Below are 57671 nucleotides of genomic sequence, written 5' to 3'. Positions count from 1 at the left end.
TCAGTTGGATCTCGGCGCCGTCGCGCAGCACGCACTGGCGCCCTTCATCCAAATGCAGGCCGGCGGCTTGCAGGGTGGGCTGGTTCGTCTGGCCGTGGGAGCGGCGCAGCAGCGACTGGATGCGCAGGTACAGCTCTTCAGGGTGAAAGGGTTTGCTCAGGTAATCATCGGCGCCGGCCTTGAGCCCTTCGATACGCTCAGCCCAGGAATCGCGGGCGGTGAGGATCAGCACCGGGATGGCCAACGCGGCGGCGCGCCATTGCGCCAGCACATCAAGCCCGGGCAAACCGGGCAGGCCAAGGTCGAGAATGATCAGGTCATAGGGCTCGCTGCGCCCTTGATACACGGCGTCGCGGCCATCGGCCAGCCAGTCGACCGCATAGCCCTGGCGCTGCAGGCCGGCCATCAGCTCGTCAGCCAGGGGTACGTTGTCTTCCACCAGGAGCAGGCGCATCAGTCTTCCTCATCTTTGATCAGGTCGCCATTGGTGGCATCCAGCTTGATCTCGCGCACCACGCCCTCGGTGGTCACCAGTTCCACTTCATAGGCGTATTGCCCGTGTTTCTTTTCCAGTTCGGCTTCCAGCAGCCGTGAGCCGGGGTATCGCGCCATGGCCTGCTGCAACAGCTGTTCCAATGGCAGGATCACGCCTTGCTGGCGCAAGGCCAGGGCTTCGTCCTGGTTGAGGTCGCGGGCCGCCAGGCTGGAACAAAACACCATGAGCACCAGCGCCACGCGACTGCCGACGCGTAAATTTACCTTCATTACGTATCCTGATGATTCTTGAGAACCTGCCCGGTGAGCGCGTCCAATTCAACATCCCATTCAATGCCGTCAGTGTCTTGAAGCTCAACTTCATAGACGTACTTGCCGTACTCCTCATCCAGGTCGGTGCCCAGCAGCGTCGAACCAGGGTGAAGGGCCAGGGCAGTGGCTTCCAATTGATCGAAAGCGACAATAGTAACAGTGGCCGGCACGATCAGTGGTTTGTCGGGGTCCAATGCGGCGGCCGGGGTCGCCGTAACGAGGATGATAGCGGCGGCGCCCAGGGCAGTGAGGCGCTTCATGATAAGTCTCCGTTACATGATGTTTTCCTACGTCGGCCACGGTACGCGCTGCAACTTAACTGAAACTGAATTGCCACCATGGCAATTCCGGTTAAGCCATTTTTCCCACTGCCTGCGAGATTTCCTATACTGCCCCGCTCGCCTCAACAGAGACCGGTATGACCGCCATCCATATCAAGTTCCCGGCCTTGACCCTCAAGGCCGGCAAACGCGCCTTCACCCGCCTCCGCGAGCAGGGCCTTGCGCCTGCCGACGTGGGCATCCTCCCCGGTGCGGCCGGCGGCCCCAAGGCCCTGGGTATCCAAGGGCTCGACCTGGCGCTGTTCGGTGACTGGTTACGCCGTGCGCCGCGCGAGCGGGCGCTGATCGGCGCGTCCATCGGCTCCTGGCGGTTCGCCAGCGCCTGCCTGCCCGACCCGGTGCAAGGCTTGCTCGACCTGGGCCGCCTGTACAACGAGCAGCGCTTTGCCAAAGGCGTGACCATGGCCCAAGTCAGCCAGAGCTGCCAGCGCATGCTCGACGACCTGCTGGCCGGGCGCGATGCGCGGGTGCTGGACAACCCCGACTATCGGCTGAACATCATGGTGGTCAAGAGCCACGGCTTGCTCGCCGATGACCACCGTGGGCGGCTGGGGCTGGGCCTGTCGTCGGTGATTGCCGATAACCTGCGGGGCCGCGCACGGCTGTCGCGGCATTTCGAGCGGCTGATCATCCACGACCCGCGTCAGGCGCCACCGGTACACCCTCTGAAGGATTTCCCCTCGCGCTTCCTCACCCTGGACGTGGGCAACCTGCGCCAGGCGTTGCTCGCGTCCGGCTCGATCCCCATGGTGATGCAAGGCGTGCGCGACCTGCCCGGGGCCGGAGCCGGCACCTACCGCGACGGCGGCCTGCTGGATTACCACCTCGACCTGCCTTACCACGGCGATGACATCGTGCTGTACCCGCACTTTACCGACCGGGTCATCCCCGGCTGGTTCGACAAGGGCCTGCCCTGGCGACGCAGCAACCAGCAAGGCTTGCAGGATGTGTTACTGCTGGCGCCGTCCAGGGATTACCTGGCCCGCCTGCCCCACGGCAAGCTGCCAGACCGCAGCGACTTCAAGCGCTTTATGGGCGATAACCCTGGCCGCAACAAATATTGGCAAACCGCCATGAGCGAGAGCCAACGGCTGGGGGATGAGTTTTTGGCATTGGCGGACAACGGCAAGCTCGGCGACCGTTTGCTAGCCCTTTGACCGCATGGGTGCCTGCGGCCGAGGGGCGGTATGCGCAGAGGTTGATCAAGCTGTTAAACTCGCCGCCTGCCAGACACCTGACCGAGCTGAAAACACTGTGGAAATCTTCAAGGAATTTACATTCGAATCCGCCCATCGCCTGCCCCACGTACCGGAAGGCCACAAATGCGGGCGCCTGCATGGGCATTCGTTCAAGGTGGCCATCCACCTGAGCGGCGACCTGGATCCCCATACCGGCTGGATTCGCGACTTCTCGGAGATCAAAGCGATTTTCAAGCCGCTCTATGAACGCCTCGACCACAACTACCTCAACGACATTCCCGGCCTGGAAAACCCCACCAGCGAAGTACTGGCCAAGTGGATCTGGAATGAACTGAAACCCTTGCTGCCGGAACTCAGTGCGATCCGTATCCACGAGACCTGCACCAGTGGCTGCATCTATCGCGGCGAGTAAGTGATCAAGTATTGAAAAGAACCACCTGCGGGTGGTTTTTTAATGCCTGCCTACCACGATGTAAAGCAAGCTTGACACCGAATTGACCACCACCTAATGTAAAGCACCCTTTACTTATGGAGATGATCATGTCACCCAAACGCTTCCCGATGGAGTTCGCTGTCATTTTGTTGGTGTACGTACTGTGCGTGGTGGTTTCCAGCGTCTACATGTCGTCGATGCCCGACGGCGTCGCCAAAATCGCCCTGGCACTGCTGCCCGTCATCCCGATGATCGCGATGGCGGTGTCGATTATCCGGCGGCTGAACGCCATGGATGAAATGGGCCGCAAGATCCAGCTCGAAGCGCTTGCGGTGGCGTTTGTCTGCACGGCGCTGACCACCTTCAGCTACGGTTTTCTGGAAACGGCTGGCTTCCCGCGGATGTCGGCCTTCATGGTCTGGCCGATCATGGGCGGCGTCTGGTGTGTGGCGACGATCATCGGTTCAAGGCGCTATCAGTGAACAATCAAATGCGTCATCTGCGCTCCGAACTGGGCTGGTCCCAGGCTGACCTTGCAGAGCGCCTGGGTGTGTCGCGCCAGACCGTCAACGCCATCGAGACCGGCCGCTACGACCCGAGCTTGCCCTTGGCGTTCAAGATCGCCAAGGTGTTCGAGCAGCCCATCGAGTCCATCTTTGAAGCACCGATGGACTGATGGGGACGCGTGACTGCAAGGGGTATTGAGACCCACTATGCGCTTCATGCCAACGCTGTTCGACTGAGCCAGTTTGGCTCACCGCTGCACTGCTTTTGCGCTGATTGGGAGGGGGCGGCCTTATAAAGGGCTTGCTCCCGTCAGCGCATACCTGCCCGCATCTACGTTGGCACGCAGGATGCACGCGACCTGGGCCACCACTCAGGGAGCAGCCCCATGACGCAGCAAGACCCCGGCAACGACTACCCTCTCAGCGAAGTCCCCTTGCACGCGCGCAAGGGTCTGGCCTCTACGGCCATGGTGTTGTTGGGGTTCACCTTTTTTACCGCGACCATGTTCGCCGGCGGCAAGCTGGGGGTCGCGTTCAGTTTCATCGACATGCTCGGCGTCGTGGTCCTGGGTAACCTGTTGTTGGGTATCTACGCCGCAGGCTTGGGTTACATCGCGTTCAAGAGCGGCTTGAACTCGGTGTTGATGGGGCGTTTCTGCTTTGGCGAAGTGGGCAGCAAGCTCAGTGACTTGATCCTCGGCTTTACCCAGATCGGCTGGTATGCCTGGGGCACGGCCACGGCGGCCGTGGTATTGGGCAAGTATTTCCAGTTGAGCCCGGGCAGTGTGCTGGGGCTGATGCTGGTGTTTGGCTTATTGTTCTGCGCCACCGCCTACGTGGGGTATCGCGGCTTGGAAATCCTGTCCTACATCGCGGTGCCGGCCATGGGGCTTCTGTTGCTGCTGTCGATGTGGGTCGCCACCGTGAAGGTCGGCGGGCTGGAGGGGCTGCTGGCAGTGGTGCCCAGCGCTGAACTGGACTTGTCCACCGCCATCACGCTGGTGTTCGGGACCTTTGTCAGCGGGGCAACTCAGGCCACCAACTGGACACGGTTTTCGCGCTCGGCCAAGGTTGCGGTGCTGGCTAGCCTGATCGGCTTTTTTGTCGGCAACGGCTTGATGGTGCTGATCGGGGCCTATGGCGCCATCGTCTATCAGCAACCGGATGTGGTGGAAGTCTTGCTGCTGCAAGGTTTCGCCACGGCGGCGATGGCGATGTTGCTGCTCAATATCTGGAGCACCCAGGACAACACCATCTACAACTTCGCCGTCGCCGGTTGCAACCTGCTGCGTACCCAGCGTCGCAAGAGCGTGACCCTGGCCGGCGCGGTGATCGGCACCTTGCTCGCCTTGTTCGGCATGTACGACCTGTTGGTGCCGTACCTGATCCTGCTGGGCACGGTCATCCCACCGATAGGAGGCGTGATCATGGCGGACTTCTTCTATCGCTATCGCGGCCAATATCCGCGCTTGGCGGAAGCTCACTTACCGGCATTCAATTGGCCAGGTCTGATCGCGTATGGGGTGGGCACCGTGGTCGCGTTCAACTCGCCGTGGGTCGCACCGTTGGTGGGAATTGTTGCCGCATCGCTGACCTATGTGCTGCTCAGCGCCATACTACGCGCCATGACCGCCTGGACATCGGTATCGCCCTGAGGATCTGGCGGCTGTCTGCCTGATTGTTTTTAGCCAAGAGGAACTTGACCATGCACATCATCAATGCCCGCCTGCGCAACCGTGAAGGCCTGCATGATCTGCACCTGGAACACGGCCGGATCGCCAGCATCACTGCGCAAACCGGGGTGCCAACGCTGATGGCCGGCGACTTGGACGCCGCCGGCAACCTGGTGATACCGCCCTTCGTCGAACCCCACATCCATCTTGACGCCACGCTTACCGCTGGCGAGCCGCGCTGGAACATGAGCGGTACGCTGTTTGAAGGCATCGAATGCTGGGGCGAACGCAAGGCCACCATTACCCAGGAAGACACCAAGGCGCGGGCCAAAAAAACCATTCAGGCCCTCGCCGCCCATGGCATCCAGCATGTGCGCACCCATGTCGACGTCACCGACCCAGACCTCACCGCACTCAAGGCCATGCTGGAGGTACGTGAAGAGAGCACCCACCTGATCGACCTGCAAATCGTCGCCTTCCCCCAGGAGGGCATCGAGTCATTCCGCAATGGCCGCGAACTGATGGAAGAAGCCATTCGCCTGGGTGCCGACGTGATCGGTGGCATCCCCCACTTCGAATACACCCGCGACCAAGGCGTGAGTTCGGTGAAGTTCCTCATGGACCTGGCCGAACGCACCGGCTGCCTGGTGGACGTGCACTGTGACGAAACCGACGATCCCCACTCACGCTTTCTCGAAGTCCTCGCCGAAGAAGCCCGCAGCCGCGAAATGGGTGCCCGCGTGACAGCCAGCCACACGACGGCCATGGGCTCCTACGACAACGCTTACTGCGCCAAGCTGTTTCGCCTGCTGGGGCATTCCGGTATCAGCTTTGTCTCGTGCCCCACCGAAAGCATCCACCTGCAAGGCCGCTTCGACAACTTCCCGAAACGCCGCGGCGTCACCCGCGTCAACGAACTGCTTGAGGCCGGCATGAACGTGTGTTTCGGCCAGGACTCCATCGTCGATCCCTGGTACCCGCTGGGTAACGGCAATATCCTGCGAGTGCTGGAGGCCGGCCTGCACATCTGCCATATGCTCGGTTACCGCAATTTGCAAAACGCCCTGGACCTGGTCACCGACAACAGTGCCAAGGCCATGGCCCTGGGCGATCGCTATGGGTTGCAAGCAGGTCGCCCGGCCAACCTGCTGATCCTGTCGGCCGACAGCGACTACGAAGTCATACGTAGCCAGGGCCTGCCGTTGTACTCGATCCGCAACGGCAAGGTGCTGATGAAACGGCAACCGGCCCGGGTGGAGTTTATGTAATCGCGTCGGTTAGACGACTGAGTCGATATCCAGCGTTTGCGCCCGTGCCTGTTCATTCTGGGACGGCGGCGGGATGCTGGCAAATTGCGCTGGCTCACGATTCTCGCGGTGGCTGAACCAACGTTTGAGGCACGATTGCAGATGTGCAGAACGGGCATGGCTGCCGTAGACATCGTGGGCTTGCAGGCGACGCCAGCGTAGGCTTGCCAAGCGCTCGCGGCTGGTGTGCAAACGGTCGATCTCTGCGTTCAAGGCATCGGTGGGTTCATGGCTACGATCATTGGCTGGGCGCCGCTGAGCCAGTTCACGCCGCTTGGCCCGCAGTTGCTCGCGCATGCCTTCGAAGGCCCGGTCGAGCAGCTCGAACTCCCGCTGGGTCACCAGCGGGCCCTCACTCTCCAGGGTTTGTTGCCAGCGGCGCAATGTCGCCCAGGCTGCGGGGACGTAGCTGGTGGTCATGAAGTGCTGGTCGGCTTGGAATAGTTGCCTCAGCAAATTATCGCGACCGGGCATGTCGCCTTGCAGTTGCAATGCGCGGTTGCAACCTGCCTCCTCGATGGATTCACATCCAGGCTTCCATAGCACTGAAGAGTGGCTGCCATCCGGGAGCGTGATCGGCATGAAGTGATATTGCTCACCATGATGCCGATAGGGGTTGCCGCCCACGCGCACCAGCCCTGCGGCGAACAGCAGGCCACCGGGTGCGGGGTTGCTGAATAGCGTGATGGCCCCGGGAATCCAGAGCTTGGCGGTGGTGTTCATCCAGGGCGCCGGGACACTGGGGACGGGGTCGTTGTGGTTGACGATGCGGTGGTGGACCAGGGTTGAGGCACCGGCGGTGAATTCGGCGTCGGCGGCGCGTGGGGCGCCGTAGGTGTAGAGCAGGATGTTGTAGTGGGCGTCTGGGGTTCGGCGCAGTCCTTCGGCCAACAGCAATGCAATGGCGCCGCCGAGGCTGTGACCGCAAATTACGATGCGCTGGCCAATGTGAAACTGATCAAGGTATTGCAGTACGAAATCACGTATAGCCCGGTAGGCCTGGTAAAAACCATCGTGCGCTTTTCCCACACCGTCTTCGAAAGACACCTGATGGGCATCGGCATCGCGTAATACGTCGGCACGACTGACCGTTCCTCGCACAGAAATCAGGATGATCTCATCGTGATGGGTGATGAAAGCCTGGGTATCAGTGCCGAATTTTTCATCATCGAAAAAGTGCAAGCGTGCGGGATATTCCTGCTCTTCCTTTAGTTCCGGGCGATTTTGTGGGTACAACTCAGGATCGAAAGGCAGGATTTCGAAACGCTGGGAGTAAGGAACATCTTCGTAGATCGGGTAAAAACGGTGTGATTGCTTCGGATCAATTCGCCAGGCTTCGTGATACACCGAAAGCTGTTCAGCGAATAAATTTCCAACGCTCGGATCTAACGGAAACCGCACTTCGTCTGATGGGCTTTCTGCGGGGACCTGCCCAAAATCGCAGTAACTCAACGCAGCAAACAATGCCAGTTGGTAGAGGTTCAGGGCACATAAGCTGTCTTCGGTGGATAACATTGGGCGCAAGGCCCGTAGGGGTCGCATTTCCAGAACGGTGTGCTTGTTGGGGAACAGTACGATACCCGAAAAAGTTGGCTCGGGCGGACCGAACCCTAGGTCGGCCATCATTTTCAGTGCATGACGCTTGGGACGCAAAGTTGACGACGCAGGTAGGGGCAGATGAGCGCTATGGCGTACCAAATCGCTTACTTCAACCTGATAAAACCAATCCGCTTGCTGGTAGGCCGGACTCTCCTCAACGCGTCTGTCGTCAGCACTAGCAAAAAAAGTTCGCTCAGCGCGCATTTGAAGTTCGGTGATAGGCAGTTTGTAGGTTCGGCGCGTTCGTAGCTGGTAATACGGCTCCTCAGTCCCGCTATACAAATCATCCAACATGAGAACAACCGGGCCGCAGTAGAAATCCTGCAAACGGGCAAAACCCTCACCATTCAATTTACCGACGTACTGTCTCCCTGAACTGTCATGGACCGAAAAGGCTAGTCCGCCATAGGCTTTTCCATTGCCCGTCATATCGACCAAACGAAAACTCACCCAGTGCCCTTTCAATGCGCAAGCAGGCATTCGTTCACTGAAAAAATCTTGCTTCCATGCATCCAGCTTCATGAATTGGTCCTTGTTATTTACATGTTGGATAGACGTCGCATACGCGCCCGTCCGGCATTTTTATGGGTTTAAAGTCTGTGGTGTTACCTGCGCAATATGCAAAAAGGTCTTCGAAACTCTTGCCTCTGCATCGCCGCCACCCCCCCGGCACCGCTACCCATCTATCGTCAAAGGCAGGTAACTCATCCTTGCTGACAGATAGCACCAGCCTCAGCTTTTTTCCGGGTAATTGCGGCCGTTGCGCCACGCCCCCTACCCGCGACGCTTGCAACTTACCCATCGAATCCAGCGAATTGCAGATCAGGAGTTTTCTAATCGCATGCAAAGGCCCTACCGTCCGAAAGTGCCATTTACATTGCCCCAGTATTTCCTGCACACCCGACTCGGGCATCCCAGGTAGGTCGGCCTCCAAACGGTCTCGAATAGAAATACTCCCGAAATTTCCACCCACATCCATACTCCGCGTCCCCCACTTCGCATAAAAGTCAAACTCCACACTGCGCAGGACCAACGGACAACCTTCTACCGTTTCAGTCAGTGGCAGCTCATAACTCACGCTGCTCGCCACAGGCTTGTAGTCTGTAAAAAAGACTTTCCGCTCAGGTCTTTTACCTCGCCGCCGAGGCAAGGTGCAGGTCTCACCCGTCGCGGGCCGGTAGTTGGCAGCCGTTTTAAGTTCAAACTGCGCCGGCAAATCCACCTCCAACGTAAAACGCTCCACCGCCCTCCCCGTACATCCCGAAAGCACCCCAGCCACCAGCAGCACCAATCCCATCCATTTACTCACCGCTCCCTACCTCCCTGTGCCACTGCGCCACCACTCGTTCAAAATGCTCCCCAGGCGCCTCGCCTGCCCTCGGTTGCCAATGAGTAACACTGCTACCAGTCGCCTCGGCCAACCGGCGAACCACCAAAAATTCGAGCTGCGCAGGCTCCCGCCACCGCCAGGTGCGCGCTTGTTCCAGTACCTGGGCCAGCCAAATCCTGGGGTTTTGGAATTCGACCAATGCCGCCAGGTCTTCGCTGTGCTCCGCCAGCAGGTAGCGCAGGATATTGGCGTGCAGGATGGCTTCGGCCTGGGGGTTGGGTGTGTCGAGCCACGGCGGGGGCTCAGGCGCCGGGTAGTCGCCCGGTGCAGGGTTTTTGTGGTGGTGCCAATCATCTTCATGCCAATAGCACACGCTGATCAGAGGCCCGAGGTAGAAAGGCCAATGTTCCTTGCCCAGATGGGCCAACGCACGGGCCAGGGTGCGGTTGTCGTGCAAGCGATAAAGCGCCTGCTGGCCTACTGGCCCGACCAGCAGTCTCTCGCGCCAATGGCGCGCGATACCCGCCAGGTCGCTGGCCGGCAGGCTGGCGAGCCAACCCCAGTTCGACTCGGGGTGTAGCAGCAGGTCGGTCAGGGCGGGTTCACTCATTCGCTCGATCAACACGATGACCGGGCCTGAACTCGCCAACTGCGCCACAGCGGTCTCGCTGTAAAGGTTGCAATAGTGCGAGGGCGCGCGACCGGCGAGCAGAGGTTGGCGAGCCTCGTGGTTGCCATCAAGCACAAGGCATAGTTGATGCCCGCTCTGCTGCTGTTGGGCCATCCAACGATAGGGCAAGCTGTTCATCAAGCCGCCCTCCCCGCGATATCGCACAGGCCTTCACGGGAGCATTCACACAGAGGGCAAAAGTCCGCGCCCAGTTGCTTGGCCAAGTCCATGATGACGCCTTGCCCTGCTGAGATTTGCACACCGGCGTTCATCGAGCGGTATGCAGACGGCGAACCGCCCAGGGTGATGGGCTGGCTGCTTGAGATGCTGCCAGCCTGCATCACCAAATGTTCCCCGCCAGCCTTCAAACTCAGTTGCGCACCGGCCTCAATAACAAGGCTGGCACCGGCCTTGAGGTGAACCTGCTGCCCGGCTTCGATCACCAGGCTTTGGCCAACGCGAGTCAGGCTATCGCCCTCTACCTCCAGGCGACTGTCATGCCCCACCCGTTGCTCCAGGTCACGCTGGGCGCGCAGGTAAATGAGCTCTTCGCCGCGTCGGTCTTCAAGGTACAGCTCATTGGCGCCCCCGCCGCCCGGCGAACTGCGGCTGCGCAGAACGCTGCGTGTCTTGTGCTGCGGCAAAGGGTACGCCGGCAGATGCGATGCATTGGGCAGGCAACCGGTGACAAGGGGTTGGTCCGGGTCTCCCTCCAGAAAGCTCACCAACACTTCCATGCCCACCCGTGGAATGACCATGGCGCCAAACCCATCACCCGCCCAACCGGACGCCACACGCAGCCAGCAACTGCTGGTCTCGTCGCCCTTTTCCGCGCGATCCCAGTGAAAGCGCACCTTCACACGACCATAAGCATCGCAGTGCACATCCTCGCCGGCAGGCCCGGTTACCGTCGCGGTCTGACTGCCACTGATCGTTGGCTTAGGGTGCTTGAGGGCCGGTCGATGCACTGCGCGCCAGGGGGTTGCGGTGAACCGGTTGCGATAGCCTTGGAACCCATTGGCATCAACGACCGACTCCTCCAACACCTGCGGCTGGTAACCCTCATGACGCACCGAAGTCAGCAGCCATAAGTCGTTGCAGGCTGGGTCCGGGTGATCACACAGCTCAAGAAAGTGACCACTGCACAACGCCGGTTGATCGCTCTTGCCCAGTACCCGATGGCGATCACGCTGGTGGCGCTCCAGGCCGCGCCGTACCAGCTGCACACCGCGTGCATGGCCCGTAAAGCCGGCAGGGTAGCCATAGTCTTCCAAAGGATCGACCGGCCCGGCACCGGCTTGGTCATGCAGGCGAAACGAAGGGTGCTCAAAGTCATAGTCACGGCGTACGGTGCGCCGGCTGCGCGTTACCATGCGCCGGTCGAAACGTTGGACAACCGGGGGCCCAAGCGATGGATCAGCCGAGGGACAATAACGCTGCACCGGCAACCGTCGAAATACTGTCTGGTCATCACCGAACACCAGCAGATGATTCTCCGCGCTGTGGCGAAAGTGGTAGTGAATACCCTCCTCCTCACACAGCCGCTGGATGAAATGCAGGTCGGACTCCCTGTACTGCACGCAAAATGCGCGCGGTGGATACACCACCGGCCCCAACTCAAACGCGTAGGCGTCGGCAAAGATACCGTGGTGTTCGAGGACCGCGGCAATCATCTGCGGTACGCTGCGCTGCTGAAAAACCCGCTGGTCGCAACGATGGGCAAGGGATGCCAGGCGTGGGGCCAGCGTCAGGTGATAAAGGGTGAGCCGCGTACCGGGATCATCCCGACCGATGGCGTAGATTTGCCCATGTAAGCCCTGGTCTGCTTCGCCGAAAGCCAGATAAACGGGTTGATGAAGCAACGCCTCCAGGTCAAGGGAAGGATCTTCGCTGACTAACTGCATGTGTATAAAGTAAGGCTGATCGAGGGCTTCGCTGCCTTTGAACGCCACTACCTGAAGTTCTGTATTTATGCTTGAAAGAACTAACTTGAAACGCGACAAAACAACCCCGTTAACCATCCTTTGTTACCCGCCATCAACTTTCTCTTGAACGACTCTCTCTCGCCCCAACACCCATTTGAATTGCGAAAAAAAGCACCTGAACACGCTCAAGCTTAGCGATCCCAGGCACTTTTCGGGCCTTTTTGAATAAAACAGAAGTTTCGTACAGCGAAGATGGAAGTGTCTTTTACAGAATGTATACAGCCAAAAAAATTTTCTAACGGCATGAAGAAAATTCTGACTACAGTTTGTCTCTGCATACCTAAATTTTAAGGAAACGGCTGACACTTATTTAATGCGACAGTCGTTTCCGCTTTTTAGTCGCCCTGTCCCGCTACAAGTGTTGGCTCCTGACCATGGGTAACCACGATGCGAAGCGAGTCGCTCTTGATCTTGCTCTGCTTTTGATCTTCGGCGCCCCGTCAAACCACGCTGGCCGGAATTCGACAGGGATTTGGGGGTAAACCGGCAGGGATGCCGGTTTAGCCGCCCCGCGCCATGGATGGCGCGTGGCGGCGGCCCCCCAAATCACTGGCGGATTACGGGCACACCGAGCCTAAGCGAGGTGCCGAGTGGTGGGGCAAGAGCGTTTTGCTTACTTTTGCCTGGGCCGGCATTCCGGCTTTTCAAAAGTGAGCCGCTGTCAGAGCGGAACCCTAAGTGGCCGTAACCTAAATAACGGATATGTACCCGGTCCAACTATGTTGACTATCAGGCCGCCTTCGCAGGCAAGCCAGCTCTCACATTTGGATCGCGGGGCGTCAGGCCTCCCTTACAGCAATGCCCCTCTTAGCGCACGGACGTGGCAATTGCCCACTGATATTGCCTCGCGTCTCTACCAGTGGGACTGCGGCATATTGCAGAACGCCAAGTCTGTGGAAAGTGATCTGGAAGGTGGTAATCCGCCGCAAGAAACCTGGGGTTCAGCCACTCCCGCAGGGATTACACACCTTCCAGCCCACCTCCTACAGGCTCGATCATTTCTACGTGGTCACCGGTGGTCAAAGCGTTCCGTGTTTGTAAAAAAAATTGCCTCGCACCCCGTAACACCAAGGGAACCCGGCTCGCTCGAGAGGGCCTGATGTGCAAGGATGTCGCGCCGGACATCGTTCGTTGAACGCTAAACCAAGGATTTTTCATGACTGCCATTCCCACCCCTGCCCCCGTGGTTCCCGGGCGACTGGAACAGATGTCGACCCGCATCGCTTTTTTTATCGCAGGTTTTGGTATCGCGGCCTGGGCGCCGTTGGTGCCGTTTGCCAAGGCGCGCGCGAATCTGAACGAAGGCACGCTTGGCCTGCTGCTGTTATGCCTGGGGATGGGGTCGATCATCGCGATGCCGGTTGCGGGCGTACTGGCCTCGCGTTATGGCTGCCGACGCGTGCTGACCGCAGGGACACTGATGATCTGCCTGGCCCTGCCGATGCTGGCCACCGTCAGTTCGATCCCGTTGTTGATCGCAGGTTTATTCCTGTTTGGCGCGGGCCTGGGCACCGTGGACTCCACCGTCAATCTGCAAGCGGTGATCGTTGAGCGCGCCAGCGGCAAAACCATGATGTCGGGTTTCCATGGTCTGTTCAGCCTGGGGGGCATTGTGGGCGCAGCGGGGGTTGCCGGCTTGCTGGGGCTGGGCCTGTCGCCACTGCAGGCCACTTTGCTGGTGGTTGTTATCATGGTTGTGGCGCTGTTGAAGGCCGCACCCCACCTGTTGCCTTATGGCAGCGAGAGCTCGGGCCCGGCGTTTGCGGTGCCCCATGGCGTAGTGTTTTTTATCGGTTGTCTGTGTTTCATCGTGTTCCTGGCTGAAGGTGCCGTTCTGGATTGGAGCGCGGTGTTCCTGAGTGCTGAGCGCGGTCTGGATGAGGCTTACGCCGGCCTGGGCTACGCGGCATTTGCCTTGACCATGACCGCTGGACGCCTGACCGGTGATGCCATTGTCCGACGCCTGGGCGCCACGCGAGTGATCGTGATCGGTGGCACGCTGGCCTGTGGTGGGTTGCTTCTGGCGACGCTATTGCCGGCCTGGGAAACTGCGTTGCTCGGGTATGCCTTGGTGGGCGCCGGTTGTTCGAACATCGTGCCGGTGCTGTACACCGCTGTGGGTAAACAAACAGTCATGCCGGAACATATTGCGGTGCCGGCCATCACCACATTGGGTTATGCCGGCATTCTCGCCGGCCCCGCCATGATCGGTTTCATCGCCCATGGCAGCAGCTTGAATATCGCCTTCGTCTTGGTCGCAGTGTTGCTGGCGGCAGTGGCCATCAGTGGCAAGATCCTCAGGGTGTAAACCAGACTTCAGCGCGTTTTACGGGCATCATCCTGCTCCCGCCAGCGTTCGAGGTTTTTGTTGCTGAGCCAGCCTTCCTTGTGAGGCGGGCCAAACAGTCGTGCGCCGCTGGCACGCTCCAATGACGGCAGCAAACCCGGACGCTCGATAATGTTCTTCGCCGTGTAGACACAGAGTTCGCTGTACTTGGACTTAGGCATGCCCGTAGACGTATCCACCACAGGCTCGCCCTGCTGATCAACCTCATACGGGTCTTGCATAACCACCCGAAGCTTGGCTATTTCAAGGTACTGATACGGTTCAAACAGGTAGGTTCGATCCATGGCCTTGTCTCTCAGGTTCGGAAACTCGCTTTGCAGCGCCTCCACCACCTGGGCATTGCCTTGGGCATGAAATGGATCCTGGCTGAACACGTTGGCAGAGCTGTTGCCCTGCAAAGCCTGGGCTGCCGCACTGAGGCTGTCACGCGTGATATCGCCGTCACGGCTGAAGATCGCGTCGCTTAACCGCGGGCGCTTGAGAATTTCCCTGACGACCTGGATCGCGCTGTCCAACGCCTCGCTTTCACCCAAAGGGTGAGCGGCGATCCGCTGCAAGGACAGCCAGGTCAAGCGGCCATCATTTAAGAACGAGTGCAGCAGGCCGAAAGACTTTTCCAAAGCTTTAGCCAACTGGTTGTCCGTTGAGTTTTCACCCGGCAGGGTACCGCTGGACCGTTGCGTCACAGGGTTCTGCAAATCTCTATAACGCAGAGCGGACAAGGTTGCGCGCAACAGAAAGGGCTTGTGCGGACCTCCAGCCGGAGGCGTAGAAGAGGTTTCATGCCAGGTTTCAGGGGGGGCGGCCGGGGCCGGTGATGGCGTGGTTGATTGTACGGCCGGCAGGTCGGGGGGGAGCGGTCGTCCGGAAGGTACTACACCCTCGATTGTCATGGGTTTTCTCCAACTCTTTTCAGATGTATATCCGCAGGGTGATCTGTGCCGCGATGGGCAAAATCAACGAATAGACTCCACTCAGGCAGGCACCTCATGTGTGGTTGGATGGACTCGACAGTTCCGCGTGAACGACTAATACCAATGACAGCATGTAAAACCGTGATCAATCCAGCTTTAGCCTACGCCACCAGCCTGCCAGGCTGTTGATCAAGCCGGTGTCCTTCAATGAATCGCCGTCGCCCCCCGCCCCCTGCCAGTCCGCCAGCAGGCCCCGGGAAAAATCATCCGAAACGGGTGCCTGGAATTTGCGCTCGCCGGCATAAGCCTTCATGCGCCTCGCCTCGGCCTCATATTCGGTCGACGCAAAGGGAAGGTTTAGTGAGGGTGCGCGCTCCTCACACATCTGCAGTTTCGCTGACTGGGTAGCGTGCAAAAGCTCGAGAGGGCCGGTTTTTGGGGAATTAAACGAGGTTGAAGTCATATGTTTCCCTCATTTGGAAACTGAAAAACGGCGTGCCAAATCACAACCGCATACCACCTATGTGGCAATCGGGCGTCATTCGTTCCTTGAAACATATAGGGCTGGCGCCGCCTTCGAGAGGCGGCGCCGAAGAACGATCAGCGGGACAACAAGTACAGTCCTGTACGGCTGATTTTTCCGTCGTCATCTTTACTGGCGCGATTATCCATCCGCTCAAGCGCATCACTGCGCTTGAGTATTTCCTGGGACAGCTGAATCAAATGGTCCTTGGCCGCGTCGCCGGTAAGCGGCTGGCGGGCCAACTTCTTCAGGTCACGGATTTTCAGGCTTGGCCCCCCGCTCCCGTTCTTCAACTCGTCGAAATGCTCAAGCAGCTCGCCGGCCAGTTCCTTGTCGGTCTTGTATTTGAAGTAGTTTTCTCCTTTGATCACCGCGTTCAGGCTGTGCCGGTCGATAAGGCCATCCAGAGCGCCCGTGGAACCGTGCCGGTCCAACGCGGCCATCAGCTCCGGACGCCGTAGCAGCTCATTGGCCAGGCGAATGTTCTCGTTCATGACGGGGTTAGGCGAGTACCCTCTTTTCGCCATCGCAAGAATGCTGTCAACACTGATGGAACGAGGGTTCTTCCGGTCTCTGAAGGCGTTGAAGCTGTCACGCAGTTGCTGCGCCAGCTCTTCACTACTCCTCAGGGAGTACTGTGGATCAGGCCTGCCGGGCGCGGGTGGATACGGTCGACCGGCCGTCGGGTCGGGTCGTGGCGGTGGATTGCTCTCAATGGGATTGGGCCTGGGTGGCGGGTTGCTGCAACCTGGGTTCGGCCGTGGCGGCGGATGCCCACAACCAGGATGCATGGGTGGCCGATGCCCAGAGAACCAGTGGCTGATCCAGTGCTTGAGTTGGCTCAGGAAGTTCTGCATGGCCGGCGGGTTGTGGTGATGCCCAAGCACATCTGCCGCGGTGGTTGGCGACTGGTGATGACTGAATACAGGCCCGGCCTTGCTGTCCCCGGTTTGAAAATTCACATGGGCAGCCTGCTGACCATTGAAGGAAGGCGTAGCAGGCGCCTGGCGGGTATTTTTGATCTCGGCCTTGGCATTGGCCGGTGAGAGGTCAGGCGTTGATGACGCAGAGACGGGTGCATCCGACATCGATACCGACATACGTTTCTCCATGACAGTGGGCGATTTTCAGCTTGTCGCTCCAACGCAATGTCGAAGCCCATCAGCTTTCCCATGTGTGGTTTTGCGTCGGAATCAGTTCCTGATCCAGCAATAATATGTGCGGGGGCGATGTAGGAAACAGAGGGTGGCCTGCCGATTATCAGTGAACAGAGCGCTTGACCCAGGCAAAAAAATCGCAACCCTGGGGTTGCGATCGTTCCTACCGACTACAGATCAGAACCCCACGCTTGCCTGTACGAAAAACGTGCGAGGCTCACCCAGGTATAACCCGGCATTGTTATCGCTGGAGCGCGTGTAATGCTGCTGGTCGAAAATGTTTTTTACGCCCACCCCCAACTTCAGATTCGCTAGTTGCGCGCCAAAGTCATAGCCACTGCGTACGTTGACCGAGACATACCCTGGGATATCACCGTATTGGCCATCCGCAGTGCCTTGGGTGATGTAGGTGGTGCCAGTGCCCGGCGCACGTTGGCCGGACTGGGCATAGACGTCAAGGTTGTGGGTCCAGTGGTTGACGTCGTAACGCAGGCCCAGGGTCGCCACTTGGCGGGAATACAGTGGCAGGTCGCGGCCCTTGAACGGCACATCACCTTCGGAGGTGGCCTTGGTGTAGGTGAAGCCCGCGTTGGCGGTCAGGCCGTCGAGGCGCGGGTCGAGGTTGGACAGGTCGTAATGGGCCGATGCTTCGATGCCGCTGTGCTTGGTGGCGCCGAGGTTGGTCCAGCCCACGTCATTGCTGACGTATTGCAGTTCATCCGAGAAGTCGATGTAGAACAGCGTCACTTCGCCGCCCCAGACGCTGTCGTTGTAGCGCGTACCGATTTCGTAGGTCTTGGCCTTTTCCGGGTTCAGGCCGTTGGCCGTCTGGTCGCCGGTACCGCCCTGGCCCAGTTGGAAATACTGCAGGCTGCCGAAGGAGGTTTCGTAGTTGGCGAACAGCTTCCATGCGTCAGACACGTGGTACATCACGCTCAGCGCCGGCAGCGGTTCGTTGTTGTGGACTTCGCGGCGTTTTTCCTCGGTACGCTTGCCGTTCAGGGCCACGACCGGACGATCATGCCATTCGGTGCGGATGTCTTCGAAGCGAATACCAGGGGTGATGGTCCATTTTCCGATATCGATTTTGTTATCGATATAGAAGGCGTTGGCTTCGGTGCCCCCAGTACGGTCCTGGTATACGTGGCCGTCGCTCTGCCCGCCCGGCGTCGGCACGTTGTTGACCAGATTCAGGCTGCTGGCCTCCTCGTGCATGCCCTCTTTGAGGTAGCGATAACCCACACTGACTTCTTGGGTACTGGGCCCCAGGTCGAACACATGGGACACACGCGGCTCGATGCCGAAGGTGTAGTAGGTGCGCGGGTAGGAGCTGAGGGTCTTGAGGTCGCGGTTGGCAATGTTGCTGCCACGGAAACTGTCGGAATAGTAAGTCAGCACTTCGGCCTGGGTGCGGTCGTCGATCTGGCGGATGTACTTGAAGGACACGTCCTTGCGGCGCCCGCTGAAGTTGTCCCAGTCGCGCACCGATTGGTACGGGTTGGCATCGAACTGCTTCTGGGTCAGGCCGCCGGGCATATCGGCGCTGGCATCGTAGTAGTGGAAGTTCAGCGAGAAATCGTCTTGATCGGTCGGCGCCCAGTGGGTCTTGAAGATCACGTCATCGATATCGTTGCCGTTGTTGCTGTTGCGGTAACCGTTGCCGTTGACCCCTGAGTACAGCAGCGCGGCGCCGATACCGTTGTCGGCCGTGCCGCCGACAAAGGCGTTCTCCACATGTTTCCAGCCCCCGTGGGCGGAGGTTTGCAGGGTGGTGCCGACTTCCCCGGAGAAGTCTTGCGGGATCGCACGGGTTACGAAGTTGATCACGCCGCCGACGTTCTGTGGGCCATAACGCACCGAACCCGCGCCACGGACAACGTCGATGCTTTCCAGGTTACCGGCAGAGATCGGCGCCATCGAGAGCTGTGGCTGGCCGTAGGGAGCGAACGCCGCCGGTACGCCGTCGATCAGCACGGTGGAGCGCGGCGACAGGCGCGACGTCAGCCCGCGTACACCGACGTTGAGGGAAATATCACTGCCACCGGTGCCGTTGGATTCCTGCACTTGCACGCCAGGCACGCGGCGCAGGACGTCACCGACGTTCATCGCGCCCTGCTCTACCATGGCTTCGCGGCGAATGACCGTGCGTGCGCCGGGATGGTTCTGCACCACTTCGGCATCGGCGTCGGCAAGCCAGTCGCCTACCACCTTGATATCGGTCACACCCAGCACCAGCGGCGAGCCGGCTTCACCGGTGCCGTTGATCACCGGGCGCAAGGTCACGGAGCCGGCGTCAATCTGGTAATCCAGGCCACTGCCTTGCAGCAATTGGCGCAGGGCTTGTTCGGGCGAGAGGTTACCATCGACCGCGGGGGCTTGCTTGCCGGCCACCATATCGGGGCTGAAGAACACTTGCAGCGAGGTCTGCTGGCCCAACTGGCTCAAGGCTGCGCCCAGGGGTTGGGCACGGATGTGGATGCCTTCGACAGCCTGTGCGGTGCTGATGGCAACGGCCAGGGCCAAGGGCGCCCAGCGAGAGATTTTATTGTTGTGGATGGCGAGTTTTTTCACGTCGAACCTAGTCCTGTGATCGCAAGCATGCGCGGCCGTTAATGCAAACCAGTTGCAGTTGCAGGAGAAGACGAAGAACTCGAAAAAAACCTGAATGTCAGCGTGAAATAATTTCCTGGCTACCGTCCGGCAAGGTGCGCAAGGCGACCGGCAGGATGTGGGGCAAGGCCTTGAGCAAGGCGTCGGTGTCGCTGGATTTGAAAACGCTGGTCAGGCGCAGGTTGCCCACCGCTGCCGTACTGACACGCAGCGGTTGCTCGCGGTAGCGCGACACCTCCCGCGCCACCTCACTCAGGGTGGCGTTGTTGAACACCAGTTTACCGCTGCGCCACGCGGTGAGTTCTCCAGGGTTTACCGCGTAGGCCGCTGCCACTTGGCCTAGGGGATCGACATGGGTGCCATGCCCGGCGGTGAGCGTGACAATGTGATCGGACGCCTGGCCCTGCACCTTGACCGTCCCGGCTTCGAACGCCACGCGGGTCTGGTCCGCATCCAGGCGCACATCAAAGCGCGTGCCGGTGACGGTCACCTGCCCTGCCCCGGCGGCGACTACAAACGGGCGGCCAGCGTCATGTTGCACGCTGAACATCGCCTCGCCCTGTTTTAGCTCCACGCCTCGCCAGCCCTTTTCGTAGTGAACCGCGACCACGCTGCGGCTGTTGAGGTCCATCACGGAACCGTCGGGAAAAGTCACCTGGCGATGCTCGCCCACTTGCGTGCTGAATTCGGCATTGTAGGACTTAGGCTCAAACACGCTGAATACACTCAAACCCACTGCAACGGCGACCACACTGGCGGCCACGGCATAACGCAGCAGCGCACGCCGCCCAAGGCGCTCGGTCGGGGCATCGCCCAGCGCCTGCAAGCGGGCCTTGGGCAGTAAATCCGTAGCGTTCCATAGCCCTTGCAGCACATCGATTTCGTACTGATGCGCGGGCTGCGCTCCACGCCAGGCATCGAAACGTTGACGTTCCTGGGCGCTCAATGGGCCGTCTTGCAGGCGCACAAACCACTGCGCGGCCTCATCACGGACACGGTTATCCATCGTGGAAGATCCTGTTTCAAAGCCGGTCATGGCGCGCTCGCATCCAGACGATCACGCAGATGCCGCAGGGTGCGGATCATATACTTTTCCACCATGTTTTTAGACAGCCCCAGGCGTGTGGCGATTTCCTGCTGGGTGAGCCCTTCGATCTTCTGCCAGATAAAAACCCTGCGACAGTTGAGCGGCAACTCGGCCAGCGCCCGCTCGACGGCGTCGGCCAACTGGATCGCGTGCATGTAATGCTCCGGGTCGCCACTGTGAGGCGTGCTGTGATCAACTGCCTGCTGCGTCAACGCCTCGCGGCGGTCTTCGCGGCGGTAGGCGTCCACCGCAATATTGCGCGCGGTTTGATGCAGGTAGGCGCGCGGCTGCGCCACCTCGCAGGCAGCGGACTCAAGCACCCTCACGAAGGTGTCGTGCGCCAGGTCTTCGGCCTGCTGACGGTTTCTCAGGCGACGTGTCCAGGTGCCGATCAACTCTTCGTAGTGCTCGAAAAAGCCTGTTCTGCGGGGCGGCTGAGGAGTCATCACGGGAGCACTGGGAAGGCGGGGCGTGAATAGTAATGCTTCCTATTAAGCGGGGCAATTGCTGCCTATCGCCCACTCACTATTTGTTCGAAATGACCTCACTCATGTATTGATGCAAATCGCGAAAGTCTTTAACACTCCAGGCATGTGGCGCGATCTTTACGCCATTGTCTTGCAGCGTCTTGGGGATCAGATTGCCGTTGGGGCGAAGGATGACCGAGGAGACGATAACGCCCGGATAATCATGGAGTCGTTTCTTGAAGGCGGCGGTTGTCAGGTCGGGGGTCGGCGGATTACTTTTTTTAGCCAATGGCCCCGTGCCTTTGATATCGGGCCCATGGCACACGGCACAGCGCTGTAGATACAGCGCTTTACCATTGCTGCTGTCGGCGACGCACAAGGCTGTCTGAATCAGTGATAAAGCGGCTAATACGCCGCTGAGTAATAGTTTCGTCCCTCGGGTATCGGCCCACGCATGCATTCCATCGCTTCCTGTATTGCCCTTTATTTTCAGCATCATACGACAAAGTCGCGCTTTTGCCCGCGCTGGGCGTAAGCGCCAGGGGGTGAACTTCCGCTCCCCGCCGCCAGTCAGCAAGAAGGACTCTCATAAAACGGTGGGTGGGCGATGCAGATTTCCTTGCAGCAACAAGTGGCCCTGGTCACCGGGGCCAGTTCCGGTATTGGCGCGGGCGCGGCCAAAGCCTTGGCCGCAGCAGGCGCGGCGGTGGTGCTTAACTACAACTCCCAGGCGGCACCGGCGGAGGCCCTCGCCGCGCAGATCAATGCCAACGGCGGCCGAGCGCTTGCGATTGGCGGCGATGTGTCCAAGGAGGCCGATGTCGAACGCCTGTTCGCGCAAACCCTCGACGCCTTCGGCCATCTGGATATTCTGGTGGCCAATTCCGGCCTGCAAAAAGATGCCCATCTGGTGGATATGACCCTTGAGGATTGGAACACCGTGATTGGCGTCAACCTCACCGGGCAGTTCCTCTGCGCACGGGCGGCGGTGCGTATCTTCAATCGCCAGGGTATTCGCGAAGGTGTGTCACGGGCCGCCGGCAAAATCATCCATATGAGTTCGGTGCATCAAGTCATCCCCTGGGCCGGGCATGTGAATTACGCGGCGTCCAAGGGCGGCGTGGAGATGCTGATGCGCACCCTCGCTCAGGAAGTCAGCGAGCAACGCATCCGTATCAACGGCATCGCACCGGGGGCCATTCGTACGGCGATCAACCGTGCGGCCACCGAAGGCGCGGCAGAACAAGAGCTGCTTAAATTGATTCCTTATGGTCGTGTCGGTGACGTCGAAGACGTGGCCAATGCCGTGGTGTGGCTGGCCAGCGACGCTTCTGATTATGTGGTTGGCAGCACGCTGTTCATTGATGGCGGCATGAGCCTTTATCCGGAGTTTCGTGGCAATGGTTGATTTCAAGAACGAACCTCAAAGCGCCATCGATGCCCACGGGATCATCGGCGACATGCGCAGCGCGGCACTGGTGAACGACCGCGGCAGCATCGACTTCTTCTGCTGGCCGGAATTCGACAGCCCCTCGGTGTTCTGCGCATTGCTCGACACGCCCGAGGCCGGCACGTTTCAGCTTACCCCGGACCTGCCCAACGCCCGCCGCGAGCAGATCTACCTGCCCGACACCAACGTGTTGCAGACTCGCTGGCTGAGCGATGAAGCAGTGGTGGAGATCACCGACCTGCTGACCGTCAGCGAAAACGTCGATGAACTGCCTTTGCTGATCAGGCGGGTACGGGTGGTCAGTGGCAAGGCGACTATCCACCTGAGCTGCGCCGTGCGCCACGACTATGCCCGGGCCGCCACCGAAGCGAAGGCAGACGCTGCCAGTGTAGTGTTCACCGCCAGCGGCCATCCCGGCCTGCGCCTGATCGGCAGCCAGCCGCTGACCCTGCAAGACAACACCGCCCTCGCCACGTTTACCCTCGCCCAGGAGGAAGGCGCTGAGTTTGTCCTCGGCGGCCAGGAGGATGCGCGCGTCACCAACGACTGTACCGACCTCTACCTGGAGCGCACCTTGAAATTCTGGCGCGGCTGGATCAGCCAGTCCAACTACCGCGGGCGCTGGCGCGAGATGGTCAACCGCTCGGCCCTGGCGCTGAAACTTTTGACCTCGCGCAAACACGGCGCCATCATCGCCGCCGCCACGTTCGGGCTGCCGGAAACGCCCGGCGGCGAACGCAACTGGGACTACCGCTACACCTGGATCCGCGATGCCTCGTTCACCGTCTATGCGTTCATGCGCCTGGGTTTCGTCGAGGAAGCCAACGCCTACATGCGCTGGCTCAGGGGCCGGGTCAGCGACTGCTGCGGCCAGCCGACCAAGATCAACATCCTGTACGGCATCGACGGCCGCCAGGAACTCCCGGAAACCACCCTCGACCACTTGAGCGGCCACGGCGGCGCCCAACCGGTGCGGGTGGGCAATGAGGCGTTCGATCAGATCCAGCTGGATATCTACGGCGAACTGATGGACGCGGTTTACCTGGTGAACAAATACGGCGAAGCCATCTCCCACCAAGGCTGGAAACACACGGTGGAAGTGGTCGACCAGGTGTGTGAGATCTGGAACCACAAAGACGTAGGCATCTGGGAAATGCGCGGTGAGCAGCATCACTTCCTGCACTCACGCCTGATGTGCTGGGTGGCCCTGGACCGTGCCATCCGCCTGGCCTCCAAACGCTCACTACCAGCGCCGTTCGCACGCTGGGACCAGACGCGCCAGGCGATCTACGCCGACATCTGGACGAACTTCTGGAACGAAGAGCGCGGGCATTTTGTGCAGCATATCGGCAGCACCGCCCTCGACGGTTCGATGCTGTTGATGCCGCTGGTGCGCTTTGTCGCCGCCACGGACCCGCGCTGGCTGTCGACACTGCAAGCGATCCAGAAAAGCCTGGTGCGTGACGGCATGGTCTACCGCTACCGCAATGACGACAGCCAGATCGATGGGCTGCAAGGCGTCGAAGGCGCGTTTGCCGCCTGCTCGTTCTGGTACGTCGAATGCCTGGCGCGCGCCGGGCAAGTTGAAAAAGCCCATCTGGAATTCGAACAGTTGCTGCGTTACGCCAACCCGCTGGGGTTGTACGCCGAAGAGTTCGACAGCCAGGCCCGGCACCTGGGTAACACGCCCCAGGCCTTGAGCCATTTGGCATTGATCAGTGCGGCAACGTTCCTGGACCGCAAGCTCAGCGGGGAGAAAACCGTATGGCAACCCTGACCACCCCACCCGCACTGCTGTATGTGCGCACCACCATGCTTGATGTGGCTTACGAAACCCACGGCCCCGTCGATGGCGAACCGGTGATCCTGTTGCATGGCTTCCCCTACGACCCTCGGGGCTACGACGACATCGCACCGGTGCTGGCTGAACGCGGTTATCGGGTACTGGTCCCGTATTTACGCGGTTATGGCCCGACGCGATTTATCAACACGCAAGTGATGCGCTCCGGCCAACAGGCGGCGCTGGCCAAGGACTTGCTCGACTTCATGGATGCCTTGGCCATCCCGCAAGCTACCCTCGCCGGCTTTGACTGGGGTGGGCGCGCCGCCTGTATTGTGGCGGCGCTGTGGCCGCAGCGGGTACGCGGCCTGGTGACCGGCGATGGCTACAACATCCAGGCCATCAGCCAGTCGCTCAAACCTCGGGCACCTGAGACAGAGCACCGGCTCTGGTATCAGTACTACTTTCACACCCAGCGCGGGGTCGATGGTTTGACGGCCAACCGGCGTGAACTCTGCCAATTGCTCTGGACGCTGTGGTCACCGTCCTGGGCCGAAGGGCCAAGCCGCTACGCCCTGACCGCGCCGTCGTTTGATAACCCGGATTTTGTCGAGGTGGTGATTCATTCGTATCGCCATCGCTTCATGTATGCGCCGGGTGATCCCGCGCTGGAATCCATCGAGCAGGCGCTGGTGCCACAACCGGCGATCTCGGTACCGAGCATTTCGTTGTGCGGGGCCGACGACGGTGTGGGCCCGCCGCCGCTTGTGGATGACGATGTGGAGCACTTCAGCGGCTTTTATCGCCGCCAGGTGTTGCCCGGCGTTGGCCACAATGTTTTCCAGGAAGCGCCCCAGGTCACGCTTCACGCTTTGCTGGAACTACTGGAGCGGTGAAAAACGCTCCCGATACGCCTGTGGCGTCACCGACAAAGCCCTTAGAAAGCTGCGACGCAAGGTCTCTTCACAGCCAAAACCGCATTGCATGGCGATACGTTTGATGGAGGTTGTGCTGTCTGCCAGTTGCCGGCGTGCGTTTTCGACGCGAATCAGTTCCACGGCCCGCGCCGGGGTCTGGCCGGTCTCGGTGCGGTAGTGACGCACAAAGCTGCGCTCGCTCATACCGGCCTGGGCCGCCAGTGTGGCGATGCTCAACTCCAGCGTCAGGTTATCGGCGATCCAGGCATGCAGCTCGGCGAAGCGGCTGTCGCTCTTTTGCAGGGATAACGTCACGCTGAACTGCGACTGGCCGCCAGGGCGCTTGAGGAACACCACCAGGTGGCGCGCAACCTCCAAGGCAATCGCACGCCCCAGGTCATCCTCTACCAGGGCCAGGCACAGGTCGATCCCGGCGGTCACGCCAGCAGACGTCCACACCGCGCCTTGCTGGATGAAAATCGGATTGGCCTCCACCGTGAGCGCAGGGAACTTGCGCGCCAGTTCTTCACAGCGCGTCCAGTGCGTGGCCACGCGGCAACCATCGAGCAAACCACTGGCGGCCAGCAGAAAAGCCCCGGTGCACACTGAAGCCATGCGCCGGGTGTGCCGGGATTTATCACGCACCCATTGCACCAGCGTCGGGTCCTCGGCAACACCGTACACCCCCCAGCCACCGGCGATTACCAGCGTGTCGCAGGGCTGGTCAATGGCGGGCAGCGGCTCGGCCAGCAGCGCCAGGCCGGCCGACGTCATTACCGGCCCAGCCTGAGTAGCAATGACGTTGACCGCGTAGGGCAATGGCAAACCACGTTGGCGCGCCAGATCGTTAGCCGATGCGAACACTTGTAGAGGCCCGGTGACATCGAGCACCTGGGCATTCTCAAACGCGAGCACATGAATAATTTTTGGCATGATTGGCGAGATTAGTGGGCTCAATGGCGTATTCGCCAAAGCCTAGGCTTCTACAGTAAGGACGTCCATCCCTTTCGGAGCGTGAATCATGACCTTGCAGATCGGCTTTCTATTGTTCCCCGGCATCCAGCAACTGGACCTTACCGGCCCCTATGATGTCCTCGGTTCGCTGCCAGACGTGAAACTGCACCTGGTGTGGAAAGACCTGGCACCGATCACCTCCAGCACCGGCTTGGTGTTCACGCCGACCATCACGTATGCCGACTGCCCGAACCTGGATGTGCTTTGCGTACCCGGCGGCGCCGGTGTGGGCCCGTTGATGGAAGACCCGCAAACCCTGGATTTTCTCAAGGCCCAGGCACAGACAGTGCGCTACATGACCTCGGTGTGCACCGGTTCATTGGTATTGGGCGCGGCAGGGTTACTGCGCGGTCGCAAGGCCACCACCCATTGGGCCTACCACCACCTGCTCGCCCCGCTTGGTGCTATTCCCGTACAGGAACGTGTGGTGCGTGACGGCAACCTGTTTACCGGCGGCGGGATCACCGCCGGCATCGACTTTGCCCTGACTCTGGCCGCGGAGTTGTACAGCGAAGCGGCGGCGCAACTGGTACAACTGCAGATCGAATACGCGCCGGCCCCACCGTTTGACTCAGGCCGCCCGGAGACGGCGCCCCGGCATGTGCTGGAGGAAGCCAACAAGCGCACGGTGGAGTCACGCAGAGTGCGCGGGGAGATTGTTGCGCGGGCAGCTGCGCGGCTGGGGTGAAGTTGGATTTCTCACGTCCGGTCGCTGAATTTGCAGCGACTGGGAAGGTCCGTGGGAATGAACCGGTTTCAACGCTTGAACGTGAGGTAAGTCCTAGTCCGCTGTACGAAACTCCTTTTGATTCTCTCGGTGCTCAACGGCTGTCCAGTCGTAGCCAGTCTTTCGACTGACCTGGTAGTCGTGGCAAAGCTGGCCAAAGGCATCTCTTTCAGTCAAATAGGTGGCCGTTACCGCAGGAATGAATATGTGCTCGGTCTGATACCCGGTGTCGGCTGGCAGGCCGCCTTCGCGAGCAAGCCAGCTCCCACAATTGGATCGTAGGGTGTCAGGTAGAGAAGCGTCGGCTGGCAGGCCGCCATCGCAGGCAAGCCAGCTCCCACAGTTGGATTGCGGGGTGTCTGGTAGATGAGCGTCGGCTGTCGGGCCCCCCGCCACAAAGAAACTTGCTTGGCTTCCCGCCTGTCATTCAGGCAGGACGCGACATCACCGCCAAGCGCACGGCCAACGCCGTCAGCACCGCTGCCAAGCCCCACTTCTGCAGCCAGGCGCTTTTGGTGCGCTTGGCGAAGAAGCGGCTGAGCGCCCCGCCAAACAGGCCCAATAGCATGTGAAACACGCTCGCGATCAACGTCAGCACGCCGCCCAGCACCATCAGTTGCAAGGCGATAGGCCCAGCCTCGGGCCGCACAAACTGCGGCAGGAACACCATGAAAAACAACAACGCCTTGGGGTTGAGCAAACTGTTGAACATAGCCTGCAAAAACACCCGGCCCAACGCCACGCGGCCGACGTGAGCGGCGCCCAGGCTGGGGCGTTTTTGCAAGGTTTTGAAGACCAGCCACAGCAGGTAGATCACGCCCGCATAACGGATCAGGTCGAATGCCGGCGGCCAACTGGCGACCACCGCCGTCACCCCCATGGCGGTCAATGCCGTCAGCAGCAGGTCGGCCACGCCGATGCCCAGGGCCGAGGCAACACCGCCGCGCCAGCCATGGGTGACACCCTGGCTGATGACAAACGCCATGTTCGGCCCCGGTGACAGCAGCAACAGCAACACAGCGCCGGAAAAAACGCCGAGTGTGACAAGGCTGATCATGCTTGAACCGTCCACCTGCAAAAACTGCAGATTAATCGGTGCTTCCAGCCCCTACAAAAAATTGTGCTGGATACATTGCTCACGCAGCGAACCCAGTGATTGCTGAATGCCACGACCAACGTCTAGAATGCGAAACATTATCAATTAAGCCTGCTGCGCCAGGATGACCATGTCGAGCGATCACCCACTGGACCCTGCTGCCATCGGCCAGCTTTACCAAGCCCACCATTCGTGGCTGCGGGGCTGGTTGAGCCGGCGCACGGGTTGCCATGAGCGCGCCGCTGACCTCGCGCAGGACACCTTCGTGCGCCTGCTCAACGCGCGTCAGCAACAGACTTTGCAGCAGCCGCGCGCTTATCTGAGCAGCATCGCACGCAGCTTGATGATCGACCAATACCGGCGCCGCGAGCTGGAACGCGCCTACCTGGAAAGCCTGGCGCACTTTGCGCAAATGGAGGTGCCGAGCGAAGAAACACGGCGGCTGATCCTCGACAGCCTGGAACGCATTGACCGTCTGCTCGACCAGCTCAAGCCGAGGGTACGCGAGGCGTTCCTGTTGGCCCAATTGGACGGCCTGACCTGCCCGCAGATCGCCTTGCGCCTGGGCGTGTCCAAGGCCACGGTGGAACGCGACCTGTCCAAGGCGCTGCACGCCTGTTACCGGTTGCGCTATGCCGACTCCTGACTCGCGCCTGGTCGACCAGGCCATCCAGTGGATGATCAAGTTGCGCTATAACACCGCCGACGACGCCAGCACCGCGGCCTTTGAACAGTGGCTGCACACCAGCGACGCGCATCAACAGGCCTGGCATCGGGTCGCCACCCTGAATGACGATTTCAACCACTTGCCAGCGCATGTCAGTCGCCATGCACTCGACGGCGCACGCCAGCACATCAGCCGTCGTGAAAGCCTGAAACTGCTCGGGCTGTTTGCCGGCGCCGCAGGTTTAGCCTGGCTTGGCCGCGACTACACGCCCCTGCCCGCCTTAATGGCGGACTACCGCACCGCCACTGGCGAGCGGCGCTGGGTAGCATTGGAGGATGGCAGCAAAGTCCAGCTCAACAGCGCCAGCGCCGTCGACATTACTCCTGGCGCCGAACAACGGCTGGTGAACCTGCGCCAGGGTGAAATTTTGATCAATACCGGGGCCGACCACCGTGCGCTATGGGTGCATACCCGCGATGGTTACCTGCGCGCCCTCGGCACGCGCTTGCTGGTGCGCGAAGAACCCCAAGGCACCTTGCTGGCCGTGCAACAGGGTGCAGTGGCGGTGTTTACCGACCGCTATGACGGCGCCGCACGCCAAGTGATCAAGCCGGGCGAACAGGTGATGTTCAATCGTAGCGGCATTCGCCCGTCCCCCAACAACGGCCTGGACCCATGGGCCTGGAGTGACGGCGTGATCAGCGCCCACAATATGCGCCTGGAGGACTTCCTGGCCGAGCTGGGTCGCTATCGCAATGGGTTGCTGCGTTGCAGCGAAGCCGTGGCGGGGCTGCGGGTGTCGGGCACTTACCAACTGGACGACACCGACCAGGTGCTCAAGTTGGTGGCGCAATCGCTGGCAATCGATGTGACCTACCGTAGCCGTTACTGGGTGACCGTCTCCGCGCGCGCGTGACCGGCCAAAAATAAATGAGGTGAATTCTCATTGCCATTCGACCTGTAAGGAAAGGCCGATCAACAGGCCCGTGTTGTCCACTTCCTTCAGGAGCATCCCGCGGTCATGCAAGCGTTCCCCTCCCTGCGTTCACCTCTCAGGCACGCCATCAAGGCGACCCTCCTCGGCGCCTGCCTGGCGGCCACTGCCCTTCCGTATACCGCCGGTGCCCAGCCAACCGGCGGCGAACGCCAGACGCGCACCTGGAATATCGCCCCCGGCCCACTGGCCGGCGCCCTCGATCAATTTGCACGGCAGGCCGGTATCAGCGTGTCGTATGACGCAGGCAGCGTAGCCGGCAAAAGCAGTGATGGGCTGAGCGGTACCCTGGAGCCACAACAGGCCCTGAGCCGACTGCTTCAAGGCCAGGGCTTGCAGGCTCAGAGCCAGGGCCCGAACGCTTGGTTACTGTTACCTCAACAGGCCGACAGCTCGACCCTGAACCTGGGCGCCACCACCATTAACGGCGAGCGCCTGGGCGCCACCACCGAAGGCAGCGGCTCCTACACCACCGGCGCGGTGACCATCGGCAAGGGCGAACACAGCCTGCGACGCACGCCGCAATCGGTGAGTGTGATGACCCGCAAGCTGATGGATGACCAAAACATCACCACCATCGACCAATTGCTGGAGCGCACCCCAGGCATCACCAGCTACGAATCGCCCATGGGCGGCAAGTATTTTTACTCCCGGGGCTTCAAGATGCTCGGCCAGTACCAGTTCGATGGTGTACCACTGGACATCGGCAAGGACTACATACAAGCCGACAGTTTCAGCGCGAACATGGCGATTTATGACCGTGTGGAAGTGCTTAAAGGCGCTGCCGGAATGCTCAAGGGCGCCGGCACTGCCAGTGGTGCGGTGAACTTCGTGCGCAAGCGGCCCCAGGACAAGCCCACCACCAGCCTTGGCCTGTCGGCGGGCACCTGGGATAACTATCACGCCGAATTCGACACCGGCGGCCCATTGAACGACAGCGGCACGGTGCGCGGCCGCGCGGCGGTGAGCCAACAGAACCGTGGCTCTTACATGGACCTTGCCAAGCGCCAGGACCAGGCGTTTTACGCGGCCCTGGACATGGATGTCAGCCCTGACACCACCCTGGGCTTCGGGGCCAGCTATGAGGATGTCGACTCCACGCCGTGCTGGAGCGGCCTGCCGCGTTATCGTGACGGCAAAAGCCTCGGCCTGAGCCGCTCCACCTGCCTTGGCCAGGCCTGGAACGATTGGCAAAGCCAGCGCACCACGCTGTTCGCCGATATGACCCATCACTTCAATGACAACTGGAAGCTAAAAGTCAGCGCTGTACACAGCCGCAACCTGCAAGACATCAAATACGCGGCCAGCGAGAGCACCGTGGACTATGGCAACCCGGCCCCCACGCTTACCAGCTACGCAGCCTTGCTGGACTACGATCACAAAGACTACGGCCTGGACGCCTATATCGACGGTCAATTTGAAGCCTTTGGCCTGCAACATGAGTTGATCCTCGGCGCCAATGGCAGCCGTGGCACTCAGGACGATGTCTATGCGATCCGCAACCTGCCCCAGCGCCAAAGCGTCTTCAACCCCAACCACCACTTCCCGGAACCTGCCGACGATACCTTCTGGCCCAACATGTACCGTGGCGGCACGGTCAAGGAAACCGCCACTCAATACGGTGCCTACGCCACCTTGCGCCTGCGTCTGGCCGAACCTTTGATGCTGGTTCTCGGCAGTCGCGTCAGTTGGTATGAAAACCGCCGTGAGTCCCTGAACCTGGCCTGGGGCGAGTGGACCGACCAGGATGCACGCACCAAGGAAACCGGGGTGGTCACGCCGTTCGCCGCGCTGATCTACGACCTCAATGACAACCTTTCGGTGTACGCCAGCTACGCCGATATCTTCCAGCCCCAAAGCTCCTACGCTACGGTCAGCGGTTCGGCCCTCAAGCCGAAAATGGGTGAGAACTATGAGTTGGGCATCAAGGGCGAATGGTTTGACGGGCGCCTGAACAGCTCCCTGGCGCTGTTTCGCGCCATCGAAAAAAACGCCGCCCAAACCGATTTCGAGACCCGCTGCGGCAGCTCCTCCGACGGCTACTGCTACACCGACACGGGCAAAGTGCGCGCTCAAGGGGTCGAGGCCGAGCTGAGCGGCGAATTGCTTGAACGCCTGCAGGTGTTCGGCGGCTATACCTACACGCAAACCAAGAACCTGAAAAACATCGACAGTGCCGCCGAAGGCGCGGTGTCCAACACCTACGTACCGCGGCATATGCTGCGTTTGTGGGGCGACTACCAGTTGGACGGTGCGCTGTCGAAATGGACAGTCGGCGCAGGCGTCAACGCCCAAAGCAGTAACTACCGCCTGCAAACCATCAAACTGGAGCAGGCCGGGTATGCGTTGTGGAGTGCGCGCATTGCGTATCAGGTGGACGACACCTGGACTGTGGCGCTCAACGGCAACAACCTGTTCGATAAAAACTACTACCAGACCGTTGGTACAGCAGGCTGGGGTAACCTCTACGGGGAGCCGCGTAACCTCACGCTGAGTCTCAAAGGCAACTTCTAAGCACTGCATACCCCTCCTGTAGGAGCGAGCTTGCTCGCGAAAAACTCACAGACGCCGCGTTTATTCAGGAAGCACGCGTTATCGTTGACGTCTTTCGCGAGCAAGAACCAGGCGTCCTCGCTCCTACAAAAAAGCCTTGTCCCACCCCCTCCTTCCCGCCGGCAAAAGCTTTTCGTCGCTGGCAGGCAAATCCCCAGGTTTGTTCCTACACTCCAAAAAGCCATCATCGATTCTCGATTATTCTGAAATACCCGCCATACACGTCAACAAACCGTCATATCATGGAGGCATTGAGAGGGACACCGAAGAAAACGGACGAAAAGCCAAATCATTGACACAAATCCTCAATGAAGCCACTATTTAGCCATCACCCAGTAAATGCCTGCGTCTAGACAGCCATTACGGATTACCCAGCAACAGAGGTCGTTCGATTTGCACCACTTGTAATGCATACCTGCCTTATGGATGAGCAAACGAATAGGAACGTTCTGGTGGTGTATTGAGGATCTGATGTATGCGCGGTAAATCGTCCGTTGATAGCCTGTTTTTGACTCGCACCGGTTTCGTTGAGTTTTTTGTCGTTTTCGTAAAACTGCTTCACGGGCTGACCGCAATCTCGCCGGCGATCATCCTGTTGTTCTACCCGGACCCGGTCGCAGAACACATGCGCACTCACTATCTGGGCCTGCTGGCGTTCTTTGCGATCCTGACCATTATCTTGTTCCAGGCCCTGGGGGTTTACTCCGATGACCTGTTCAGCAATCGCCTGCGTTTTCGCGTGATGCTGGTGGCTTGGGTCTCGGCGTTTTGCATCCTGTTGTTCATGTACCAGATCCTGCTCCTGTTCCCGCAGTTGAGCCCACGCAACCTTGTGTTCTGGTTTTCCGCGAGCCTGCTGCTGTTTGGCGTGGAGCGCATACTGATGCTGCGCCTGTACCGCCATTTGATGGACAACGGCAAATTCCTCCAGCGCACCGTGATCCTGGGCTTTACCGACACGGCCGTGCATGTGGCTGAACACCTGTCGCGCAACAGTGACATCCGTTCCGGCCTGATCGGTTTTATCGACGACCGTACCGAGCGCATTCCCAAGGAGTTGAGCCGCCTGCCGTTGCTGGGCAATACCCGCGACCTGGAAAAGCTGATCCGATCCGAACAGGTCAACCAGGTGATGATCACCCTGCCCTGGGCCGCCGAGCAGCGCATCAATGGGCTGGTCAAGCGCCTGCGGCAGATGTCGGTGAACGTCATGCTGGTGCCGGACATGGCCGCCCTGCGCTACGGCCATAACCGAATCACCGATGTGGGCGGCATCCTGATGTTCAACACCTCGCAGTTGCCGCTGCGGGGCTGGTCGCCCTTTATCAAGCGTTGCGAAGACCTGCTGCTGGCCAGCATCGGCCTGCTGCTGCTGTCGCCGGTGATGCTGGTGACCGCCATCGCGATCAAACTCGATTCCAAGGGCCCGGTGCTGTTTCGCCAGAAGCGCTATGGCTACAACGACAACCTGATTCGCGTGTTCAAGTTCCGCTCGATGTACGTCGAGCAGACCGACCTCAACGCCGAGCACCAGACCACGCGCCAGGACCCGCGCATCACTCGGGTCGGCAGGATCATCCGCAAGACCAGCATTGATGAGCTGCCCCAACTGTTCAACGTGCTGCTGGGCAATATGTCGATGGTCGGCCCGCGCCCCCACGCCACGGCCACCAAGGCTGCGGGGATTCCTTTCGAGGAAGCGGTCAGCGAATACAGCTCGCGCCATCGGGTCAAGCCGGGCATTACCGGTTGGGCGCAGATCAATGGTTACCGCGGCGAGACCGATACGCTGTTCAAGATTCAGAAACGGGTCGAATACGACCTGGAATACATCGCCAAATGGTCCGTGTGGCTGGACCTCTACATCGTTTTCATGACGGTCCCGGCCGTTCTTTCCACCAAGGAAGTCTATTGATGAACCCACTTAACGGATTGATTCCCTGCATCATCTCCGGTGGTTCGGGTACGCGGCTGTGGCCGGTTTCGCGGCAGAACATGCCCAAGCCCTTCATGCGCATGCGCGACGACCAGAGCCTGTTGCAGAAGACCTTCCTGCGGGCCAGTCACTTGCCGGGCGTCGACAGCATCCTGACCGTGACCAACCGCGACCTGCTGTTTCGCACCCTGGACGACTACCGCGCGGTGAACACCCAGCGCCTGGGCCTCGACCTGCTGCTGGAGCCGTTTGGCCGCAACACCGCCGCCGCCATCGCCGTGGCCGCCTTGCATGTGCAGGAGCATTTTGGCGCAGATGCGCAGTTGCTGGTGATGCCGGCCGATCACCTGGTGCTGGATGAAAGCGCCTTTGCCCAGGCGGTGGAAAAAGCCCGCGCATTGGCCGAGGCCGGTTACCTGGTGACCTTTGGCATCCAGCCTGACCGAGCAGAAACCGGCTTTGGCTATATCGAACAAGGGCCGGCCCTGGGCGCGGGCTTCAGGGTGCAGCGCTTTGTCGAAAAGCCCGACCTGGCCACCGCCCAAGGCTACCTGGACGGCGGCAAGCACCTGTGGAATGCCGGCATGTTCTGCTTCAAGGCCGCCACCCTGCTGGAAGAATTGGCCAGCCACGCACCGGCAGTTTTAGAGGCGGCCAACGCTGCGCTGGAGCACAGCCAGAGTCTGCAAAACAGCAGCAGTCGCCAGCGCGAGCTGAGCCCGGAAGGTTTCGGCACCGCGCCGGATATCTCCATCGATGTAGCGCTGATGGAAAAATCCGCCCAAGTCGCGGTCGTGCCCTGCGACATTGGCTGGAGCGATATCGGCTCCTGGGAAGCCCTGCGCCAACTCACGCCCAGTGACGACAATGGCAACCAGATCAACGGCGAGGCGATCCTGCACGACGTGCATAACTGCTACATCGACTCGCCCAAGCGGGTACTCGGTGCGGTGGGCGTGCGTGACCTGATCATCGTCGACACCCCCGACGCCCTGCTGATCGCCGACGCGCATCGCAGCCAGGACGTGCGGCATATCGTTGCCGAACTCAAGCGCCAGAATCACCCGGCGTTCAGCCTGCATCGCACCGTCACCCGGCCGTGGGGCACCTACACGGTGCTGGAGGAAAGCACGCGGTTCAAAATCAAGCGCATCGTGGTCAAGCCCAAAGGTTCGCTGTCCCTGCAAATGCACCATCACCGCAGCGAACATTGGGTGGTGGTCAGCGGCGCGGCAATGATCACCAATGGCGAGCGCGAAATCCTGCTCAACATGAACGAGTCCACCTACATTCCCGCCGGGCACAAGCACCGCCTGACCAACCCCGGCATCATCGACCTGGTGATGATCGAGGTGCAGAGCGGTGAGTACCTGGGTGAAGACGACATCGTGCGTTATGACGACATCTACGGCCGCGCGCCGGTTGAAGTGAAGCCCTGATGCGTACGTCATTGATCATCCCCACCCGCAACGCGGCCAGCCACCTGGACCGCCTGTTGCCAGCGCTGCGCATGCAGACGTTGCAGCCGGATGAAATGCTGGTGGTCGACAGCGCATCGAGCGATGACACCGTGGCGCGCTTTCGTGAATTCGGCGCGCGCGTGGAGGTGATTGACGCCCGTGATTTCAACCACGGCGGTACCCGGCGCTGGGCCAGCGAGCAGGTGGGCGGCGACGCTTTGATCGTGATGACCCAGGACGCGATCCCCGCCACCGCCGAGACCTTCGCCAACCTGATCAACGAGCTGCAACTGGAGCCGCTCAACGGCGTGGCCTACGGCCGGCAACTCCCGCACCCCGGTGCCGGCGTGCTCGGCGCGCAGTCGCGGCATTTCAATTACCCGGCGGCCAGCCGCACCAAGCGCCTGGACGACGCAGCGCAACTGGGCATCAAAACCTGCTTCAGCTCCGACTCGTTTTCGGTGTACCGACGCAGCGCCCTGAGCGCGGTGGGCGGTTTCCCCCAGGATGTGATTGGCAGTGAAGACGCCTATGTGGCCGCGCGCATGCTGCTGGCCGGTTACCAGGTGCGCTATGCCGCGAGTGCGCAGGTTTATCACTCCCATGATTACCGCTTGCTGGAAGAGTTTCGCCGCTACTTCGATATCGGTGTGTTCTACGGCCGCGAGCCGTGGATTCGCCAGGCGTTTGGCGACGCCGGCGGCGAAGGCAAACGTTATGTGCTGGCCGAACTGCACGCATTGCGCGAGGCCAACGCGCTGTACCGCGCCCCCGAAGTGGTGGTGCGCAGTGCCTTTAAATTGCTGGGCTATCGCCTCGGCCACCTTGAACGCCACCTGCCCAACGCGCTTAAACGGCGCCTGGGCATGTTTTCCACCTACTGGACTTGAGCCGTCATGAAGACTATCAACCGACGTTTCCGTCTTACCCTGCTCGGCCTCTTGAGTGCCTCAATCTGGCTGGCTGGTTGTTCGACCCCCGCGCGGGTGCCGCTTCCTGACAACAATACGCTCAAGGCCGGCCATCAAGCGGCGCTGACCCTGGCCGACCTGCCGCCCCCGCAAGTGCTGATCCAGAGCGGCGACTCGCTGCGGATCGTGCGTGATGCCCAGGAGCCGGCGGCGGCCGATGACATGACGATATTCGTGGTGCGCCCTGACGGCGTGATCTCGGTGCCCAACATTGGCCGGGTCAAAGCGGCCTTGCGCACGCCCGAAGACCTGGGCAAGGAGATCACCGAGAAGTACAAGCGCATCTACCGCGAACCTGCGGTGACGGTGAACATCGCCAGCGCGCCGAGCAACAAGGTGTTTATCGGCGGCGCGGTGTCCAACCCGGCGTTTTTCGACCTGGCCGGCAACGTCAGCGTCGAGCAGGCGCTGCTCAGCTCCGGTGGTGTATTGCCCTCGGCGGATGCCTCCAACGTAGCCTTGCTGCGCACCGGTCCCGACGGCAAGTACAGGACGTACTTCATCAGTCTGGAAAGCATGTTGACCAACCCCAATCACCCGCGGGTAGCGTTGCAGCGCGGCGATTTGATCTTTGTGCCGCAGTCGGGCATCGGCGCGACGGTGGAGGCTGTGGATATGTACTTCACCAAGCTGTTTCCGATCAACAAAGGGATTGGTATTGGCTTGAATTACGACCTGAACAAGAGCGACGTGAAAAATAGCGGCAACACCATCTACAACAACCCAACCATCAACGCAGGCCAAGGATTATGAAGCGGGCTTCGTATCACTCGAACCAAGTGTTCCCGCCTTTCGTAAACCCCATATGCAATGGAGTGATCCTGTGATCGAAATCCGCTCTCTTCGCGACCTGCTGCGGCTGTTTTTCATCTACCGCCGCGAATTCAAACTGGCCGTGCTCACCACGATCGTCATCGCCGTGCTCGGTGCCTTCCTGCTGCCGGCTCGCTACGAGTCGGACGCGCGCTTGCTGGTCAAGCCAGGGCGGGACAACACCACCTTGCCGATCGAGGCCGCCAACCGCCAGACACTGATTGCCCCGAGCACCCAGCACGACCCGATTGTCGACGAAGAAAAAATGCTCACGGGCCGGCCCATCGTGCATATCGTTGCCGAACGCTATATGGCGATGACCGCCGAACCGCCGCAAGGCTTCTGGAAGGTCACCAAGTTCTACATCAAAAAGGGCGTTGGCGAAGTCATCAATGGCATTCGTAGTGTGCTGCAGTTCGTGGGCCTTGCCGAGAAACAAAGCCCGCTGGAGCGCTTGGCGACCTCACTGGAGAAGAACTTCACCGCCGGTCACGAGCCGGGCTCTTCGGTGATCGAGATTTCGTTCACCTGGGACGACCCGGCGGTGGCGCAAAAAATCGTCGAGACATGGGTCAACGCTTACCTCGAAGAACGTGCGCGAATTCTCGGGCGCAAGAGCCTGCATACCTTCTATGAAACCGAACGCGCCAAGGTGGCGGAGAATATCCAGAGCCTGAAGGACCAGTTGCAAGGTCGCTTGAAGCAGATCGATTCGATCAGTGTCGATGCGCGCCTGAAGAACCTGACCAACCAGATCGACCGCGTCACCGACGCCAAGGTCAGCGCACAAAACCAGATCTCGGGGATTCGCAGCCTGCTGGCCAACGCCAGCCAGCAGATCAAGAGCCAGCCGGCAGACGTGGTCACGATGCGCGAAACCAGCCTCAACCCCACCCAACTCGACCTCAAGCGCCAGCTCAATGCGCTGCAAGTGGAGCGGGCTCGGCTGTTGCGCACTTACCTGCCGGGTACCCCGCAGGTCAATCAGATCGAGCAGAACATCCGCGACATGGAAGCCCTCAGCGCCCAGGAAGCCACCCGCCTGGAACGCTCGCAGAACACCGCGCCCAACAGCCTGGTGATCAACGTCAAACAGCAAATGATCGACGCCCAATTGCAAGAGCGCAAACTGGCCGGGGAAATCGAGAACTACGACAAGACCCTTGCCGAACTGCGCACCCAGCGTGACCAGGCGATGACCGATGAACCGCAACTCAACACCCTGAGCCAACAACTGCGCACCGCCGAAAAAAGCTACGCCTTGTACTCGGACAATCTTGAACAGGCGCGAATCGACCATGAACTGGACAACAGCCAGATCAGCAACATCGCCCTGATCGAACACGCCACCCTCAACCCGGCACGCGTGTTTCCCAAGAGCCTGCTGATGCTGTTGTTCGCTATTCCAGCTGGCGTGGCCGTAGGCCTGCTGACCATCTATGTGCTGTACCTGCTGGACCAGCGCATCCACGATGGCACGCGCTTGCAGGAGATGTTCCACGTGCCGCTGTGGAGCAGCATTCCCGATGTACAGGACGCAACGCCGGCAGCCGTCACCGCCAGCCTTTATCGCTTGTACAGCCTGCTGCCCCTGGATCGCATCGCCACCCAAGGTTTTGCCCTGGGCCTGACCTCGGCGCGCCATGGCGAGGGTGTCACCTTTATCGCCGAGCAACTCAAGCGCCTGCTGGAGGAGCGTGGTCACCGTGTTTCGGTCGATGGGGCGAACGCGCCAACGCCGGGTGAAGTGTTGCTGCTGGACGCCTCGGCGCTGTCCTCCAACCCGCAGGCGTTCCTGACGCTGCGCCGCGCCGACCAGATTGTGTTGGTGATCGAAGCCCGCACCAGCACCGTACCAACTATTGAAAATGCCGTGTCGTTGCTGACCACCGCGTTCGGCAAAGTCGACGGCATGATCCTCAACCGCCGCCGCTTCGAAGTGCCGGCCAAGGTGCTGGCGCGACTCAATAGCTGGCGTGGGGCGGCCTGATGCGTATCGCATTGCTGGCGCCGCTGCCACCGGAGCAGACCGGGATCGCCGATTACGCCGCGCATTTGCGCAACGCGTTGATCGAACAAGGCCTGGAGGTGGTGACCCCGCTCGCCGGCTGCCTGGAGCTGCCTGAACAGTTGAAGCGCCTGCAGGCCTTTGACTGGCGCAGCGTGGACCTGGTGCATGCTGAACTGGGGGGTGGACGCTTCGGTGAGTTCCAGGCGCTGGAGTACCTGCGCCGGGCGCAACCGCACCTGCCGTTGACCGCCACGGTGCATGACCCGGAGCGCCTGATCTGGCGCCGGGCCAAGCTGTTTTTCCCCTTGACCCTGCTTGAACGCCTGCCCCACCCGCTGCCCCAGGCGGCAGCGCTGCTGGCCGACCCGTTGACCTTGCACGAAGAGCGGCGCCTGGCCAAAAGCATGCGCCGCCTGATCACCCTCACCCGCCTGGGCGGCGACCGCCTGCGCCAGCGCATGGGCCTGCGCCCGCAACAGGTGGCGGTGATTGCCCATGGCAACCTGCCCATCGCGCCCCAGGCCTTGCCGCCACTGGCGCCGTTGCGCCTGCTGTATTTCGGCTTTATCTACCGCGGCAAGGGCATTGAGGACTTGCTGCTGGCCCTGGCCCAATCACTGGCCGCCCACCCGCAATGCCGAGGCCAGGTACGCCTGACCCTGGCCGGTGGCACCGCGCCGGAAATGACCTTTGACCCCGCCGGCAACTACCTCGACGGCCTACGCGAGCAGATCAGCGCCCTGCATCTTGAAGATGTGGTGGACTGGCAACTGGACCTGCCCTCGGCGCAGATCCCTTCTACGATCCAGGCGCACCATGTGATGGTGCTGCCCTATCGCGAATCGAAAAAACTCAGCTTCCTGGGGCAGATGCGTGGCACCAGTGGCGCGCTGTCGTGGGCCAATGCATGCGGGCGCGGGGTGATCACCTCCAACGCCCGCGCCTTTGCCGAAGAGGTGGCCGGCGGCAATGGCATTACCTATCAGCAGGGCGATACAGCGTCCTTGAGCAACGCCTTGAGCCGCTTGATTCTCGACCCGCAACAGGCACAGCAATGGGCCGCACGGGCTGGAGAAATCGGCCATCAACGCCAGTGGGCCAACACGGCCCAGCGGTTTGCTGAATTATTTCGGGATGCTTGTGAGGAGCCGTTGCGATGAATCTGTCATCCGTTCGCCCACTGTGGCGCTACTTGCCGCTGGCGCTGTCAATCGCCGTCGGTAGCGCCCTGCTGTTGAGTGAAAAAGTCGATGCACAACCGGTGAACCTGGCCCCGGAGCGCAGCGTGGTCTGGAAGGATTTTCTCGGCGTGAACGCGCACTTTCTGTGGTTCACGCCCGAGCAGTACAACAAGCAGATCAAGCAATATAAAAAGCTTGGATTGCAATGGGTGCGGGTCGATCTGCACTGGGATCGCCTGGAACCCAAGGAAGACGATTATCAGCTCGGCACCTTCGATGAACTGGACCGCACCCTGACCGCTGAAAAACTGCGCTCGGTGTTTTACCTGGTGGGCTCGGCGCCCTTTATCACCACCGCCCCCAAGGGGGCGCAGTTCCAGGATCAGTACCGACCACGGGATCCGGAAGTGTATGCGCTGCGCCTGGCACTTCTGGCCAAACGCTACCCCACTATTGATGCCTGGCAGGTGTGGAACGAGCAGAACCTGCCGAACAACTGGCGCCCCAAAGTCGACGCCAAGGAGTACGGGCAATTGTTATTGGCCAGTCACCAGGCCCTGAACCTTGCCGCGCCCGGCAAACTGCAGGTCATGGGCGGCATGGCGTACTACAGCCAGATGCCGCCCCGTGGCAAAACCCTGATGTTTGAAGCACTCGGCGCGCTGGGGGTGCAAAGCCTGGGCATGGTCGCGGCTTATCACCCTTATTCGATGACTCCGGAAACCGATGAGCCGGGCAAGAACGAAGTGCTACTGCGCGGCGATCAACTCAATTCAATGCTGCACGGTGCCGGGATCAAGCAGGTCTGGGCCACTGAATGGGGCTGGTCCAGCTATGCCGGCCCCAAGGAGATGCAGGACCTGATCGGTATCGACGGGCAGGCCGACTACACCTTGCGCCGCCTGGCGTTGATGGCGTCCCAGGACTACCAGAAGATCTTCCTGTTCGCGTTGTCCGACCTCGACCAACGCGCCTCGCCACGCGACCAGCATTACGGCCTGTTGAACCTTGATGGCGAACCCAAGCCGGTGTACACCGCCCTCGCCCGCTTCCTGGAGATCACCGGCCCCACGCTTAAACCCGGCAACACGCCGCAGTTGCAGGATGTACCGGACAGCTTCTACAGCGTGGCCTGGACCCGCCCTGACGGTAAAAACCTGCTGATGTATTGGAGTGCGAAAGGCAGCAGCATCAGCCTGCCCGGCATCAAAAACGCGGAACTGCTGGACCCGCTGACCGGCGCCCGGCAAACCCTGAGCGACGACAACGGTATTCGCCCAACGGTGAAGCCGAGTTTGCAGATACTGGTGTGGTAGCCCCGGGCATGGAGAGCTGTACATGAGAATCCTCTGGATTGTGCCCTACCTGCCGTGGCCGACCACCAGCGGCGGCAAGACGCGGCAGTACCATTTGCTGCGCACCTTGAGTGAGCGCGGGCATCGCATCACGCTGCTGGCGCAATCGAAAACGCCGGCCGATGACGCGGCGCATGCGGCCTTGGAGCCGTTGCTTGAACGCCTGATCGTGGTGCCACGTCGGCCACTGAAACACCCGCTGACCCTGCTCGCAGGCTTGTTCGCGCCCTGGCCGCTGTTGACCACGGTCAACGGCCTGTCGGCGCCGTTGCAGGCCCAGTTTGCGCAACTGTTGAATGAGCGCTGGGACGTGATTCAGGTAGAACACAGCTACAGCCTGCAGCCGTTTCTACGCACATTGCAGCAGCAACGGCGCGAGTTTGTGCTGACCGAGCACAACCTGGAATCGAGCCTTGGCGGCGCCACTTATGACCGCTTCCCCAAGTGGGCCGCACCGTTTGTGCAGTACGACCAGTGGCGCTGCCGGCAATGGGAACGCAAGGCGTTCGATGCCGCCGCTCATGTGGTCGCCGTGACCGAGGCGGACGCCCAGGCCATGCGGCCGCTGTCGACGACGCCGGTGAGCGTGGTGGTCAATGGGGTCGACAGCCGCGCCTTCGCCGAGGTCAACGCCGATGCGCAGAGCCAGCGCCTGTTGTTTGTCGGCAACTACGAGTACGCACCGAACCTGGACGCTGTGCAGTGGCTGCTTGAAGAGATCTTCCCCAGGGTCTGGTTGCAGTGCCCGAACGCCCGCCTGGCGGTGGTCGGCTATGGCTTACCTGAACACTGGCGCGAGCGTTGGCCCGATGAACGTATCGAGTGGCTGGGGTTTGTTCCCGACCTGTGCGCCTTGCAACGCCGCTGCGCCGGTTTTGTCGCCCCGTTGCGCCATGGCGGCGGCTCCAAGCTCAAGGTATTGGAAGCGATGGCCGCCGGCTTGCCGCTGGTGAGCACGGCCCAGGGCGTGTCCGGGTTGGCGGTACAGCCGCAGGTGCATTACCTGGCCGGCGAAAACGCCGAGGCCCTGGCCGACGCCGTTGTGCGCCTGCTGGATGAACCGGCGCTGGCCGGGCGACTGGCCGATGCCGCACGCGACTATGCGCGGCAATACCACGACTGGGCAGTGGCGGGCAATGAACTGGAGCACCTCTACCACAGCTTGCTCACCGCCAAGGAGTCTCAGCCATGCGCGTAGCCCTGGACTATCGCCCCGCCACGGTTGCGCCGTCTTCGGGCATCGCCCGCCAGGTCGTGGCCCTGGAAGACGCCCTGCGCGCGCGGGGCAACACCGAGGTGGTGCTGTTCACTGAGGCGCCCTTGGAGCATCCGCAGCGCCAGACTGCCGTTTGCCCGGCCTGGGCCAGCCCGCTGGACGGCCTGCAACGTCCACAAGTGCGCCTGCGGTTCGAGCGCGGGTTCTTGCCCAAGGCGCTGCACGAGCAGCAGATCGACCTGTACATCGCCACGGCCAATATGGGCTTGCCGCTGTGTCGCAAACCCGCCGGCACCCGCTATGTGCTGGTGCTGCATGACCTGTTTCAGCTCACCCACCGCAACTTCCATCGCTCCAAACTCAAGGCCCTGGCCTACCGCCTGATCGACGGGGCTTCGATTGCCTGGTCGGTATGGCAGGCTGATCGGGTGTGGTGCCCTTCGCAGTTTTCCTGCAATGAAGCCGCGCGCCTGTTCCCCTGGGCCCGGGCCAAGTTCCGCGTGCTGAACAACCTTGTGCCCGAATTGAATGCAGCGCCAGAGCCGCTGCCCGCCAACCTGCCGGCGCGTTACTGGCTGGTGGTGGGCACGCGGGAGCCGCGCAAGAACATGGCGTTCTTCTTGCGCCAATGGCAGGCCTGCCGTGCGCTGAACCCTGATGTGCCGGATTTGGTTCTGGTGGGCCACGCCAGCGATGTACCGGCGGCACTGGGTGACCTGCCGGGCCTGCATTGGTGCAGCGGTTTATCGGACGGCCAACTCCAAGCGCTCTACCGTCATGCCGCGTGCCTGTGGCAGCCGTCCTATGCCGAAGGCTTTGGCTTGCCGGTGGTGGAAGCCTTGAGTGTCGGCACGCCGGTAGCAGTGGCACGCGGCAGCGCCCTGGATGAAATCGCGCCGCCCAACGCCCCGCGCTTCGCCCCCCATGACGCCGAGCAACTGCACAAGGTCATGCAACAACTGGCCGGCGCCGAGGCCACGCAAGACGGCGAAACACACCGCGCCTGGGCCCGGCAATTTGCCGAACCGGCTTATCGCGCGCGCCTGGACACTTTGCTCAAGGAATTGGATCGCTAATGCTGCCAGGAAAATTCGTCAGTCTGCTGCTGGGCCTGGTGTTCGGCGGGTTGCTGTTGGCCCTGTCGCCGATCAAGGTCATGTTGGTGGTGGCCGGTGTGGCCGTGGCCTTGACCCTGATCCGCTTTCCCCTGTGGGGCTTGCTGATTTTCGCGGTACTGGCCACCAGTATTCCCTACACCACCTTGCAACTGGGCATCCGCACCACCGTCAGCGAGGCGGTGCTGGGGCTGACCTGGGTCGGGGTGTTCTGGCAAGCGTTCATCGGCAAGACCCGTGGTTTCATGCTGTGGCGGCCGACCGAGCGGGCGCTGATGTGGCTGATGCTGTTCAGCACCATTCCGTTTATCTGGGGCATGCTGATCATCCATGCCGAAGGCAACGGGCCGGTGAACTGGGTGCGCTGGCTGATGAACCTGTCGATGTTGTTTATCGTGCCGCTGCTGCTGCGCACCGACGCCGACCGCGACAAGGTGGTGGTCGCCTTGTTGCTGGGTAACCTGGCGATGCTGTTGCTGTCGATCTTCATGTTCCTGAAGACGCGCAATGCGATGTCGATGATCGATATTCTCACCGACCTCAAATACGCCCACCCGGAAGCGGTGAAGGACATTTTCTCCGCCAACTACACGCGCATGGCCTCGCCCTGGGTGCACCCCAACCTGACCGGGGGCGTGCTGGTGCTGTTTATTCCGCTGGCACTGTTTTATGGCTGGACCCGCAGCGGCTGGCGCCGGGCCCTGGGCCTGGCGGTGGCGGTGCTGGGGTGTGCCGGCCTGCTGCTGAGTATTTCCCGTGGCGCCATCGTGGCCCTGGCGCTGGTGTTGATCTGGCTGGCCTACAAACGCGTGCCGAACAGCGGGCGCATCATCGGTATCGGGGCGGCGTTCGCCGTTGCGCTGGTGATGTTCTATCCGCCGTTGCAGGACCGCTTGATGACCATCTTCTCGACCACCAACGCCAGTACCGAAATCCGCTTTGACGAGTACGCCAGGTTCCCCACCGCCATGGCGACCTTCCCCCTGGGGATCGGCTTCAAGATCGACCCGCCCGTGCCCGGTTCCAATCTGTTGGGGATCTCCAACCTGTGGCTGAACTTCATCTACAAGGTGGGCCTACCCGGGATGCTGCTATTTATCACCGTCACCCTGTTGTGGTGGCGCGAAGTGCGGCCCCTGGGCCAGGTGCGCAAAGTCACCGCCGACAATGCGCTGTGGCTGGGGTGCATCTGCGGCGTGCTGGCGGCGCTGCTGACGGGGATTTTCGACCACTATTTCAGCTTCACCTTTGTACTGATCGCGCTGTTCTGGCTGTTGATGGGCATGAGCCTGCAACAGGTGCGCCTGCGCCCCTCCATTACCGCCCCTGTTGCTGCTATTGCGCCAAAGGATAACCAACCATGAAGCACCGGATGATTCACTCCACCGACTTGCGCGACCGCCTCCCCACGCTGGCCGCTGAAATGGGCGTGAGCCTGCCGGACCTGGAAGAGGCGCTGGACTGGTGCCTGGCCAACGACGTGGTATTTGAAGAAGGCGAAGGCGACAACAAGCGCTTCTGGATCAGCTCCATCGACCTGGAAACCGCGATTGAGCAACCGGTGGCGCGCCGCCTGTTCCGACGGATGAAACAGGATCTGCCGGCCCAGCTACTGCCGCGTTACGGCAAAAACTGGGCAACCGTCAAAGACCGGTGGCGCAGTGCCTGGGACATGGCCTACAACATCTTGATCAACAAGATCCCCAGCCACCATGTGCGCATCGCCTGGCTGCGCCTGGGTGGCGCGAAGATCGGCAAGGGCTCCAGCTTGTGGCGTAACACCGAAGTGCTGGGCATGCACAATCTGGTGGTCGGCGACGATTCGGTAATCGGTTGGCATTGCCAGGTAGACGCTCGCGCCGGGCTGGTGATCGGCAACCATGTGGCGATTGCCTCCCACGTTTTGCTCATCGCCGGCAGCCATGATCTGCAAGCGCCGGAGTTCTGGTCGATTTCCGGGCCGACTTACATCGACGACTACGTCTGGATCGGCAGCCGTGCGTTGATCGGCTTCGGCACGCACCTGGGCTATGGTTCGGTGATAAGCGCCAATACCGTGGTGGCCAAAGCCGTGGCGCCCTACAAAATCATTGGCGGCAGCGGCGCCAAAATCATGGGCGAACGCTGCCATGATCTGAACTACAAGGTGGGTGGCAAAGGCCTGTTCACCCTGTTCCACTGATGTTCGGCAGCACGCTCTGGCTGACCCTGGCGACGCTCGCCGGGCTGGTGGCCGGTTTTGCCCGCGAATGGCTGCTGGTGGCAGCCTGGGGCGCGGGCAGTCGCAGCGACGGGTTTCTGGTGGCGGTGTTTTTGCCCGAAGCATTGCGCATGACCCTGGCCGCCGGCTTGCTCGCAGCGGCTGCCCTGCCCCTCTATCAGCAACGCGACCCACAGCGCCAGCAAGCCTGGCTGGCCAGCCTGTCCCCTCGCTTGCTGGGCGTGGGCCTGGCCCTGTTTGCCCTACTGGCGCTGGGCGCGCCGCTGTGGGTGCGCCTGATCGGCCCCGGCCTGGACGCCGCGGCCCATGCCCAAGCCGCCGCCAACCTGCGCTGGCTGGCGGCCTGTGCGCCAGGCCTGGTGATGCATGGGTTGTTCAGCATTCCCTTGCAGGCACGCCAACGTTTTGTCCTGCCGGGCCTGGGCTCTTTACTGTTCAATCTGCCACCGGTGCTGTACCTGTTTATCCGTGGCAGCTCCAGCGACAGCGCCGAACTGGCAATGTGCTTTTTTGCGGGTAGTGTGTTGATGTGCCTGCCGTTACTGGCGCCGGTCTGGTCCTTCGGCTGGCGGCCGTGGCAGGTCAGCGGCGACCCGCTGGCAGGCCGCGAATTGCTGGGGCGCATCGGCCCGTTGTTGGCCAGCAACGTGGCCAGCCAGGGCCTGGCACTACTGGAGCGCTTGATCGCCAGTTTCCTGGGAGACGGCGCTGTGACGTGGGTCAACCTCGCGCGCAAGCTGATCAACCTGCCACTGATTGCCTTGATGAGCCTTAACCAAGTGCTGCTGGGCATGATGAGCGGCGAGCAAGGCCAACAGCGCCTGGCCCTGCTGCGCCGCGGCCTGGATGCAGCGACCCTGCTGAGCCTGCCTGCGGCCTTCGGCCTGATTGGCGCCAGCCCCACACTGATTCATCTGCTGATGCCCGCCCAGAGCGCCGACGGCCCACTGCCGGCGCTGCTGGCCTGGTTCGCCACGCCCCTGGTATTTGGCGCCTGGAACGCCATGCTCGCCCGCTATGCCTATGCCAGCGGCGACACGCGCCTGCCGCTCAACTGCGAACTGCTGGGCAGCCTGGTCAACGCCGCCTTGTTGGTGGTGCTGCCCTATTGTTTCGGCCTGCCGGGGATCGCCTTGGCGGCGTTGGGTGGCGTGGTGGTGACCAACCTGTTGCTGATGCACCGCCAGCAACTGCTCGGCCAACTGGGCTGGCCGTTGCAGTGGGGCTTGAGCGGGGTGCTGTTGGGTGTGGCGGCGCTGGCCCTGCACCCCTTGCACAACGATGGGTGGCAGTTGGGGTTGAGCAGCCTGGCCGGCGCGCTGGTGTTGCTGGGGCTTGGGCTTTGGCTCAAGCCATGGAAGGCCTGAGGCCGGTTCCCACCCAAACGGTGGGATGAGACCGGTTCAATCCTCCAATGGTTTGGGGGCTTTGCTGCCGGGCTTGGCGGGTTTGCTGCCCTTGGCCGGAGCCGCTGGCGCGGCTGGAACAGGCTCCGGCTCCGCAGGTGCGGCAAGCTCCTTTTCCGCCTGAGGCATCTGATCGATGGCGCTGAAAAATTCCTTCAGGTCGAGGCTGTCCGGGGGTACGGTTTTTTCGAGTTTCTTCTCGCCGTCCTTGCCGATCAGGATCACCTTGGTACCGCTGCCGACGCCGAGTTTGAGGGCGCGGATCAGCGCGTTGGTTTCTGGCGGCGTGAGCTTTTTACTGTCCTTTGGGTCCTTGGCGAACTTCTCCCCTTCGGCGCCGATACTGCCGAACTTGACGGTGTAGAACACCATGCTGCGCTCTTCGAAGGACTGCTTGGTGGCAGCCTCTTCCAGTTGTTTCTTCAGCGTTGCCAGTGTCGGGTTTCCAGCATCAAGCTCTACGACCACCAAGGGGCGCGTCTTGCCCAACTCCTGCTTGAGCGGATTATCATCAGCGGCCAACAACGGCCCCGTAAAAGCCATCAAGGTAGCCAGGGTCAGCGACCGGATGAGCATGCGCACCTCCTTTGAATTCCATGCAGGGTTCTTGAGTTTCATGTCTGCGACAGCCAAATTCAAGGATGATTCCTACACCTCTTTGAGAAGAGTAGGTCAGGAAGCCCGCTACGCAAGGGCTTGGACAGTGGCCTGGTCATTGTTTCTTCCGGTTACGAGACTTTCCACTGCGGCCAATGCCGGGCAAAAACGGGGGCCACGACAGGGTCGGCGTCTACCTGCTCCAGGCTCTGCGCAAAGCCCGGCGCCAGATTGCCGAGCACCTCGCGCGCGTCATCCCAACGCGACACCGCCGCCGCCATGATGCCCAGTGCATTCGGCGTGTTGCTCGGGGTAAACAGCTGACCGGCAAACTGATCGGCAAACACGACCCAAGCCTGGTGCAGGTAGCGCCGTGTGCCGCTGACCAGTTGCGCTTGCTGCGCCTCATCAGCATTGCCCAACCAGCGTTGCGGGTAGTCGATGATGCCGATCGCCGAATAGCAGTTGGCGGCGATATACAGCAAGCCGCGCAGGATCTGCGTACGATCGCCGGCCAGCAACTCGGCCTTGGGATACTCCAGGCCCAGGTGGATCAGGATCGCGGCGCTTTCGGTCAGTACCTGGCCATTTGGAGTAACCAGAGTGGGGATCTGCTTGAGTGGATTGATACGTGCAAGGGCGTCACTGCCCTCGCCGTCCTGCCAGGAACTGGCCTCCACGCGATGCCACGGCACTGCGCAGCGTTGCAGGGCAATTTCGATCATGCAGGAGCCGGATTCGTCGGTGCCATAAAGGGTGTACATGGGCGTTTCCTCCTGAGCCAAGGGCAATAGTGAGCCTGTGGTCGATTAGCTAGAATAGTCCCATTTGCCCGCCCACCAACGTACCGAAATCATCATTCACGAACGGCAGGATCGCATCGGCCACGGGCTGCAATTGGCGCGTGACGTAGTGGTCGTAGTCGATGGGCGCCTGGCGCACTTCCAGCGGTTGCGGGCCGTTGACGCTGATCACGTAGCTGATCCAGCCACCGCGCTGGTACTGGCGCGGGCGACCCAGACGGTCGTTGTACTCGTCGGCCAGGCGCGCGGCGCGTACATGGGGCGGGACGTTGCGTTCGTAGTCGTGCAAGGGCCGGCGCAGGCGTTTGCGGTAGATCAGCAACTCATCGAATTCGCCGCTCAAGGTACGCCGCACGTAGTCGCGTATGTAGTCCTGATGGGGTTGGCGATGGAAGATGCGTTGGTAGAGTTCCTGCTGGAATTGCCGGGCCAGGGGCGACCAGTCGCTGCGCACGGTTTCCAGGCCCTTGTAGACCATTTCTTCACTGCCATCTTCGCGTACGACCAGGCCGGCATAGCGCTTTTTGCTGCCCTCCTCGGCGCCACGAATGGTCGGCATCAGGAAGCGACTGAAGTGGGTTTCGTATTGCAGCTCCAGAGCGCTTTGCAGGCCATATTCGTTGCTCAGGTGCGCGCGCCACCAGTCGTTGACGTGCTGCACCAGCGCCAGGCCGATGCGATTGGCGTCCTGCGCAGAATGCGCGCTGCCCAGCCAGACGAAGGTGGAGTCGGTGTCGCCGTAAATCACCTCGTACCCTTGGGCCTCTACCAGCGCGCGGGTCTGGCGCATGATCTGGTGCCCCCGCAGGGTGATCGAGGACGCCAGCCGCGTGTCGAAGAACCGACAGCCGCTGGAGCCGAGCACACCGTAAAAGGCGTTCATGATGATCTTCAGTGCCTGGGAGAGCGGCGCATTGCGCTCGCGCTTGGCCTCTTCGCGGCCTTCGGACACGCGGGTGACGATGGATGGCAGGCAATGCCGGGTACGGGAGAAGCGCGCCCCGCGAAAGCCTTCCACCGAGTCGCTGTCGTCGGGATGCTTGAGGCCTTCGATCAAGCCCACCGGGTCGATGAGGAAACTGCGGATGATCGACGGGTAAAGACTTTTGTAGTCCAGCACCAGCACCGATTCATAGAGGCCCGGGCGCGAGTCCATGACAAACCCGCCGGGGCTGGCTTGGGGCGGTTTGTCGCCCAGGTTCGGCGCCACAAAACCCTGGCGATGCATCAACGGCATGTACAGGTGGGTGAAAGCGGCCACGGAGCCGCCGTTACGGTCGGCCGGCAAGCCGGTGACGCTGGCGCGTTCGAGCAGGAACTTGAGCAGCTCGGTCTTCTCGAAAATCCGTGTGACCAGTTCACAGTCCTTGAGGTTGTAGCGCGCCAGGGCGGGCTTGTCCTCGGCGAACATGCGGTTGATTTCATCCATGCGCTGGTACGGCGTGGAGATGTCCTTGCCTTCGCCAAGCAGGGTTTGCGCGACGTTTTCCAGGCTGAAGGATTCAAAACTCCAAGTGGCCGAACGCAGGGCTTCGATACCGTCGATGATCAGCCTTCCCGCCGCTGCCGCAAAGTAGTGATTGCGGCTACCGTGTTCGCGCCAGGCCATGGCTTCACCGCCACGTCCCAGCAACAGCGGCACGTTCAGGCGCTGGGCGTGTTCGTGGAGGACGCGCAGGTCGAACTGCACCACGTTCCAGCCGATGATCGCGTCGGGGTCAAACGTGGCCAGCCATTGGTTGAGGCGTTCGAGCAGTTGAGCGCGGGTGTCGCAATAGTCGAGTTTGAAATCCACGGCGTCGGTTTTGTTCGGCGGGCCGAGCATGTACACCTGGCGCTCGCCGCAGCCTTCGAGGGCGATGGAGTAGAGATCGCCCTGGGCGGTGGTCTCGATATCCAGGGACACCAGCTTCAAGGGCGGACGGTAGTCGGGGGCCGGCTTCATCTGCGCGTCAAGCAAGGTGCCGCTCGCATCCGGCGTGCCGCCGAACCACACAGGGGCGGTGATAAAGCGCTCCATCATGTAGCGCTCCGGCGGGCGCACGTCACCTTCGTAGACATCGACCCCGGCAGCGCGCAGGCGCTTTTCGATGTCCATCAACTGGCGGTGCTGGCGGACGTACAGGCCCAGGACCGGGCGGTGATGAAAGTCGCACAACTGCAACGGGCGCAACTCAAGATCGCGCTCGTCCTTGAGCAACCAATCGAGCGGCTTGCGGTAAGCCTCAGGGATGAACACCACCGAGGTTTGCACGGGTAGGCGAATGCACCGTGGCCCTTGGTCGGTGGCCAACCAGAAGCTGACCTCCGTGCCTGCCGGGGTATCGCGCCAATGCCGGGTCAGGACAAAACCCTGCTGTAAATCCACCGTACCGCACCTCAAGAATCGCGTTCAGGGCGTGATTCTACTCGGCATCCGGGCCAAGGCGGCGGGTAAACGCACACCTGGCGCGCAATATCATAAAAAGGATGTCATCGCTTTTTAGGATAAGAATGCGCTGGCAATATCAAATGGCTATATAGGAAGATAGCGCGATTCAAGAAAAGGATTTCGCGCATGTCGTTCGTCCCCCGCCGTCTGGCCCTGACTATTTCGTTGATTGTTTCCGGCGCCTCGCTTTCTCCTGCCGGCCATGCTCAAGTATTAATCGATACGCCGACCAATACGCCGCTCACCGTGGGCAGTGGCTATTTTTACGACCCCAGTTTGCGGGTGACCAAGACCGGCAGCATCACCACCCAGACGACCGCCGTCAGCGTTCGCCAAAACCTGCCTGATTGGCAACGCAATGTCTTCATTCAAAATGACGGCTCGATCAGTGCCGATAAATTAGACGCTATTAGCCTGGGCGCTGCGACCGATGTGCGCATCGAAAACACCGGGGTGATCTCGGGCGGCAGGCATGCGCTCTCGGGCGAACAATTCAATGTGCTGAGCAACCGGGGCACGCTTATCGGACGTAACGGCGCTGGGGTTTCGATAACAGGCGACGGCACGGTGTACAACTACGGCGCGATCACCGGCGGACGAGACGGTCGCCTGGAAAACGTCGACGGCGATGGACTACGCATAGCGGGCATTGCGCACATCGACAACCCGGGCATTATCCAGGCGTTTGGCGCCAGTGGAGTGGATAAGAATGGCCGAGCCAACACCAGCGATGGCGCATCCATCGGCGGCGGCTACCTGTTCAATGGCGGCACGTTTGACCCCTCTACAGGCGTTCCACGTACCGGTTCAATCACAGGCGCCAACAATGGCCTCTTAGTAAGTGATGGCCATGATGGGCCGGCGACCGGCGCAACGGAGCTGAGAAATTTCGTCGACCTGCGTGGGCTTGATGGCTATGGCGCGCGCTTTATCGGTAATTTCGACGACCGGGTATTCAACGGTGCCCTGATCAGCGGGGGTAATGGTGTAGCCCTGGACATGGGGGGCGGCAACGACACCTTGACACTGTACCCTGGCGCGCGCTTTGAGGGCATAGTCGACGGCGGTTCGGGGCATAACACCATGGTTCTGGAGGGCTACCAATATTATCCTTCAGATACGCGTGAACCCGACGGGACGGTCGAGGCGACGCGCAATTTTGACGTGCTACAAGTGCGTCGCGGCTACTGGGTACTCAATGGTCGCAGCGATTTCAGCGAAGGCGCGCGCCTCTTTGCCAATGGTCACTTGAACAACCAGGGCAGCATCGCTGGCGACGTGATCGTCGACCAAGGCGCGACTTACCGGGGCCGAGGCTCAGTCAACAATCTTACCGTCAGCGGAAGGTTGATCACGGATACCGTTGTCGGCGCGCCTCAGGTCAACGGCAACCTGATCATGAACCCAGGCTCTACATTCGAGTTCGCTACTTATCCCGACGGCAGTGCAGCGACAACCCATGTGGTCGGCAATGCCAGCCTCAACGGTGCCTATTTGTGGCCGCAGCCGGGTTACTCGATGGAGTATCCCTGGCATAGCACGTATACCGTCCTGCAAGCAGGCAGCATTACGGGTACCTTCGATGAATCCAACCTGCGCAGCTACTACGCGTTCCTGTCGCCAACACTCAGCTACGACAATAACCGGGTGAACCTGAGCTACACGCGCAACGATGTCGAGTTCATCGATTACGCCCGTACCCGTAACGCCGCCCGCGCAGTCAACAGCATCGAGTCCATCACGTGGAGCCACTGGAGCAACTGGGATGGCAGTTTCCCCCCGCCCTCCATGGTGCGAAACCCCAACCCGCTCTACGACGCGCTGCTGGCCACCTCGGAGACCACGGCCAGCGCCGCGCTCGAGGCCCTGGCAGGCAGCAGCAACGCCAACCTCGCCAGTGCCACACTGGCGGCCAGCAGCCAAGTGGGCACGTCCATGCTGTCGGCCATGCGCCAGATGAGCAGCAGTTCAAGCTTGCTGGTCGGGCTTGAGTCGGCGCAAACACCTGAGCTGGCCGTAACTGGCATCCCCAGCAGTGCGCGCAACTTGAATGATCCAAACGCACGAGGCCGCGTGTGGCTGCAAGGTATCGGCAGCTACGGCAAGCTCGATGGCCAGCACGGCAATGAGTCTTCACAGCAACGCACACAAGGCAGCCTGCTGGGTATTGACTGGTCCTTGTCGCCGCTCTGGCGCCTGGGTGTACTGGGCGGCTATTCGAAGACCGATATGGACAGCCACAACGTTGATAATTCATTACGCAGCTGGCACGCGGGGGCATATGCCGTACGCCAGGATGGCCCATTGGCGTTGCGCCTGGGGGCTGCGTACAGCCAACACAGGGGTAACAACAAGCGCACAGTAGAGTTCGCAGGTTTCAGCGAGCGACCCAAGGGTGATTACGACGCCGATAGCCAGCAAGCCTTTGCCGAACTGGGTTACATGCTGGGTAACGGCCGATTGAATATCGAGCCCTTCGCCAACCTCGGCTATCAGCGCTATCACCGCGACAACTACCGCGAGAAAGGCGGTGATGCTTCACTCAAGGTGGATGCACAAACCCAGGACAATGTCAGCAGTACCTTCGGGGTACGCCTGGCACATCTGAGCCAACTGGACAATGGCATCAGCCTGACCCCCCAGGCCAGCTTCGGCTGGCGGCACCTCTATGGCAATGTCGACAGCAAGACTCGGCAGGCTTTTTTGATTGGCGGCGACGCTTTCAATATTGAAGGCAGCGCACTGGACCGCGACAGCTTGATGGTTGAAGTGGGGTTGGCGGTGGGTTTGTCTGCGCAGCAGAACCTGAGTGTCGGTTACAACGGCGAGCTGGGCAGCAATAGCCGCAATCATGCGGTGGTCGGCCAGTGGCAGATGAGTTTCTAAAGCAATCGATGCACGCTGGCGTGAAGCCGGGCATCCACCATGATGCCCGTTCGGGTCAGGCTCGGCTCAGGTAGTTTTCGATATTGCCCATTTGTTCGTCCCAGCCACGGGAGTTCATCTTGAAAGCTTTCTGACGCCGCGCTTCGGGGACCTGGTCAAAACCGGACTCGACTACCCGCAAGAGGATGCCTGGAGCGCGATCTTCAATCGTGAACTCCACCAGCGTCGGTGTTTCCTTGTCGTAGTCGACGCCCTCTTCCACTGCGAAAGGATGCCACCAGAAAGAAAACAGCGTTTGTGGCAGGATGCGTTCGATCCTGGCCTTCCACACGACATGTTCGTAGCCTTTGTAGGTAATTGGCGCTTCGATGGTTTCTCCGGCCACAAAGGTTTTACCGTTAAGCGCGATACCGAACCACTGACCAAATTGCTCAGCCTGTGTGAGTGCCTCCCACACCTGTTTACGTGATGCGTTGAGCAGGACTTTGCGTTCGATGCGATCTAATACGTGCATAAGTCACCTCCTTCATTGAACAGTAGGCGACATCAACCAATGCGCAACCTTGCGTTGTGCGCGATGATGATGACCCCTCCTTGCCTGGCCATAGGTTATGACTGACCCACTGAATGGAAGTTGCTTGTGCAAAGGTGTGCGCTACCAAGTGGACAGCCTGGACATGCCCATCAGCCACTGCCACTGCGAAAGCTGCCGCAAGGCACACGCGGCCGCGTTTGTCGCCACGGCTGGGGTGATGCGTGAGCATTTTCGCTGGACACAGGGTGAGGAACTACTGTCGTCCTTTGAGTCTTCGCCGGGTAAATTCAGGCATTTCTGTTCGCGTTGCGGCGCGCATCTGATCGCTGAACGTGGGCATCAACCCCACGTGATTGTGCGGGTGGCGACGCTGGATGATGATCCGGGCGTCAGGCCCACCTCGCATATCTGGACGGCCCATGAAGTGCCCTGGCTGGCCTATGACGGCGTAGCGCGCTGGGACGAATGGAAGGTCTGAGTCAAACCCGTGGATCGCCGGGAGCCTTGGCCGGCGCTGCATATTGCGGCTTGAGGTGGCCTTCCTGGTCGAGCAGCCAGGCATCCATGATCTGGCGCACCACGGGCCCGGCTACACGGCCGCCGGCCTCACCGTTTTCGATCATGACTGAAATTACGATTTTCGGATGTTCGGCCGGCGCGAAGCCGACGAACAAGGCGTTATCGCGATGCCGCTCCAACGTCTTGTTGCGGTTGTAGCGCTCACCCTGCTTGATTGCCACCACCTGGGCGGTACCACTCTTGCCGGCGATACGGTATTGGGCGCCTTGCGCTGCCGCCCGGGCGATACCGCGGGGATCGTGCATCACCAACTGCATGCCGTGGTTGACCTGCTCCCAGTCACGCGGGTCCTTGAGCACCACGTTGGGCATCGGATGTTCATCTACCGGAGCCACACCATTGATGGTCTTGGCCAGGTGCGGTCGGTTCCATACACCTTTGTTGGCGATCAATGCAGTGGCCTGGGCCAATTGCAGTGGCGTCACCTGCATATAGCCCTGGCCAATGCCGAGGATCACGGTTTCGCCTGGGAACCACGGCTGGCGACGGGTGGCACGCTTCCAGGCTTGGGATGGCATCAGGCCGGCAGATTCTTCGAACATATCCAGGGACACTTTCTGGCCCAGGCCGAACTCAGCCAGATAGTCGTGCAGGCGATCAATTCCGAGTTTATGGGCCAGGTCATAGAAGTAAGTGTCGTTGGAACGCATGATGGCCGCGTCCATGTCCACCCAGCCGTCACCGCTGTGGTTCCAGTTGCGGTATTTGTGGTCAAAGTCTGGCAACTGATAGTAACCCGGGTCGAACACTCGGGTTTGTGGGGTAACGACACCACTGTCGAGACCGGCAATGGCCACTTCCGGCTTGATGGTTGAACCTGGCGCATAGAGCCCGCGTAGCACGCGGTTGAACAGCGGTCGGTCAATGGAGTCGTGCAGCGCGGCGTACTCTTTAAAGCTGATGCCGGTGACGAACAGGTTCGGATCGAAACTCGGTTTGCTGACCATAGCCAGTACTTCACCGGTTTGCGGGTCGAGCGCAACTACCGAACCACGGCGGTCGCCCAAGGCCTCTTCGGCAGCTTCCTGTAGCTTGACGTCGAGGCTCAGGACGATGTTTTTGCCAGGGATCGGATCGGTGTGCTTGAGCACACGCAGCACACGGCCCTGTGCGTTGGTCTCCACCTCTTCATAACCGACGTGACCATGCAGTTCAGACTCGTAAAAGCGCTCGATTCCGGTCTTGCCGATGGATTGGGTACCACGGTACTCCACCGAATCAAGGGTCTTGGATTCTTTTTCGTTGATGCGACCGACGTAACCGATGGAGTGGGCAAAGTGCGCGCCCAGAGGGTAATGGCGAACGAATTGTGGCTCGACGTCCACCCCAGGTAGGCGGAACTCGTTGACGGCCAAAACGGCGATCTGCTCTTCGGTCAACTCGTAGAACAACGTGACGGGAACAAACGGGTGACGGGCCTGCTTGAGCGCCTTATCAAACACTGCACGGTCTTCGGCAGGCAGGTGCAATAGATTGACGATCTCGTCCAGCTCAGCCTTGAGGTCGGCGGTGCGCTCACGGGTGATGGTCAGGTTATAACTAGGGCGGTTGTCAGCCAGGACTACGCCATTACGGTCATAGATCAAGCCGCGAGTCGGTGTAATGGGCAGTACGTGGACCCGGTTGTTTTCGGAAATTGTGGAGTGGTAGTCGTACTGCACCACCTGCAGGAAATACATGCGTCCTACCAGCGCACATGTGATCCCAATTACCAGCAACGCGCAGGCGAGCAAGCGTTTGTTGACCAGGCGGTTTTCTTTTTCGTGATCTTTGATTGGTATCGGTTCAGGCATTTCTACAGCATCTCGTTGGAAAAGGTCGACGCCGCATCCTGCGGATAAGGATCAATCCTTGTGAAAATGTGCTGCACCATAGCAAAAATGCAGAAACACTTTGTATCGAATTCCCTCAACGGCAGCTTATTTAATGTTGCCAGAAGCGCTGGAATTTTCGAGCGCCCAAAACAAAACCCCAACTGCTTTCGCAATTGGGGTTTCGGAAT

50 protein-coding genes (1 of these 50 only partly in view) are annotated in these 57671 nt (G+C 60.7%); 28 read left to right on the top strand and 22 right to left on the bottom strand.

Annotated elements, in window-relative coordinates; all coding sequences use genetic code 11:
* The 3 genes in view from E1K68_RS10325 to E1K68_RS10315 are tightly spaced (each overlapping or abutting the next) and all read right to left on the bottom strand, a layout consistent with a single transcriptional unit that may run on beyond the window.
* Nucleotides 1-454, bottom strand: the 5' portion of a protein-coding gene (locus E1K68_RS10325) for a response regulator transcription factor (RefSeq protein ID WP_003190268.1). 215 nt of this gene lie to the left of the window's left edge; 454 of the gene's 669 nt are visible here — the first part of the coding sequence; it begins with the start codon at nt 452-454; its stop codon lies beyond the left edge, outside the window.
* Nucleotides 454-765: a PepSY domain-containing protein gene (locus E1K68_RS10320; protein WP_003190266.1), complete on the bottom strand. Its 312-nt coding sequence runs from the start codon at nt 763-765 to the stop codon at nt 454-456. The genes E1K68_RS10325 and E1K68_RS10320 overlap by 1 nt, the downstream gene beginning before the upstream one ends.
* Nucleotides 765-1067 carry a PepSY domain-containing protein gene (locus tag E1K68_RS10315; RefSeq protein WP_034135262.1) on the bottom strand — a complete coding sequence of 101 codons (303 nt, stop codon included), beginning with the start codon at nt 1065-1067 and terminating at the stop codon, nt 765-767. Before E1K68_RS10315 ends, E1K68_RS10320 begins: the two co-directional genes overlap by 1 nt.
* Before the next feature lie 158 nt (nt 1068-1225).
* Between E1K68_RS10315 and E1K68_RS10310 the strand changes: the two genes are divergently transcribed.
* The 6 genes from E1K68_RS10310 to codA all read left to right on the top strand — a co-directional run bounded on the left by E1K68_RS10310 (nt 1226) and on the right by codA (nt 6227).
* Complete coding sequence (locus E1K68_RS10310) at nt 1226-2305, top strand: patatin-like phospholipase family protein (RefSeq protein ID WP_212614038.1); 1080 nt, start codon at nt 1226-1228, stop codon at nt 2303-2305.
* Nucleotides 2306-2402: 97 nt separating this feature from the next.
* On the top strand, nt 2403-2759 hold the full coding sequence (queD, locus tag E1K68_RS10305; RefSeq protein ID WP_003190259.1) for a 6-carboxytetrahydropterin synthase QueD: 357 nt from the start codon (nt 2403-2405) through the stop codon (nt 2757-2759).
* 128 nt (nt 2760-2887) lie between these two features.
* Entirely contained in the window at nt 2888-3262 is a 375-nt protein-coding gene (locus E1K68_RS10300; protein ID WP_003190257.1) for a hypothetical protein, read from the top strand.
* A complete protein-coding gene (locus tag E1K68_RS10295) occupies nt 3259-3456 on the top strand; it encodes a helix-turn-helix transcriptional regulator (RefSeq protein WP_003190255.1) in 198 nt (65 codons plus the stop codon). The genes E1K68_RS10300 and E1K68_RS10295 overlap by 4 nt, the downstream gene beginning before the upstream one ends.
* A gap of 216 nt (nt 3457-3672) precedes the next feature.
* Nucleotides 3673-4941 (top strand): cytosine permease, encoded by a 1269-nt coding sequence (codB, locus tag E1K68_RS10290; protein ID WP_003190253.1) that lies wholly within the window; start codon nt 3673-3675, stop codon nt 4939-4941.
* 50 nt (nt 4942-4991) lie between these two features.
* The gene (codA, locus tag E1K68_RS10285) at nt 4992-6227 is read left to right on the top strand and encodes a cytosine deaminase (RefSeq protein WP_003190252.1); all 1236 of its coding nucleotides are present in this window, start codon (nt 4992-4994) and stop codon (nt 6225-6227) included.
* Between the two features lie 9 nt (nt 6228-6236).
* On the opposite strand, the gene E1K68_RS10280 is transcribed toward codA, so the two are convergent.
* Genes E1K68_RS10280 through tssI form a run of 4 tightly spaced genes read right to left on the bottom strand, consistent with a single transcriptional unit; the run spans nt 6237 to nt 11886 of the window.
* Nucleotides 6237-8387: a lipase family protein gene (locus tag E1K68_RS10280; RefSeq protein WP_212614037.1), complete on the bottom strand. Its 2151-nt coding sequence runs from the start codon at nt 8385-8387 to the stop codon at nt 6237-6239.
* A gap of 13 nt (nt 8388-8400) precedes the next feature.
* Nucleotides 8401-9162 carry a hypothetical protein gene (locus E1K68_RS10275; RefSeq protein WP_169913841.1) on the bottom strand — a complete coding sequence of 254 codons (762 nt, stop codon included), beginning with the start codon at nt 9160-9162 and terminating at the stop codon, nt 8401-8403.
* Between the two features lie 4 nt (nt 9163-9166).
* Nucleotides 9167-10003 (bottom strand): DUF4123 domain-containing protein, encoded by an 837-nt coding sequence (locus E1K68_RS10270; protein ID WP_212614036.1) that lies wholly within the window; start codon nt 10001-10003, stop codon nt 9167-9169.
* Nucleotides 10003-11886 carry a type VI secretion system tip protein TssI/VgrG gene (gene tssI, locus E1K68_RS10265; protein ID WP_137205254.1) on the bottom strand — a complete coding sequence of 628 codons (1884 nt, stop codon included), beginning with the start codon at nt 11884-11886 and terminating at the stop codon, nt 10003-10005. The genes E1K68_RS10270 and tssI overlap by 1 nt, the downstream gene beginning before the upstream one ends.
* 1120 nt (nt 11887-13006) lie before the next feature.
* Here tssI and E1K68_RS10260 point away from each other — a divergent pair.
* Nucleotides 13007-14158 (top strand): MFS transporter, encoded by a 1152-nt coding sequence (locus E1K68_RS10260; RefSeq protein ID WP_003190242.1) that lies wholly within the window; start codon nt 13007-13009, stop codon nt 14156-14158.
* Between the two features lie 8 nt (nt 14159-14166).
* On the opposite strand, the gene E1K68_RS10255 is transcribed toward E1K68_RS10260, so the two are convergent.
* From E1K68_RS10255 to E1K68_RS10225, 7 genes are all read right to left on the bottom strand, one after another.
* A complete protein-coding gene (locus tag E1K68_RS10255; RefSeq protein WP_232964750.1) occupies nt 14167-14829 on the bottom strand; it encodes a type III secretion effector protein in 663 nt (220 codons plus the stop codon).
* 427 nt (nt 14830-15256) lie between these two features.
* A complete protein-coding gene (locus tag E1K68_RS10250) occupies nt 15257-15424 on the bottom strand; it encodes a type III secretion effector protein (RefSeq protein ID WP_120249165.1) in 168 nt (55 codons plus the stop codon).
* 287 nt (nt 15425-15711) lie between these two features.
* On the bottom strand, nt 15712-16734 hold the full coding sequence (locus tag E1K68_RS10245) for a hypothetical protein (protein WP_003190238.1): 1023 nt from the start codon (nt 16732-16734) through the stop codon (nt 15712-15714).
* Nucleotides 16735-16968: 234 nt separating this feature from the next.
* Nucleotides 16969-19362, bottom strand: a complete 2394-nt coding sequence (locus tag E1K68_RS10240; RefSeq protein WP_212614035.1) for a TonB-dependent receptor — start codon at nt 19360-19362, stop codon at nt 16969-16971.
* A 97-nt stretch (nt 19363-19459) separates the two neighbouring features.
* The gene (locus tag E1K68_RS10235; RefSeq protein ID WP_212614034.1) at nt 19460-20407 is read right to left on the bottom strand and encodes a FecR domain-containing protein; all 948 of its coding nucleotides are present in this window, start codon (nt 20405-20407) and stop codon (nt 19460-19462) included.
* A gap of 26 nt (nt 20408-20433) precedes the next feature.
* Entirely contained in the window at nt 20434-20934 is a 501-nt protein-coding gene (locus E1K68_RS10230) for a sigma-70 family RNA polymerase sigma factor (RefSeq protein ID WP_003190233.1), read from the bottom strand.
* A gap of 79 nt (nt 20935-21013) precedes the next feature.
* Nucleotides 21014-21415: a cytochrome c gene (locus E1K68_RS10225; RefSeq protein WP_212614883.1), complete on the bottom strand. Its 402-nt coding sequence runs from the start codon at nt 21413-21415 to the stop codon at nt 21014-21016.
* A gap of 147 nt (nt 21416-21562) precedes the next feature.
* Here E1K68_RS10225 and E1K68_RS10220 point away from each other — a divergent pair, with 147 nt between their 5' ends.
* Genes E1K68_RS10220 through E1K68_RS10210 form a run of 3 tightly spaced genes read left to right on the top strand, consistent with a single transcriptional unit; the run spans nt 21563 to nt 25081 of the window.
* Nucleotides 21563-22363: a glucose 1-dehydrogenase gene (locus tag E1K68_RS10220; protein WP_212614033.1), complete on the top strand. Its 801-nt coding sequence runs from the start codon at nt 21563-21565 to the stop codon at nt 22361-22363.
* A complete protein-coding gene (locus tag E1K68_RS10215; protein WP_212614032.1) occupies nt 22356-24182 on the top strand; it encodes a glycoside hydrolase family 15 protein in 1827 nt (608 codons plus the stop codon). Before E1K68_RS10220 ends, E1K68_RS10215 begins: the two co-directional genes overlap by 8 nt.
* On the top strand, nt 24170-25081 hold the full coding sequence (locus E1K68_RS10210) for an alpha/beta hydrolase (RefSeq protein WP_057710172.1): 912 nt from the start codon (nt 24170-24172) through the stop codon (nt 25079-25081). Before E1K68_RS10215 ends, E1K68_RS10210 begins: the two co-directional genes overlap by 13 nt.
* Here E1K68_RS10210 and E1K68_RS10205 read toward each other — a convergent pair.
* Nucleotides 25067-26035, bottom strand: coding sequence for a GlxA family transcriptional regulator (locus E1K68_RS10205; RefSeq protein WP_003190225.1), 969 nt, complete (start codon nt 26033-26035; stop codon nt 25067-25069). The genes E1K68_RS10210 and E1K68_RS10205 overlap by 15 nt on opposite strands.
* Before the next feature lie 88 nt (nt 26036-26123).
* On the opposite strand from E1K68_RS10205, the gene inhA reads away from it, so the two are divergent.
* A complete protein-coding gene (gene inhA / locus E1K68_RS10200) occupies nt 26124-26804 on the top strand; it encodes an isonitrile hydratase (protein ID WP_019818712.1) in 681 nt (226 codons plus the stop codon).
* A 466-nt stretch (nt 26805-27270) separates the two neighbouring features.
* On the opposite strand, the gene E1K68_RS10195 is transcribed toward inhA, so the two are convergent.
* Nucleotides 27271-27900 (bottom strand): LysE family translocator, encoded by a 630-nt coding sequence (locus E1K68_RS10195; RefSeq protein WP_073454037.1) that lies wholly within the window; start codon nt 27898-27900, stop codon nt 27271-27273.
* Nucleotides 27901-28069: 169 nt separating this feature from the next.
* On the opposite strand from E1K68_RS10195, the gene E1K68_RS10190 reads away from it, so the two are divergent.
* The 15 genes from E1K68_RS10190 (at nt 28070) to E1K68_RS10120 (ending at nt 47799) form a co-directional block, all read left to right on the top strand.
* Nucleotides 28070-28585 carry a sigma-70 family RNA polymerase sigma factor gene (locus tag E1K68_RS10190; protein WP_003190219.1) on the top strand — a complete coding sequence of 172 codons (516 nt, stop codon included), beginning with the start codon at nt 28070-28072 and terminating at the stop codon, nt 28583-28585.
* Complete coding sequence (locus E1K68_RS10185; protein ID WP_034135248.1) at nt 28572-29522, top strand: FecR domain-containing protein; 951 nt, start codon at nt 28572-28574, stop codon at nt 29520-29522. The genes E1K68_RS10190 and E1K68_RS10185 overlap by 14 nt, the downstream gene beginning before the upstream one ends.
* Before the next feature lie 105 nt (nt 29523-29627).
* Complete coding sequence (locus E1K68_RS10180; protein WP_212614031.1) at nt 29628-32114, top strand: TonB-dependent siderophore receptor; 2487 nt, start codon at nt 29628-29630, stop codon at nt 32112-32114.
* A 514-nt stretch (nt 32115-32628) separates the two neighbouring features.
* Complete coding sequence (locus E1K68_RS10175) at nt 32629-34068, top strand: undecaprenyl-phosphate glucose phosphotransferase (protein ID WP_212614030.1); 1440 nt, start codon at nt 32629-32631, stop codon at nt 34066-34068.
* The gene (locus E1K68_RS10170; RefSeq protein WP_212614029.1) at nt 34068-35528 is read left to right on the top strand and encodes a mannose-1-phosphate guanylyltransferase/mannose-6-phosphate isomerase; all 1461 of its coding nucleotides are present in this window, start codon (nt 34068-34070) and stop codon (nt 35526-35528) included. Before E1K68_RS10175 ends, E1K68_RS10170 begins: the two co-directional genes overlap by 1 nt.
* Nucleotides 35528-36439, top strand: a complete 912-nt coding sequence (locus tag E1K68_RS10165; RefSeq protein ID WP_034135245.1) for a glycosyltransferase — start codon at nt 35528-35530, stop codon at nt 36437-36439. The genes E1K68_RS10170 and E1K68_RS10165 overlap by 1 nt, the downstream gene beginning before the upstream one ends.
* 6 nt (nt 36440-36445) lie before the next feature.
* A complete protein-coding gene (locus E1K68_RS10160; RefSeq protein WP_034135244.1) occupies nt 36446-37273 on the top strand; it encodes a polysaccharide biosynthesis/export family protein in 828 nt (275 codons plus the stop codon).
* A gap of 70 nt (nt 37274-37343) precedes the next feature.
* Nucleotides 37344-39323 (top strand): exopolysaccharide transport family protein, encoded by a 1980-nt coding sequence (locus tag E1K68_RS10155; protein ID WP_003190210.1) that lies wholly within the window; start codon nt 37344-37346, stop codon nt 39321-39323.
* Nucleotides 39323-40504 carry a glycosyltransferase gene (locus tag E1K68_RS10150; protein WP_169855127.1) on the top strand — a complete coding sequence of 394 codons (1182 nt, stop codon included), beginning with the start codon at nt 39323-39325 and terminating at the stop codon, nt 40502-40504. Before E1K68_RS10155 ends, E1K68_RS10150 begins: the two co-directional genes overlap by 1 nt.
* Nucleotides 40501-41841, top strand: a complete 1341-nt coding sequence (locus E1K68_RS10145) for a beta-xylosidase (RefSeq protein WP_137205264.1) — start codon at nt 40501-40503, stop codon at nt 41839-41841. Before E1K68_RS10150 ends, E1K68_RS10145 begins: the two co-directional genes overlap by 4 nt.
* Before the next feature lie 22 nt (nt 41842-41863).
* Nucleotides 41864-43078, top strand: coding sequence for a glycosyltransferase family 4 protein (locus E1K68_RS10140; RefSeq protein ID WP_137205265.1), 1215 nt, complete (start codon nt 41864-41866; stop codon nt 43076-43078).
* Nucleotides 43069-44172 carry a glycosyltransferase family 1 protein gene (locus tag E1K68_RS10135; RefSeq protein WP_034135239.1) on the top strand — a complete coding sequence of 368 codons (1104 nt, stop codon included), beginning with the start codon at nt 43069-43071 and terminating at the stop codon, nt 44170-44172. Before E1K68_RS10140 ends, E1K68_RS10135 begins: the two co-directional genes overlap by 10 nt.
* On the top strand, nt 44172-45575 hold the full coding sequence (locus tag E1K68_RS10130) for an O-antigen ligase family protein (RefSeq protein WP_003190202.1): 1404 nt from the start codon (nt 44172-44174) through the stop codon (nt 45573-45575). Before E1K68_RS10135 ends, E1K68_RS10130 begins: the two co-directional genes overlap by 1 nt.
* Nucleotides 45572-46393 carry an acyltransferase gene (locus tag E1K68_RS10125; RefSeq protein WP_212614028.1) on the top strand — a complete coding sequence of 274 codons (822 nt, stop codon included), beginning with the start codon at nt 45572-45574 and terminating at the stop codon, nt 46391-46393. The genes E1K68_RS10130 and E1K68_RS10125 overlap by 4 nt, the downstream gene beginning before the upstream one ends.
* Nucleotides 46393-47799 (top strand): lipid II flippase MurJ, encoded by a 1407-nt coding sequence (locus E1K68_RS10120; protein WP_003190199.1) that lies wholly within the window; start codon nt 46393-46395, stop codon nt 47797-47799. Before E1K68_RS10125 ends, E1K68_RS10120 begins: the two co-directional genes overlap by 1 nt.
* Before the next feature lie 36 nt (nt 47800-47835).
* Here E1K68_RS10120 and E1K68_RS10115 read toward each other — a convergent pair whose 3' ends face one another.
* The 3 genes from E1K68_RS10115 to E1K68_RS10105 form a co-directional block, all read right to left on the bottom strand.
* Nucleotides 47836-48414, bottom strand: a complete 579-nt coding sequence (locus E1K68_RS10115; RefSeq protein ID WP_032892532.1) for a DUF4174 domain-containing protein — start codon at nt 48412-48414, stop codon at nt 47836-47838.
* Between the two features lie 152 nt (nt 48415-48566).
* Entirely contained in the window at nt 48567-49199 is a 633-nt protein-coding gene (locus tag E1K68_RS10110; RefSeq protein WP_003190195.1) for a glutathione S-transferase, read from the bottom strand.
* A 49-nt stretch (nt 49200-49248) separates the two neighbouring features.
* A complete protein-coding gene (locus E1K68_RS10105) occupies nt 49249-51606 on the bottom strand; it encodes a DNA polymerase II (RefSeq protein WP_212614027.1) in 2358 nt (785 codons plus the stop codon).
* A gap of 189 nt (nt 51607-51795) precedes the next feature.
* Between E1K68_RS10105 and E1K68_RS10100 the strand changes: the two genes are divergently transcribed.
* Entirely contained in the window at nt 51796-54555 is a 2760-nt protein-coding gene (locus E1K68_RS10100) for an autotransporter outer membrane beta-barrel domain-containing protein (RefSeq protein ID WP_057712027.1), read from the top strand.
* A 55-nt stretch (nt 54556-54610) separates the two neighbouring features.
* Here E1K68_RS10100 and E1K68_RS10095 read toward each other — a convergent pair whose 3' ends face one another.
* The gene (locus E1K68_RS10095; protein WP_057712028.1) at nt 54611-55069 is read right to left on the bottom strand and encodes an SRPBCC family protein; all 459 of its coding nucleotides are present in this window, start codon (nt 55067-55069) and stop codon (nt 54611-54613) included.
* A 97-nt stretch (nt 55070-55166) separates the two neighbouring features.
* Here E1K68_RS10095 and E1K68_RS10090 point away from each other — a divergent pair, with 97 nt between their 5' ends.
* A complete protein-coding gene (locus E1K68_RS10090; protein WP_003190187.1) occupies nt 55167-55568 on the top strand; it encodes a GFA family protein in 402 nt (133 codons plus the stop codon).
* Nucleotide 55569: 1 nt separating this feature from the next.
* Here E1K68_RS10090 and mrdA read toward each other — a convergent pair whose 3' ends face one another.
* Both mrdA and E1K68_RS10080 read right to left on the bottom strand, forming a co-directional pair.
* Complete coding sequence (mrdA, locus tag E1K68_RS10085) at nt 55570-57462, bottom strand: penicillin-binding protein 2 (RefSeq protein WP_057712029.1); 1893 nt, start codon at nt 57460-57462, stop codon at nt 55570-55572.
* A gap of 2 nt (nt 57463-57464) precedes the next feature.
* The coding region (locus E1K68_RS10080) for a hypothetical protein (protein WP_212614026.1) at nt 57465-57671 on the bottom strand (207 nt) is incomplete at its 5' end.

The organism is Pseudomonas sp. B2021 (assembly GCF_018135665.1).
In the GTDB taxonomy this organism is placed as follows: domain Bacteria; phylum Pseudomonadota; class Gammaproteobacteria; order Pseudomonadales; family Pseudomonadaceae; genus Aquipseudomonas; species Aquipseudomonas lactis.
The sequence above is the reverse complement of the archived record's forward strand: the minus strand, read 5'-3'. Positions and strand labels throughout refer to the sequence as shown.

Excerpts from the sequence above, each read along its gene's own strand:
- E1K68_RS10300 (WP_003190257.1), top strand. The coding sequence starts at position 2,888 with ATGTCACCCAAACGCTTCCCGATGGAGTTCGCTGTCATTTTGTTGGTG.
- E1K68_RS10170 (WP_212614029.1), top strand. The coding sequence starts at position 34,068 with ATGAACCCACTTAACGGATTGATTCCCTGCATCATCTCCGGTGGTTCG.
- E1K68_RS10180 (WP_212614031.1), top strand. The coding sequence starts at position 29,628 with ATGCAAGCGTTCCCCTCCCTGCGTTCACCTCTCAGGCACGCCATCAAG.
- E1K68_RS10210 (WP_057710172.1), top strand. The coding sequence starts at position 24,170 with ATGGCAACCCTGACCACCCCACCCGCACTGCTGTATGTGCGCACCACC.
- E1K68_RS10190 (WP_003190219.1), top strand. The coding sequence starts at position 28,070 with ATGTCGAGCGATCACCCACTGGACCCTGCTGCCATCGGCCAGCTTTAC.
- mrdA (WP_057712029.1), bottom strand. The coding sequence starts at position 57,462 with ATGCCTGAACCGATACCAATCAAAGATCACGAAAAAGAAAACCGCCTG.
- E1K68_RS10110 (WP_003190195.1), bottom strand. The coding sequence starts at position 49,199 with ATGTACACCCTTTATGGCACCGACGAATCCGGCTCCTGCATGATCGAA.
- E1K68_RS10150 (WP_169855127.1), top strand. The coding sequence starts at position 39,323 with ATGCGTATCGCATTGCTGGCGCCGCTGCCACCGGAGCAGACCGGGATC.
- E1K68_RS10185 (WP_034135248.1), top strand. The coding sequence starts at position 28,572 with ATGCCGACTCCTGACTCGCGCCTGGTCGACCAGGCCATCCAGTGGATG.
- E1K68_RS10195 (WP_073454037.1), bottom strand. The coding sequence starts at position 27,900 with ATGATCAGCCTTGTCACACTCGGCGTTTTTTCCGGCGCTGTGTTGCTG.
- tssI (WP_137205254.1), bottom strand. The coding sequence starts at position 11,886 with ATGGTTAACGGGGTTGTTTTGTCGCGTTTCAAGTTAGTTCTTTCAAGC.
- E1K68_RS10115 (WP_032892532.1), bottom strand. The coding sequence starts at position 48,414 with ATGCTCATCCGGTCGCTGACCCTGGCTACCTTGATGGCTTTTACGGGG.
- E1K68_RS10130 (WP_003190202.1), top strand. The coding sequence starts at position 44,172 with ATGCTGCCAGGAAAATTCGTCAGTCTGCTGCTGGGCCTGGTGTTCGGC.
- E1K68_RS10230 (WP_003190233.1), bottom strand. The coding sequence starts at position 20,934 with ATGACTCCTCAGCCGCCCCGCAGAACAGGCTTTTTCGAGCACTACGAA.
- E1K68_RS10140 (WP_137205265.1), top strand. The coding sequence starts at position 41,864 with ATGAGAATCCTCTGGATTGTGCCCTACCTGCCGTGGCCGACCACCAGC.
- E1K68_RS10205 (WP_003190225.1), bottom strand. The coding sequence starts at position 26,035 with ATGCCAAAAATTATTCATGTGCTCGCGTTTGAGAATGCCCAGGTGCTC.
- E1K68_RS10275 (WP_169913841.1), bottom strand. The coding sequence starts at position 9,162 with ATGGGATTGGTGCTGCTGGTGGCTGGGGTGCTTTCGGGATGTACGGGG.
- E1K68_RS10090 (WP_003190187.1), top strand. The coding sequence starts at position 55,167 with ATGACTGACCCACTGAATGGAAGTTGCTTGTGCAAAGGTGTGCGCTAC.
- codB (WP_003190253.1), top strand. The coding sequence starts at position 3,673 with ATGACGCAGCAAGACCCCGGCAACGACTACCCTCTCAGCGAAGTCCCC.
- E1K68_RS10260 (WP_003190242.1), top strand. The coding sequence starts at position 13,007 with ATGACTGCCATTCCCACCCCTGCCCCCGTGGTTCCCGGGCGACTGGAA.
- E1K68_RS10245 (WP_003190238.1), bottom strand. The coding sequence starts at position 16,734 with ATGTCGGTATCGATGTCGGATGCACCCGTCTCTGCGTCATCAACGCCT.
- E1K68_RS10100 (WP_057712027.1), top strand. The coding sequence starts at position 51,796 with ATGTCGTTCGTCCCCCGCCGTCTGGCCCTGACTATTTCGTTGATTGTT.
- E1K68_RS10220 (WP_212614033.1), top strand. The coding sequence starts at position 21,563 with ATGCAGATTTCCTTGCAGCAACAAGTGGCCCTGGTCACCGGGGCCAGT.
- E1K68_RS10160 (WP_034135244.1), top strand. The coding sequence starts at position 36,446 with ATGAAGACTATCAACCGACGTTTCCGTCTTACCCTGCTCGGCCTCTTG.
- E1K68_RS10125 (WP_212614028.1), top strand. The coding sequence starts at position 45,572 with ATGAAGCACCGGATGATTCACTCCACCGACTTGCGCGACCGCCTCCCC.
- inhA (WP_019818712.1), top strand. The coding sequence starts at position 26,124 with ATGACCTTGCAGATCGGCTTTCTATTGTTCCCCGGCATCCAGCAACTG.
- E1K68_RS10225 (WP_212614883.1), bottom strand. The coding sequence starts at position 21,415 with ATGCATGCGTGGGCCGATACCCGAGGGACGAAACTATTACTCAGCGGC.
- E1K68_RS10310 (WP_212614038.1), top strand. The coding sequence starts at position 1,226 with ATGACCGCCATCCATATCAAGTTCCCGGCCTTGACCCTCAAGGCCGGC.
- E1K68_RS10145 (WP_137205264.1), top strand. The coding sequence starts at position 40,501 with ATGAATCTGTCATCCGTTCGCCCACTGTGGCGCTACTTGCCGCTGGCG.
- E1K68_RS10280 (WP_212614037.1), bottom strand. The coding sequence starts at position 8,387 with ATGAAGCTGGATGCATGGAAGCAAGATTTTTTCAGTGAACGAATGCCT.
- E1K68_RS10135 (WP_034135239.1), top strand. The coding sequence starts at position 43,069 with ATGCGCGTAGCCCTGGACTATCGCCCCGCCACGGTTGCGCCGTCTTCG.
- E1K68_RS10235 (WP_212614034.1), bottom strand. The coding sequence starts at position 20,407 with ATGGATAACCGTGTCCGTGATGAGGCCGCGCAGTGGTTTGTGCGCCTG.
- E1K68_RS10320 (WP_003190266.1), bottom strand. The coding sequence starts at position 765 with ATGAAGGTAAATTTACGCGTCGGCAGTCGCGTGGCGCTGGTGCTCATG.
- E1K68_RS10250 (WP_120249165.1), bottom strand. The coding sequence starts at position 15,424 with ATGAAGGCTTATGCCGGCGAGCGCAAATTCCAGGCACCCGTTTCGGAT.
- E1K68_RS10270 (WP_212614036.1), bottom strand. The coding sequence starts at position 10,003 with ATGAACAGCTTGCCCTATCGTTGGATGGCCCAACAGCAGCAGAGCGGG.
- E1K68_RS10165 (WP_034135245.1), top strand. The coding sequence starts at position 35,528 with ATGCGTACGTCATTGATCATCCCCACCCGCAACGCGGCCAGCCACCTG.
- codA (WP_003190252.1), top strand. The coding sequence starts at position 4,992 with ATGCACATCATCAATGCCCGCCTGCGCAACCGTGAAGGCCTGCATGAT.
- E1K68_RS10315 (WP_034135262.1), bottom strand. The coding sequence starts at position 1,067 with ATGAAGCGCCTCACTGCCCTGGGCGCCGCCGCTATCATCCTCGTTACG.
- E1K68_RS10120 (WP_003190199.1), top strand. The coding sequence starts at position 46,393 with ATGTTCGGCAGCACGCTCTGGCTGACCCTGGCGACGCTCGCCGGGCTG.
- E1K68_RS10095 (WP_057712028.1), bottom strand. The coding sequence starts at position 55,069 with ATGCACGTATTAGATCGCATCGAACGCAAAGTCCTGCTCAACGCATCA.
- E1K68_RS10175 (WP_212614030.1), top strand. The coding sequence starts at position 32,629 with ATGCGCGGTAAATCGTCCGTTGATAGCCTGTTTTTGACTCGCACCGGT.
- E1K68_RS10215 (WP_212614032.1), top strand. The coding sequence starts at position 22,356 with ATGGTTGATTTCAAGAACGAACCTCAAAGCGCCATCGATGCCCACGGG.